The 56,636-nt window shown below is 71.3% G+C and carries 50 protein-coding genes (2 of these 50 only partly in view); 17 read left to right on the top strand and 33 right to left on the bottom strand.

Going from position 1 to position 56,636, the window contains the following annotated elements; all coding sequences use genetic code 11:
• On the bottom strand, positions 1-127 hold the beginning of the coding sequence (locus ADK52_RS05570; RefSeq protein ID WP_053688651.1) for an MFS transporter. 1,142 nt of this gene lie to the left of the window's left edge; 127 of the gene's 1,269 nt are visible here — the first part of the coding sequence; the start codon lies at positions 125-127; its stop codon lies beyond the left edge, outside the window.
• Between the two features lie 169 nt (positions 128-296).
• Here ADK52_RS05570 and ADK52_RS05565 point away from each other — a divergent pair, with 169 nt between their 5' ends.
• The gene (locus ADK52_RS05565) at positions 297-1,226 is read left to right on the top strand and encodes a winged helix-turn-helix transcriptional regulator (RefSeq protein ID WP_053688650.1); all 930 of its coding nucleotides are present in this window, start codon (positions 297-299) and stop codon (positions 1,224-1,226) included.
• On the opposite strand, the gene ADK52_RS05560 is transcribed toward ADK52_RS05565, so the two are convergent.
• From ADK52_RS05560 to ADK52_RS05520, 9 genes are all read right to left on the bottom strand, one after another.
• On the bottom strand, positions 1,213-2,583 hold the full coding sequence (locus ADK52_RS05560) for a DUF3616 domain-containing protein (protein WP_053688649.1): 1,371 nt from the start codon (positions 2,581-2,583) through the stop codon (positions 1,213-1,215). The genes ADK52_RS05565 and ADK52_RS05560 overlap by 14 nt on opposite strands.
• 199 nt (positions 2,584-2,782) lie before the next feature.
• On the bottom strand, positions 2,783-3,130 hold the full coding sequence (locus tag ADK52_RS05555) for a metal-sulfur cluster assembly factor (RefSeq protein ID WP_053688648.1): 348 nt from the start codon (positions 3,128-3,130) through the stop codon (positions 2,783-2,785).
• Positions 3,127-3,591, bottom strand: a complete 465-nt coding sequence (gene sufU / locus ADK52_RS05550; RefSeq protein WP_030858995.1) for a Fe-S cluster assembly sulfur transfer protein SufU — start codon at positions 3,589-3,591, stop codon at positions 3,127-3,129. The genes ADK52_RS05555 and sufU overlap by 4 nt, the downstream gene beginning before the upstream one ends.
• 22 nt (positions 3,592-3,613) lie before the next feature.
• Complete coding sequence (locus ADK52_RS05545) at positions 3,614-4,870, bottom strand: cysteine desulfurase (RefSeq protein ID WP_030858993.1); 1,257 nt, start codon at positions 4,868-4,870, stop codon at positions 3,614-3,616.
• On the bottom strand, positions 4,867-5,640 hold the full coding sequence (gene sufC / locus ADK52_RS05540) for a Fe-S cluster assembly ATPase SufC (protein WP_030160387.1): 774 nt from the start codon (positions 5,638-5,640) through the stop codon (positions 4,867-4,869). Before sufC ends, ADK52_RS05545 begins: the two co-directional genes overlap by 4 nt.
• Before the next feature lie 7 nt (positions 5,641-5,647).
• Positions 5,648-5,965 carry a bifunctional 3-phenylpropionate/cinnamic acid dioxygenase ferredoxin subunit gene (locus tag ADK52_RS05535; protein WP_030858990.1) on the bottom strand — a complete coding sequence of 106 codons (318 nt, stop codon included), beginning with the start codon at positions 5,963-5,965 and terminating at the stop codon, positions 5,648-5,650.
• On the bottom strand, positions 5,965-7,143 hold the full coding sequence (gene sufD, locus ADK52_RS05530) for a Fe-S cluster assembly protein SufD (RefSeq protein WP_053688647.1): 1,179 nt from the start codon (positions 7,141-7,143) through the stop codon (positions 5,965-5,967). Before sufD ends, ADK52_RS05535 begins: the two co-directional genes overlap by 1 nt.
• 69 nt (positions 7,144-7,212) lie before the next feature.
• A complete protein-coding gene (gene sufB / locus ADK52_RS05525; protein ID WP_053688646.1) occupies positions 7,213-8,628 on the bottom strand; it encodes a Fe-S cluster assembly protein SufB in 1,416 nt (471 codons plus the stop codon).
• Complete coding sequence (locus ADK52_RS05520; RefSeq protein ID WP_030160379.1) at positions 8,625-9,368, bottom strand: helix-turn-helix transcriptional regulator; 744 nt, start codon at positions 9,366-9,368, stop codon at positions 8,625-8,627. Before ADK52_RS05520 ends, sufB begins: the two co-directional genes overlap by 4 nt.
• Positions 9,369-9,730: 362 nt before the next feature.
• On the opposite strand from ADK52_RS05520, the gene ADK52_RS05515 reads away from it, so the two are divergent.
• From ADK52_RS05515 to ADK52_RS05500, 4 genes are all read left to right on the top strand, one after another.
• Entirely contained in the window at positions 9,731-10,657 is a 927-nt protein-coding gene (locus ADK52_RS05515; RefSeq protein ID WP_053688645.1) for an ABC transporter ATP-binding protein, read from the top strand.
• The gene (locus ADK52_RS05510; protein ID WP_053688644.1) at positions 10,654-11,436 is read left to right on the top strand and encodes an ABC transporter permease; all 783 of its coding nucleotides are present in this window, start codon (positions 10,654-10,656) and stop codon (positions 11,434-11,436) included. Before ADK52_RS05515 ends, ADK52_RS05510 begins: the two co-directional genes overlap by 4 nt.
• 84 nt (positions 11,437-11,520) lie before the next feature.
• Positions 11,521-12,669, top strand: coding sequence for a hypothetical protein (locus ADK52_RS05505; RefSeq protein ID WP_053688643.1), 1,149 nt, complete (start codon positions 11,521-11,523; stop codon positions 12,667-12,669).
• 25 nt (positions 12,670-12,694) lie between these two features.
• Positions 12,695-13,663: a COX15/CtaA family protein gene (locus ADK52_RS05500; protein WP_053688670.1), complete on the top strand. Its 969-nt coding sequence runs from the start codon at positions 12,695-12,697 to the stop codon at positions 13,661-13,663.
• 27 nt (positions 13,664-13,690) lie between these two features.
• Here the strand turns inward: ADK52_RS05500 and ADK52_RS05495 are convergent, their stop codons facing one another.
• The 3 genes from ADK52_RS05495 to ADK52_RS05485 form a co-directional block, all read right to left on the bottom strand.
• A complete protein-coding gene (locus ADK52_RS05495; protein ID WP_053688642.1) occupies positions 13,691-14,818 on the bottom strand; it encodes an amidohydrolase family protein in 1,128 nt (375 codons plus the stop codon).
• A gap of 106 nt (positions 14,819-14,924) precedes the next feature.
• Complete coding sequence (locus tag ADK52_RS05490; protein ID WP_053688669.1) at positions 14,925-15,269, bottom strand: hypothetical protein; 345 nt, start codon at positions 15,267-15,269, stop codon at positions 14,925-14,927.
• A 39-nt stretch (positions 15,270-15,308) separates the two neighbouring features.
• Positions 15,309-16,256 (bottom strand): heme o synthase, encoded by a 948-nt coding sequence (locus ADK52_RS05485; protein ID WP_078987980.1) that lies wholly within the window; start codon positions 16,254-16,256, stop codon positions 15,309-15,311.
• 256 nt (positions 16,257-16,512) lie between these two features.
• Between ADK52_RS05485 and tkt the strand changes: the two genes are divergently transcribed.
• The 5 genes from tkt (at position 16,513) to pgl (ending at position 23,213) form a co-directional block, all read left to right on the top strand.
• On the top strand, positions 16,513-18,615 hold the full coding sequence (gene tkt, locus ADK52_RS05480; protein WP_053688641.1) for a transketolase: 2,103 nt from the start codon (positions 16,513-16,515) through the stop codon (positions 18,613-18,615).
• 35 nt (positions 18,616-18,650) lie between these two features.
• The gene (gene tal, locus ADK52_RS05475; RefSeq protein WP_053688640.1) at positions 18,651-19,769 is read left to right on the top strand and encodes a transaldolase; all 1,119 of its coding nucleotides are present in this window, start codon (positions 18,651-18,653) and stop codon (positions 19,767-19,769) included.
• 5 nt (positions 19,770-19,774) lie between these two features.
• Positions 19,775-21,301 (top strand): glucose-6-phosphate dehydrogenase, encoded by a 1,527-nt coding sequence (gene zwf, locus ADK52_RS05470; RefSeq protein WP_328925079.1) that lies wholly within the window; start codon positions 19,775-19,777, stop codon positions 21,299-21,301.
• The gene (opcA, locus tag ADK52_RS05465) at positions 21,298-22,332 is read left to right on the top strand and encodes a glucose-6-phosphate dehydrogenase assembly protein OpcA (protein WP_053688639.1); all 1,035 of its coding nucleotides are present in this window, start codon (positions 21,298-21,300) and stop codon (positions 22,330-22,332) included. The genes zwf and opcA overlap by 4 nt, the downstream gene beginning before the upstream one ends.
• Positions 22,333-22,430: 98 nt before the next feature.
• Positions 22,431-23,213, top strand: coding sequence for a 6-phosphogluconolactonase (gene pgl, locus ADK52_RS05460; RefSeq protein WP_053688638.1), 783 nt, complete (start codon positions 22,431-22,433; stop codon positions 23,211-23,213).
• 75 nt (positions 23,214-23,288) lie between these two features.
• Here pgl and pgi read toward each other — a convergent pair whose 3' ends face one another.
• The 11 genes from pgi to uvrC form a co-directional block, all read right to left on the bottom strand.
• A complete protein-coding gene (gene pgi, locus ADK52_RS05455; protein ID WP_053688637.1) occupies positions 23,289-24,926 on the bottom strand; it encodes a glucose-6-phosphate isomerase in 1,638 nt (545 codons plus the stop codon).
• Between the two features lie 245 nt (positions 24,927-25,171).
• Positions 25,172-25,507 carry an RNA polymerase-binding protein RbpA gene (locus ADK52_RS05450; protein ID WP_010352468.1) on the bottom strand — a complete coding sequence of 112 codons (336 nt, stop codon included), beginning with the start codon at positions 25,505-25,507 and terminating at the stop codon, positions 25,172-25,174.
• A 187-nt stretch (positions 25,508-25,694) separates the two neighbouring features.
• A complete protein-coding gene (gene secG / locus ADK52_RS05445) occupies positions 25,695-25,916 on the bottom strand; it encodes a preprotein translocase subunit SecG (protein WP_030858951.1) in 222 nt (73 codons plus the stop codon).
• A 151-nt stretch (positions 25,917-26,067) separates the two neighbouring features.
• Positions 26,068-26,844 carry a triose-phosphate isomerase gene (gene tpiA / locus ADK52_RS05440; RefSeq protein ID WP_053688636.1) on the bottom strand — a complete coding sequence of 259 codons (777 nt, stop codon included), beginning with the start codon at positions 26,842-26,844 and terminating at the stop codon, positions 26,068-26,070.
• Between the two features lie 6 nt (positions 26,845-26,850).
• Positions 26,851-28,062 (bottom strand): phosphoglycerate kinase, encoded by a 1,212-nt coding sequence (locus ADK52_RS05435; RefSeq protein WP_053688635.1) that lies wholly within the window; start codon positions 28,060-28,062, stop codon positions 26,851-26,853.
• Positions 28,063-28,206: 144 nt separating this feature from the next.
• On the bottom strand, positions 28,207-29,214 hold the full coding sequence (gene gap / locus ADK52_RS05430) for a type I glyceraldehyde-3-phosphate dehydrogenase (protein WP_030160344.1): 1,008 nt from the start codon (positions 29,212-29,214) through the stop codon (positions 28,207-28,209).
• A gap of 231 nt (positions 29,215-29,445) precedes the next feature.
• On the bottom strand, positions 29,446-32,400 hold the full coding sequence (locus ADK52_RS05425) for a M14 family metallopeptidase (protein WP_053688634.1): 2,955 nt from the start codon (positions 32,398-32,400) through the stop codon (positions 29,446-29,448).
• 224 nt (positions 32,401-32,624) lie between these two features.
• Positions 32,625-33,614 carry a DNA-binding protein WhiA gene (gene whiA / locus ADK52_RS05420; protein ID WP_053688633.1) on the bottom strand — a complete coding sequence of 330 codons (990 nt, stop codon included), beginning with the start codon at positions 33,612-33,614 and terminating at the stop codon, positions 32,625-32,627.
• Positions 33,605-34,675, bottom strand: coding sequence for a gluconeogenesis factor YvcK family protein (locus ADK52_RS05415; RefSeq protein WP_053688632.1), 1,071 nt, complete (start codon positions 34,673-34,675; stop codon positions 33,605-33,607). The genes whiA and ADK52_RS05415 overlap by 10 nt, the downstream gene beginning before the upstream one ends.
• The gene (rapZ, locus tag ADK52_RS05410; protein WP_078987978.1) at positions 34,672-35,667 is read right to left on the bottom strand and encodes an RNase adapter RapZ; all 996 of its coding nucleotides are present in this window, start codon (positions 35,665-35,667) and stop codon (positions 34,672-34,674) included. The genes ADK52_RS05415 and rapZ overlap by 4 nt, the downstream gene beginning before the upstream one ends.
• The gene (gene uvrC, locus ADK52_RS05405; protein ID WP_053688631.1) at positions 35,664-37,721 is read right to left on the bottom strand and encodes an excinuclease ABC subunit UvrC; all 2,058 of its coding nucleotides are present in this window, start codon (positions 37,719-37,721) and stop codon (positions 35,664-35,666) included. Before uvrC ends, rapZ begins: the two co-directional genes overlap by 4 nt.
• A 234-nt stretch (positions 37,722-37,955) precedes the next feature.
• Here uvrC and ADK52_RS05400 point away from each other — a divergent pair, with 234 nt between their 5' ends.
• Positions 37,956-38,753, top strand: coding sequence for a maleylpyruvate isomerase family mycothiol-dependent enzyme (locus tag ADK52_RS05400; RefSeq protein WP_053688630.1), 798 nt, complete (start codon positions 37,956-37,958; stop codon positions 38,751-38,753).
• A gap of 679 nt (positions 38,754-39,432) precedes the next feature.
• Here the strand turns inward: ADK52_RS05400 and ADK52_RS05395 are convergent.
• On the bottom strand, positions 39,433-40,242 hold the full coding sequence (locus ADK52_RS05395; protein ID WP_053688629.1) for a hypothetical protein: 810 nt from the start codon (positions 40,240-40,242) through the stop codon (positions 39,433-39,435).
• Positions 40,239-40,841: a papain-like cysteine protease family protein gene (locus ADK52_RS05390; protein ID WP_053688628.1), complete on the bottom strand. Its 603-nt coding sequence runs from the start codon at positions 40,839-40,841 to the stop codon at positions 40,239-40,241. The genes ADK52_RS05395 and ADK52_RS05390 overlap by 4 nt, the downstream gene beginning before the upstream one ends.
• 252 nt (positions 40,842-41,093) lie before the next feature.
• On the opposite strand from ADK52_RS05390, the gene ADK52_RS05385 reads away from it, so the two are divergent.
• Positions 41,094-42,044 (top strand): hypothetical protein, encoded by a 951-nt coding sequence (locus ADK52_RS05385; RefSeq protein ID WP_053688627.1) that lies wholly within the window; start codon positions 41,094-41,096, stop codon positions 42,042-42,044.
• A gap of 44 nt (positions 42,045-42,088) precedes the next feature.
• Here the strand turns inward: ADK52_RS05385 and ADK52_RS05380 are convergent, their stop codons facing one another.
• Complete coding sequence (locus ADK52_RS05380; protein ID WP_053688626.1) at positions 42,089-42,520, bottom strand: Rieske (2Fe-2S) protein; 432 nt, start codon at positions 42,518-42,520, stop codon at positions 42,089-42,091.
• A gap of 160 nt (positions 42,521-42,680) precedes the next feature.
• Between ADK52_RS05380 and ADK52_RS05375 the strand changes: the two genes are divergently transcribed.
• The gene (locus tag ADK52_RS05375; protein ID WP_053688666.1) at positions 42,681-43,562 is read left to right on the top strand and encodes a carbohydrate kinase family protein; all 882 of its coding nucleotides are present in this window, start codon (positions 42,681-42,683) and stop codon (positions 43,560-43,562) included.
• Here ADK52_RS05375 and ADK52_RS05370 read toward each other — a convergent pair.
• Positions 43,552-44,157, bottom strand: coding sequence for a TetR/AcrR family transcriptional regulator (locus tag ADK52_RS05370; RefSeq protein ID WP_053688625.1), 606 nt, complete (start codon positions 44,155-44,157; stop codon positions 43,552-43,554). The genes ADK52_RS05375 and ADK52_RS05370 overlap by 11 nt on opposite strands.
• A gap of 63 nt (positions 44,158-44,220) precedes the next feature.
• Here ADK52_RS05370 and ADK52_RS05365 point away from each other — a divergent pair, with 63 nt between their 5' ends.
• Complete coding sequence (locus tag ADK52_RS05365; RefSeq protein WP_053688624.1) at positions 44,221-44,871, top strand: NAD(P)-dependent oxidoreductase; 651 nt, start codon at positions 44,221-44,223, stop codon at positions 44,869-44,871.
• 133 nt (positions 44,872-45,004) lie between these two features.
• On the opposite strand, the gene uvrA is transcribed toward ADK52_RS05365, so the two are convergent.
• Complete coding sequence (gene uvrA / locus ADK52_RS05360; protein WP_053688623.1) at positions 45,005-47,989, bottom strand: excinuclease ABC subunit UvrA; 2,985 nt, start codon at positions 47,987-47,989, stop codon at positions 45,005-45,007.
• Positions 47,990-48,186: 197 nt separating this feature from the next.
• Here uvrA and ADK52_RS05355 point away from each other — a divergent pair, with 197 nt between their 5' ends.
• The 3 genes from ADK52_RS05355 (at position 48,187) to ADK52_RS05345 (ending at position 51,053) form a co-directional block, all read left to right on the top strand.
• Positions 48,187-48,882 (top strand): maleylpyruvate isomerase family mycothiol-dependent enzyme, encoded by a 696-nt coding sequence (locus ADK52_RS05355; RefSeq protein ID WP_053688622.1) that lies wholly within the window; start codon positions 48,187-48,189, stop codon positions 48,880-48,882.
• Positions 48,883-48,891: 9 nt separating this feature from the next.
• Entirely contained in the window at positions 48,892-49,548 is a 657-nt protein-coding gene (locus ADK52_RS05350) for an MBL fold metallo-hydrolase (RefSeq protein WP_053688621.1), read from the top strand.
• Positions 49,549-49,742: 194 nt separating this feature from the next.
• Positions 49,743-51,053 carry an MFS transporter gene (locus ADK52_RS05345; protein WP_053688620.1) on the top strand — a complete coding sequence of 437 codons (1,311 nt, stop codon included), beginning with the start codon at positions 49,743-49,745 and terminating at the stop codon, positions 51,051-51,053.
• Between the two features lie 29 nt (positions 51,054-51,082).
• Here the strand turns inward: ADK52_RS05345 and ADK52_RS05340 are convergent, their stop codons facing one another.
• From ADK52_RS05340 to uvrB, 4 genes are all read right to left on the bottom strand, one after another.
• Positions 51,083-52,066, bottom strand: coding sequence for a TerC family protein (locus ADK52_RS05340; protein WP_053688619.1), 984 nt, complete (start codon positions 52,064-52,066; stop codon positions 51,083-51,085).
• A 239-nt stretch (positions 52,067-52,305) separates the two neighbouring features.
• Positions 52,306-54,291, bottom strand: coding sequence for a TerD family protein (locus tag ADK52_RS05335; RefSeq protein WP_053688618.1), 1,986 nt, complete (start codon positions 54,289-54,291; stop codon positions 52,306-52,308).
• 69 nt (positions 54,292-54,360) lie between these two features.
• On the bottom strand, positions 54,361-54,939 hold the full coding sequence (locus tag ADK52_RS05330; RefSeq protein ID WP_030160310.1) for a TerD family protein: 579 nt from the start codon (positions 54,937-54,939) through the stop codon (positions 54,361-54,363).
• A gap of 86 nt (positions 54,940-55,025) precedes the next feature.
• Positions 55,026-56,636, bottom strand: partial view of an excinuclease ABC subunit UvrB gene (gene uvrB / locus ADK52_RS05325; RefSeq protein WP_053688617.1) — the 3' portion only. 558 nt of this gene lie beyond the right edge of the window; only the last 1,611 of its 2,169 coding nucleotides appear in the window; its start codon lies beyond the right edge, outside the window; its stop codon occupies positions 55,026-55,028.

Below are 56,636 nucleotides of genomic sequence, written 5' to 3'. Positions count from 1 at the left end.
CGAGGCCGCGCGGGCCGGTCAGGTACAGGAAGACGAAGACGAAGGTGAAGCTGACGACGGCGTTGACGAACACCCCGGCCGCCAGCAGCCACACCACGCGCGGCACGTCCTTGAACCCCTGCACCATGCCCGCGCCGAGGCCGCCGCCGTCACCCCTGCCCGCACCGCCGCCCGCGCCCCTGCCCCTGCCCCTGCCTGCACCCATGCCCGCCCACTCCCCCGAATCGCAGTAAGTTCCTTTTGGGAACGGACTATGGCAGCATGACAGCCTTGGGTCAACGGACAAAGGAGTGCCCATGGCCCAGCGCACGCACCTCGACGACGCGGACTGCGCCATCGCCCAGGCCCTCGACGTGGTGGGCGACTGGTGGACGCTGCTGATCGTGCGCGACGCCGCGCGCGGCGTGCACCGCTTCGACGCGTTCCAGCGCGAGCTGGGGGCGTCCCGGAAGGTGCTGGCCGAGCGGCTGAAACTGCTGGTCGAAGCCGGGGTGCTGACGCGCGAGCCGTACCAGGAACGCCCGGTGCGGCACGAGTACCGGCTGACCCCGCGCGGGCGGGGGCTGCTGCCGGTCCTGGTGGCCCTCCAGGACTGGGGAGACGCCTGGGTCCTGGGGGAAGGCGAGATGACGGCGACGACGGAGGAGTCCTCGCGGGAGGCGGAACGGGTGCACGCGCTGCGCGGCACGCGGCTGCCGGAGCTGGTGCTGCCGGACCGGTTCGGGGAGGTGCGGGATCCGGTGGCGGACACGCCCTTCACGGTCCTGTACTGCTTCCCCGGCGCGTACGCCCGGGCCGAGTCCTACCCGCCGGGGTGGGCGGGGATCCCGGGGGCCAGGGGCTGCACGTTCGAGTCGTGTACGTACCGGGACCAGCTGGCGGAGTTCACGGCGGCCGGGGCGACGGTACACGGGGTGTCGACCCAGCGGCCGGACGAGCAGCGGGAGTTCGCGGAGGCGGAGGGGCTGCGGTTCCCGCTGCTCTCGGACGCCGAGCTGTCGCTGACGGCGGCACTGCGGCTGCCGACGTTCCGGGCCGCGGGGGTGAGCCGGCTGAAGCGGTTGACGCTGGTGGTGGACCGGGAACGCGTGGTGCGCGAGGTGTTCTACCCGATCCGGGACATCGAGGCCGGCGTCGCGGCGGCGCTGACCGCCGTCCGCGACGCCGGCCCGGGGCCGGGCCCGGGGCCGGGCCCAGGAGCAGGCCCGGGCGTCAGTTCAGCGTGAACCAGGCAGCGCGGGACTTCTTCCATTCCGCGTGCGTCAGGTCCTTGGCCTCGGTGCCGTCCCCGTACAGGTCGGCCGAGCCGCTGTCCGTGATCAGCTGGACCCGCGCGCCCGGCACCGACAGGTCCGGTACGTCCACGATGGCCTCCCAGCCGCCCGGGTCCGTCGTCGGCAGGTCGGCCCGCTTGACCGGGGCGTGGCCGGCGACGCCGTCCCACTGGTAGAGCGCGTACGGGTCCGAGTTGTCGTCCGCGGCCCAGGAGCCGGCCAGGATCAGGTACTGGTTCGCCGCGTTCTTGCGGATGTCGCGGACGGCGAGGCCGCCGAGGTCGAGCTCGATGCCCGCCCCGAAGGTGGCCTTGGAGCCGCTGGAGAGCACCTTGTCGAAGTTGGTCACCGGCACGACCAGCGCCTTGCCGCCGGGCACCGCCGGGGCCAGCGGGGCCCGGAAGCCCAGGTAGGCGGTGGTGGTCGAGCCCGGCGCGAACTCCAGCCCCTCCACGTTGAAGCCGTCGATCTGCTTGGGCACCTCGCCGGCGGCCGTCCCGGCCGCGAAGCCGTAGCGGTTCCCGTTCGCCTTGTCCCAGGCCACCAGGTCGTCGCGGAGCTTCTGGTACGAGCGCCCGTACGCGAGCTGCGTACCCGCTCCGGAGCCGCTGACGGTGGTGGTGAACACCGTGTTCCGGGGCGCCTTGTACTCGCCGTCCTTGTTGTTGCCGAGCGAGCCCGTCCAGTAGATGGTGTTCCCGACCAGGGTCGCCCCCTCGATGTCCACTTCCTTGGTCACGCCGAGCTGCGAGCTGAAGTCCCAGGTGCGGACCGGGGCGGCCGAGCGGGAACGGTCGTACAGGCGCAGCACGTTGCTCTCGTCATCGGCGACGACGGTGTAGCCGCCGCCGACGTCCACGGCGGCCGAGGAGTCGGAGGCGCCGGTGAAGTACCGGGCGTCGGCCGGGTTCTGCACGGCGGAGGAGACGGCGTACGACAGGGTCTTGGTGGCGCTCTTGCCGCCCAGCCCCGTCACCTTGACGGTGAGGTTGGTGTAGCCGCGGCCGCGCGCCGCGACGGCCAGCTGGCGCACCGCCCCGGTCCCGGTGACGGTCACGTCGCCGGTCCCGGCGACCGAGGCCTTGCTCGACGCGGACGCGCTGACCGTCAGCGCGGACACGTCGGCGCCGCTCTGCCCCACGGTCACGTCGACCACCGGGTCCCCGACCGCGCCGACCGCGCCGGACAGGTACGCCGCGGACAGGCTGATGGTCGGCGTCCCGTACGTCACCGCCTGGGCCGGAGCCACCGTGACCGTCCCGGCGACGACCAGCGCCGCGATCCCTGCGATACCAAGCTGCTTCTTCATCGGTGTCCCGTCCCCATGGGTCGAGCCGGGCGCGAACCGCGTCACGCCGTGACGGCCGTCGAGCAGGTTCGGCCACCGTGGCCAACTTCCGGTGCACGTCAATCGTCCGCCGGACGAACACGGAGGGCCTCCCGGGAGCGCCCGGAGCACGCGAAGGGCCCCCGGCGCAGTGCCGGGGGCCCTTCGTGGAGCGGGTGGCTCAGACGTTGAAGCCGAGCGCGCGCAGCTGCTCGCGGCCGTCGTCCGTGATCTTGTCCGGGCCCCACGGCGGCATCCAGACCCAGTTGATCCGGAGCTCGTTCACGATGCCGTCCGTCGCCGACTTCGCCTGGTCCTCGATGACGTCCGTCAGCGGGCAGGCCGCCGAGGTCAGCGTCATGTCGAGGGTGGCGATGTTCGCGTCGTCGATGTGGATGCCGTAGATCAGGCCCAGGTTGACGACGTCGATGCCCAGCTCGGGGTCGACCACGTCGTAGAGGGCCTCGCGGACCTCCTCCTCGGTGGCGGGCTTGATCGACGCCTCGGGGGGCGTCGCGTTCTCGGTCATGCCGTCTTCCTCTCCGCGCCGTCGCCCAGTGCCTGGGCGGTCGCGTCCTTCCAGGCCATCCAGCTCAGCAGGGCACACTTCACGCGAGCCGGGTACTTGGAGACGCCGACGAACGCGACCGCGTCCTCCAGCACCTCCTCCATGGCCTCGTCGGGCTCGATCTTGCCCTTCGACTGCATCATCTCCAGGAACACGCCCTGGATCTTCTGCGCCTCGGCCAGCTCCTTGCCGACGAGCAGCTCGTTCAGCACGGACGCGCTGGCCTGGCTGATGGAGCAGCCCTGGCCCTCGTACGAGACGTCGGTGAGCGTCTCGCCGTCGTACTTCACGCGCAGCGTGATCTCGTCGCCGCACGTCGGGTTGACGTGGTGCACCTCGGCGTCGCCGTCGCGCAGGCCACGCCCGTGCGGGTGCTTGTAGTGGTCCAGGATCAGTTCCTGGTACATCGAATCCAGCTTCACTGCGTCGTCCTCGTCGCCCTCGTCAGCCGAAGAAGTTCCGTACGTGCTCCAGCCCGTCGATCAGCGCGTCGACATCGGCCGGAGAGGAGTACAGGTAGAAAGACGCTCGCGTGGTCGCGGGAATTCCGTAGCGCAGGCAGACCGGGCGGGCGCAGTGGTGTCCCACGCGGACCGCGATGCCCTGCTCGTCCAGGACCTGGCCTACGTCGTGGGGGTGGATGTCACCGAGCGTGAAGGAGATCGCGGCGCCGCGGTCCTCGGCCGTGGTGGGGCCGATGATCCGCAGGTCGGGGACCTCCAGGAGGCGCTTCACCGCGTACTCGGTGATCGCGTGCTCGTGCGCGGCGATCTTGTCCATGCCGATCGCGGTGAGGTAGTCCACGGCCGCGCCGAGGCCGACGGCCTGGGCGATCGGGGGCGTACCCGCCTCGAACTTGTGGGGCGCCGGGGCGTACGTCGAGGCGTGCATCGACACGGTCTCGATCATCTCGCCGCCGCCGAGGAACGGAGGCAGGTCCTCCAGGAGCTCCTGGCGGCCCCAGAGCACGCCGATGCCGGTCGGGCCGCACATCTTGTGGCCGGTGAAGGCCACGAAGTCGGCGCCGAGCGCCTGGACGTCCAGCGGCATGTGCGGAGCGGCCTGCGAGGCGTCGATCAGCACCAGCGCGCCGACCTCCTGCGCGCGCCGGACGATCGCCTCGACCGGGTTGATCGTGCCCATGATGTTGGAGACCAGCGTGAAGGAGACGATCTTCGTCTTCTCCGTGATGACCTCTTCGATGTTGGACAGGTCGAGCCGGCCGTCGTCGGTGAGGCCGAACCACTTCAGCTTCGCGCCGGTGCGCTGCGAGAGCAGCTGCCACGGGACGATGTTGGAGTGGTGCTCCATCTCCGTGATGGCGATCTCGGTCTCGCGGTCGACCCGGTAGGGCTCGTCCGCCCAGCCGAGCATGTTGGCGACCAGGTTGAGCGACTCCGAGGCGTTCTTGGTGAAGATCACCTCGTCGCGGCTCGGCGCGTTGATGAAGGCGGCGACCTTGTCGCGGGCGCCCTCGTACAGCGCCGTGGCCTCCTCGGCGAGCACGTGCACGCCGCGGTGGACGTTGGCGTTGTGCTGCTCGTAGTACTCGTTCAGCGCGTCGAGCACCTGGCGCGGCTTCTGCGAAGTCGCCGCGTTGTCCAGGTAAACGATCTTCTTCCCGTCGTGGACCACACGATCCAGAAGGGGGAAGTCCTTGCGGATCGCCTCGATGTCGAGGAGGCCAGGCAGCTGTGTCACGCGGTCGCGCCACCCTTCACGTACTTGTCGTAGCCCTCGGCCTCCAGCTGGTCCGCCAGCTCGGCGCCACCGGACTCGGCGATGCGGCCGTTCGCGAACACGTGCACGAAGTCGGGCTTGATGTAGCGCAGGATGCGCGTGTAGTGGGTGATCAGCAGGGTGCCGACCTCACCGGTCTCGCGGACGCGGTTGACGCCCTCGGAGACGATGCGCAGGGCGTCGACGTCGAGGCCGGAGTCGGTCTCGTCGAGGATCGCGATCTTCGGCTTGAGGAGCTCCAGCTGGAGGATCTCGTGGCGCTTCTTCTCACCGCCGGAGAAGCCCTCGTTGACGTTGCGCTCGGCGAAGGCCGGGTCCATCTGGAGCTGCTCCATCGCGGACTTGACCTCCTTCACCCAGGTACGCAGCTTCGGGGCCTCGCCGCGGATGGCGGTGGCCGACGTGCGCAGGAAGTTGGAGACCGAGACGCCGGGGACCTCGACCGGGTACTGCATGGCGAGGAAGACGCCGGCGCGGGCGCGCTCGTCGACGGACATCTCCAGGACGTCTTCGCCGTCGAGGGTCACGGTGCCGCTGGTGATGGTGTACTTCGGGTGACCGGCGAGCGAGTAGGCCAGCGTCGACTTGCCGGAGCCGTTCGGACCCATGATGGCGTGCGTCTCGCCGGCCTTGACGGTGAGGTCGACACCCTTGAGGATCTCGCGGGCGCCACTCGCCGAGTCACCGGTCTCGACGGAGACGTGCAGGTCGTGGATTTCAAGCGTTGCCATGGATACCTCAGGACTCCTGGGTGAGGGAGACGAGCACGTCGCCCCCTTCGATCTTTACGGGGTATACGGGAACCGGGCGGGTCGCGGGCAGACCGGACGGCTTGCCGGTGCGCAGGTCGAACGAGGACCCGTGCAGCCAGCACTCGATCATGCAGTCCTCGACCTCGCCCTCCGAGAGCGAGACGTTCGCGTGCGAGCAGATGTCGTTGATCGCGAACACCTCCCCCTCGGTGGAGACGATGGACACCGGCGTGCCGTCGAGTTCCACCCGCTTCGGGGTGTTCTCCTCCAGCTCGCTCAGCGCGCAGGCCTTGACGTAGGTCATCAGACGGACGCCTCGAGCTCGGTCTCGATCTTGGCGAGCAGGCGCTCCTCGATGTCCGGGACACCGATCTGCTGGACGAGCTCGGCGAAGAAGCCGCGCACGACCAGGCGCCGGGCCTCGTCGGCCGGGATGCCGCGGGCCTGGAGGTAGAAGAGCTGCTCGTCGTCGAAGCGGCCGGTCGCGGAGGCGTGGCCGGCCCCGACGATCTCGCCGGTCTCGATCTCCAGGTTCGGCACCGAGTCGACCCGCGCGCCGTCCGTCAGGACGAGGTTGCGGTTCATCTCGTAGGTGTCGGTGCCCTCGGCGCTCTTCTCGATGAGGACGTCGCCGATCCAGACGGCGTGGGCGCCCTCGCCCTGGAGCGCGCCCTTGTAGACCACGTGCGACTTGCAGTGCGGGGCGTCGTGCGTGACCAGGAGGCGGTGCTCCTGGTGCTGGTCGGCGTCCGTGAAGTACAGGCCGAGGAGCTCGGCCTCACCGCCGGGGCCCGCGTAGCTGATCCGCGGGTGCAGGCGCACGACGTCGCCGCCGAAGGTGACCACGATCGACTTGAAGGTCGCGTCGCGGCCGACCAGCGTGTTGTGCTGGGAGCAGTGGACGGCGGTGTCGTCCCAGTCCTGCACGGAGACGACGGTGAGCTTGGCGCCGTCGCCGACGAGGAAGTCGACGTTGGCGGCGCGCACGCCGTCACCGGTGTGGTCGATGACGATGACGGCCTCGGCGAAGGCCTGGACGTCGAAGACGGTGTGCCCGAAGGTCGTGCCGCCCTCGCCGTGCAGCGAGACGCGCACCGGCTCGGTCAGGACGGCCTCCTTGGGCACGGTGACGACCGTGGCCTTGGCGAAGGACGTGAACGCCTGGGCGGCGATCCGGTCCACCGGGGTGCCGGCCTTGCCGATGCGCGCGTCGTCGCGCTCCACCGACTCGACGGTGACGCCCTCGGGCGCGTCGATCTGGGCCTTCATCGTGCCGTTGGCGACCGCGGTGCCGTCGTGCAGACCACGCAGGCGCGCCAGCGGGGTGAACCGCCACTCCTCCTCGCGGCCGTGGGGGACGGGGAAGTCCGCCACGTCGAAGGACGGGGGTGCGCTCATCCGGGTGGCGACGGTGGACTCGGCGGCCACCGCGATCGCGCCGGCGGTGGTCGAACCCGCCGGAATGTTCTGAGCCTCAGCCATGGCTGTCGTCTTGCTCGCTCTCGTGTCTACGTCTAAAGAATGTGCTGCGGGAAGGGCGGTCGGCCGGGATTAACCGACCGAGCCCTCCATCTGCAGCTCGATCAGCCGGTTGAGCTCCAGCGCGTACTCCATGGGCAGCTCGCGCGCGATGGGCTCGACGAAGCCGCGCACGATCATGGCCATGGCCTCGAACTCCGTCAGACCGCGGCTCATCAGGTAGAAGAGCTGGTCCTCGGAGACCTTGGAGACGGTGGCCTCGTGGCCCATGGAGACGTCGTCCTCGCGGACGTCCACGTACGGGTACGTGTCCGAGCGGGAGATCGTGTCGACCAGGAGCGCGTCGCAGAGCACGTTCGACTTGGAGCCGTGGGCGCCCTCGCCGATCTCGACCAGACCGCGGTACGAGGTGCGGCCGCCGCCTCGCGCCACCGACTTGGAGACGATGTTCGAGGAGGTGTTCGGCGCCATGTGGACCATCTTGGAGCCGGCGTCCTGGTGCTGGCCCTCGCCCGCGAAGGCGATGGACAGGGTCTCGCCCTTGGCGTGCTCGCCCATCAGGTAGACGGCCGGGTACTTCATGGTGACCTTGGAACCGATGTTGCCGTCGATCCACTCCATGGTCGCGCCCTCGTACGCCACGGCGCGCTTGGTGACCAGGTTGTAGACGTTGTTCGACCAGTTCTGGATCGTCGTGTAGCGGCAGCGGCCGCCCTTCTTCACGATGATCTCGACCACGGCGCTGTGCAGCGAGTCCGAGGAGTAGATCGGGGCGGTGCAGCCCTCGACGTAGTGGACGTACGCGTCCTCGTCGACGATGATCAGCGTCCGCTCGAACTGGCCCATGTTCTCCGTGTTGATGCGGAAGTAGGCCTGGAGCGGGATGTCGACCTTGACGCCCTTGGGCACGTAGATGAACGAGCCGCCCGACCACACGGCGGTGTTCAGCGACGCGAACTTGTTGTCGCCGACCGGGATGACCGTGCCGAAGTACTCCTGGAAGAGCTCCGGGTGCTCCTTGAGCGCGGTGTCCGTGTCGAGGAAGATGACGCCCTGCTCCTCCAGGTCCTCGCGGATCTGGTGGTAGACGACCTCGGACTCGTACTGGGCCGCGACACCGGCGACGAGGCGCTGCTTCTCCGCCTCCGGGATGCCGAGCTTGTCGTACGTGCTCTTGATGTCCTCGGGCAGGTCCTCCCACGAAGCGGCCTGCTTCTCGGTGGAGCGCACGAAGTACTTGATGTTGTCGAAGTCGATGCCGGAGAGGTCGGAGCCCCAGGTCGGCATGGGCTTCTTGTCGAAGAGCTTCAGGCCCTTGAGGCGGAGCTTCAGCATCCACTCGGGCTCGTTCTTCTTCGCCGAGATGTCCCGGACGACGTCCTCGGACAGGCCACGCTTCGCAGCGGCGCCGGCCGCGTCGGAGTCGGCCCAGCCGTATTCGTAGGTGCCCAGGCCATCGAGCTCAGGGTGAGCAGTCTCCGTGGTCATGCGGGGTTCCTCCCGGCCGTGCTTGCAGATGCTGATGTGTCGTTCTGGGTGGTGCCCGCGCCTCGCGGGATGAAAGTGGTGCACACCCCGTCGCCGTGGGCGATCGTGGCGAGGCGCTGCACGTGCGTCCCGAGCAGGCGGGAGAAGACCTCGGTCTCCGCCTCGCAGAGCTGCGGGAACTGCTCGGCGACATGGGCGACCGGGCAGTGGTGCTGGCAGAGCTGTTCACCGCTGTGCGGACCGGGAGCGCTCTTCGCCGTAGCAGCGTACCCGTCCGCGGTCAACGCCTTGGCAAGGGCCTCGGTGCGTTCCGCGGGGGCGGCGGCGTCCAGGCTCTCCCGGTAGGTCTCGGCCTGTGCGTCCATGCGCGCCCTGGCGAAGGCGGCGACGGCCGCCTCTCCCTGCTCGCCCCCGCCGGCGGCCTGCGCGATCCAGCGCAGTGCGTCCGCGGCGAGCGAGTCGTAGGACTGGTCGAACGCGTCGCGGCCGCAGTCGGTGAGCGCGAAGACCTTGGCGGGCCGGCCCCGGGTGCGCGCACCGTAGACGCGCTGCTCACGGGGCTCGACCACGTCGTCGGCGACGAGCGTGTCGAGGTGGCGGCGGACGGCGGCCTGGGTGAGGCCGAGACGCGCTGCGAGGTCGGCGACGGTCGAGGGACCGTGGTCCAGGATGGAGCGCGCGACCCGGTTGCGGGTTGACCGCTCCCCGGTAGCGAGTTCCCCCTGGGGGGTCTCGATCATCCGTTCGCCGTATTTCACAACGCCATTGTTGCGTAATTAGTCCAGCCCCGACAAGCCGTGACGGACGCCACCCCTGGTGGCCTCTATCACTAAGGGTTACCTAATTTATCTACGCAGAGTTAAGCGGACGGCATTGCTCCGCGTCCGTGCCGAGCCTTTCGGTGCGCCGGTGCACGGCTCCCACCAGCGATCCCTCACCCACGGCGGTCCCCGGGCACTGCACACTCCGAAGGGCAGAAAAGATCACCGAAACCGACTGGTCCATCAAGGACACGCATCCGAAAAAGTCATCGGTACGCACGTCCGAAACCCCTCCACCCCGGGATCCGGGACCGTTTCCGGGGCTCCGTAGACTCACCCGCATGAGCAATGACCCCGCCGTGGAGATCCGCGGACTGGTGAAGCGGTACGGGCCCAAAACAGCGGTGGACGGTCTCGACCTCACCGTCCGCAAGGCCTCGGTCACCGCGGTCCTCGGCCCCAACGGCGCGGGCAAGACCACCACCGTGGAGACCTGCGAGGGCTACCTCCGCCCCGACGCCGGCACCGTCCGCGTCCTCGGTCTCGACCCGGTCGCCCAGGCCGGGGCGCTGCGCCCGCGGATCGGTGTGATGCTCCAGTCCGGCGGGGTCTACTCCGGCGCCCGCGCCGTCGAGATGCTGCGCCACATGGCCAAGCTGTACGCCCGCCCCCTCGACGTGGACGTCCTGGTCGAGCGGCTCGGGCTGGGCGGCTGCGGCCGTACCGCCTACCGCCGTCTCTCCGGCGGCCAGCAGCAGCGCCTGGCCCTGGCCATGGCCGTGGTCGGCCGCCCCGAGCTGGTCTTCCTGGACGAGCCGACCGCCGGGCTCGACCCGCAGGCCCGCCGGGCGACCTGGGACCTCGTACGGGAACTGCGCGCCGACGGGGTCTGCGTCGTCCTCACCACCCACCACATGGACGAGGCCGAGCAGCTCGCGGACGAGGTCGCCATCGTCGACGCCGGCCGGGTCATCGCCCACGGCAGCCCCGAGCAGCTGTGCCGCGGCGGCGCCGAGAACACCCTGCGCTTCACCGGCCGGCCGGCCCTCGACCTCGGCTCGCTGCTCAAGGCGCTGCCCGACGGCACCGAGGCCGCCGAGCTCACCGCGGGCGTCTACCGGGTCACCGGCGCCGTGGACCCGCAGCTGCTGGCCACCGTCGCCTCCTGGTGCGCCCAGAACGGGGTGATGCCGAACAGCCTCTCGGTGGAGCGGCACAGCCTCGAAGACGTCTTCCTGGAACTCACGGGCAAGGAGCTGCGCGCATGAGCGCCGGTACGTTCACCCCCGCCCCGGGGGCCGCGCCCGCGTCCCGCATGATCCTGGCGCAGACCGCGCTGGAGACCCGGATGCTGCTGCGCAACGGGGAGCAGCTGCTGCTGACCGTGATCATCCCGGCGCTGCTGCTGGTGCTGTTCTCCGCCGTCGACATCGTCACCGTGCCCCTGGAAGCGGGGGGCGCCGAGAAGCGGGTCGACTTCCTCGCCCCCGGCATCCTGGCGCTGGCCGTGATGTCCACCGCCTTCACCGGGCAGGCCATCGCCACCGGCTTCGACCGCCGCTACGGGGTGCTCAAGCGGCTCGGCGCCTCGCCGCTGCCGCGCTGGGCGCTGATGACCGCCAAGACGCTGTCCGTACTGGTCACCGAGGTGCTCCAGATCGCGCTGCTGACGGCGATCGCCCTCGCGCTGGGCTGGGCCCCGCACGGCAACCCGCTCGCGGTCGCCGCGCTCGTCCTGCTGGGCACCGCCGCCTTCTCCGGGCTCGGCCTGCTGATGGCGGGCACCCTCAAGGCCGAGGCCACGCTGGCCGCCGCCAACCTGGTGTTCCTGCTGCTGCTGGTCGGCGGCGGGGTGATCGTGCCGATGGAGAAGTTCCCCGGATCCGTGCAGTCCGCTCTGGGGCTGCTGCCGATCTCGGCGCTCTCCGACGGGCTGCGCGAGGTGCTCCGGCACGGCGCCGGGCTGCCGTGGGGGGACGTGGCCGTGCTCGCCGCCTGGGCCGTCCTGGGACTCGGCGCCGCCGCGAAGCTGTTCCGCTGGGAGTGAATCCCTTCCCCCGGACGTTGGCCTGGCAGGAGGATGGGCGCCGCCCCGAGGGGGCGGTGCACACCAGGACGCCGGGGGGCGGCAATGGCGCAGCGGGAAGACGTTCTACGGCTGGACGCGCAATGGGCGCGGATCCGGTCGGGGGCCGCACGGGCGGCGCCGGCCGAGGCCGAGGCGCTGCTGACGGAGCTGATCGGCGCGCTGCGCGAACCGGCGCGGACCGATCCGGAGTGTGCAGCGCGGCTCGGTCTGCGCCTGGGCGACCTGGCGGCCCGCCGGTTCGCGGGCGGTGACCGGGCGGGTGCCCTCTCGGCCGTGGAGGAGGGGCTGCGGCATGCGCAGCAGGCGGCCGGGCACGCCCCGGAGTACGCCCGCTGGTACGCCCGGGGCCTGATCAACCAGGGGGTCTGGCTGTCCTGGCCGCTGAGCGACAAGGTGCGGCTGCCCCGCTACCCGCTGGGCCCGGAGGCCGAGTCCGGCCCGAGCGCGATGGAGCGGGCGGCGGGCGAGCGCGCCCTGGACCTGACCCGGGCGGCGGTCGAGGTGTGGGCGGGCCTGGACCAGCGGGATCCGGTCAACCGGCGCGGCCTCGCGCAGGCCAAGGTGTTCCTCGGGGACCGTCTCGCGGAGCTGGGCTCCGCCGAGGAGGCGGTGGCCTGGGCGGTGGACGCGGAGGGCGGTTTCCGCCGGCTGCTGCTCGCGGCCCCCGGTGCGGAGGAGGCCCAGGAGGCGGAGGAGGCCCTCGACCACATCGGCCGCCAGCTCGAACTGCGGCTGCGCTTCCTGTCCTTCGCCTCCCTGGTGAGCCTGCGCGCGCGGGGCCTGCTGCCCGAACCACTGCTGCCCCAGGCCGTGGTGGCGGCCCGCATCCAGGGCGTGGCCGAGCCCGAGATCGCCGCCCGCCTGCACCTCGGCGCCGAACAGGTGCGCACGATGCTGGAGGTCACGCCCTGGCTCGCGGTGTGGCGCTTCGAGGTGCGCGGTCCTGACGGACTGTGGAACGTACAGGAACATCCATGGCACAGCGGAACAGAAGTGAGGAACAGGACAGCAGAGGACATAGGCGCCGAATTGATACGCGGGTTCGCGGCGTCCACCGACTACCCCGGGGACGGCATCCCTTGGCGCGTCCACGTCTGGTGGCACGAGGAAGGCGACCCCGCGGGAGCCCGGTTCCGCAGGGCCGTCGCGCCGGACGCGGCGCCGGGCGGGCCCGCGGACACCCCCTCGTGAAAGTTTGCACAAGGCTCCGCGTACGATAAGGGCCGTGTTGACCCCTCTCGCTTACCTCGCCAACCGCTGGACCCCGTCACCCCGGATCGTCCGGCGGGCCGCCCTCGCCGCGCTCGTCATGAGCGTGCTCATCGTCGTCACCGGCGGCGCGGTACGGCTGACCGGCTCCGGTCTCGGCTGCGACACCTGGCCCAAGTGCACGGACGACAGCCTGATCGTGACCCAGGAGCAGGGCTTCCACGGGGCCATCGAGTTCGGCAACCGCATGCTGACGTACGTGCTCTGCGCGGCCGTTGGCTGGTGCATCGTCGCGGCCCGCTCGGCCAAGCCGTGGCGCCGGTCGCTGACGAAACTCGGCTGGCTCCAGTTCTTCATCGTGATGGGCAACGCGGTCCTCGGCGGCATCACCGTCCTGACGGGGCTCAACCCGTACAGCGTGGCCGGGCACTTCCTGCTCGCCACCTCGCTGATCACGGTCACCACGGTCACCTGGCAGCGCACCCGCGAGGGCGACACCGCTCCCCGGCCGCGCGTTCCCGGCCCGGTGCGCAAGCTCTCCTGGGCCCTGATCGCGACCACCCTGGTGCTGATCGCGGCGGGCACCGTGGTCACCGGTTCCGGTCCGCACGCGGGCGACCGCAGCGAGATCAAGCGCATGCCGTTCGACTGGGCGGCCACCGCCCACGTCCACGCGGTCTCGGCCTGGGTGGTGTGCGCGCTCGCCGTGGCCATGTGGCTGGTGCTGCGCGTGGTCGACGCGCCGGTCGACACCCGGGCCCGCGCCCGTGACCTGCTGATCGTGCTGCTCGCGCAGGGCGGCATCGGCTACGTCCAGTACTTCACCCACGTGCCCGAGGCCCTGGTCGCCGCCCACATGCTCGGCTCCTGCCTGGTGTGGATCGCCGTGCTCCGCGTGGCGCTCAGCCTGCGGGAGCGGCCCGCGACGCAGGCGGAGATCCCGGCGCAGGCCGACCCGCAGCTCTCCGCCGTCTGAGCCGCCGGGGGCCCGCCCCCGCGTCGCTCACCCGCGCTCGTCCAGCCGGTAGACGCGGCGGGCATTGCCCGCCGCGACCATGGCGGCCACCCGTTCGGCATCCCGCCAGGACCAGGCGCCCTCGCCGACCCAGCCGCCCAGCACCCGGCCCAGCGCCTCCCGGAACACCAGGGCGCCCACCGCGTGCAGCTCGGGCAGCCGGCGCCCGCCGCTGGAGAACAGCAGCTTGCCGAACGGGGCCAGCTCCAGCACCTCGGCCAGCACTCCCGCCGCCCGCGCGCCGCTCTGCCCGAGCGCCGCGCCCAGATCGGCGTGGACGTGCGGGAAGGCCGCCGCCAGCTGGGCGGCGTGCCGGTGGTACGGGTATCCGCCGAGCAGCACCAGCCGGGTCCCGAGCCCCGCGGTGGCCCGCACGAACTCCGTCAGCAGCGCCGGATCGGCCCGCTCCGGCCGCTGTCCCGGCTCCCCCGCGCCCGCCCCGGTGTGCAGCTGGATCGGCAGTCCGGTCGCCACCGCGCTCCACAGCAGGTGCCGCAGGAGTACGGGGTCCCGTACGGGCCCGCCCTTGGGGCGCCGGGCCAGCCACCGGCCGGCCGCCCCCCGCACCTCCCCCGGACCGGGCGGCTCGGGGTCCCGCCCGAGCACCGCGGGGTACCCCGCGTCCGCACCGCAGGTGAAGGCCACGGCCGCCGCGGCGGCGTGGTGGACGGCCTCGGCGAGGTTGGCGAGGAAGGCCGGGACCGTGCCGGAGGTGTCGCCGACCTGCTCGGCCAGCAGCTCCAGCCGTACGACCTCGAAGGCGTCGGCGTCCCCCGCGAGCGCCAGCTCCTTGGGGACGGTGAGGTCGCCGGGCACTCCCGTGTCGACCAGATAGGCGGCGACGCCCGAGCCCCGCAGCAGCCTGCGCCCGGACTCGACCACGCCCAGCTCGCGCCGCCGGGCCAGATAGCGGGCGGGGGCGCAGTGCGGCTCCAGCCCGAGCAGCGGCGGGCACCAGCGGCGCACCGCGAAGCCGGTCTGGGTGTCGAAGAAGGTGGTCCCGGCGGCGGGCGGGCCGGCCGAGCGGATCAGCTGGGCCTCGAAGGTGCCGAGGCCCAGCTCCGTGCGGAGCACTCCGTGGCAGTACTGGTCCACCAGGGGCGGCGTTTCGATCATCCGGGCATCCCGTTGCGGACGTGAGGAAGGGGCTTCCACACGTCCTAACGGGTGAGCGGGGTGTGAGGTGTTGCTCGCGCTGTTGACCGAGCGGCCACCTCCGCGATCAGGCCGCCGGGTTCGCCGTCCCGCCGAGCTGGATTCCGGCCATCCGCGACCACTCGTACGGGCCGGTCTTGACACGCGCGGCGAACTCGCCGTCGAACTCCTCGTGGAGGGTCAGGCCGGCCTTCTCGGCGGCCAGCTGGGCCACCGTGTACGTCGGGGCCACCAGGTCGCCCCAGCCGCCGTCCGTGCCGACGAGGACGATCCGGGTGCCGGCCTGGCCGATGTGCGCGATCTGGCCCTCGGCGCCGCCGTGGTGCTTGGCGAACGCGCCGATCTGCCGGGCCAGCTTCGCGGCCTTCCGGTCCTGCTTCTTGTCTGCGGCGTCCGCCGTGGTGTCTGCCATGGACAGCATGCTACCGGCGGGTAATGAACGGAGGAAGCGTCAGCGCAGGAAGGGATCCACGGCCACCGCCACGAACAGCAGCGACACGTACGTGATCGACCAGTGGAACAGGCGCATCTCCTTGAGCTTCGCGCCCGTCACGCCCGCCTTGGCCCGCGCGTGCAGCGCGTGCGCCTCCCACAGCCACCAGCCGCCGGCCGCCAGCGCGACCGCGGTGTAGAACCAGCCCGTGTACCCCAGCGGGGTGAGCAGCAGCGAGACCGCCACCATCACCCAGCTGTAGAGGACGATCTGGCGCGCCACGGCCTGGTTGCCCGCCACGACCGGCAGCATCGGCACGCCGACGCGCGCGTAGTCCTCCTTCACCTTCATGGACAGCGGCCAGTAGTGCGGCGGCGTCCAGAAGAAGATGACGAGGAAGAGGATGACCGCGGCCCAGGAGACCTCGTTCTTGACGGCGGACCAGCCGATGAGCACCGGCATGCAGCCCGCGATGCCGCCCCAGACGATGTTCTGCGCGGTGCGCCGCTTCAGCAGCATCGTGTAGACGACGACGTAGAAGAGGAGCGCCCCGAGGGCGAGCGCGGCCGACAGCCAGTTGACGAGCAGCCCGAAGAACAGGGTGGAGACCACCGCGAGCGTGATGCCGAAGGCAAGGCACTCGCGCGGGCTCACCATGCCGGTCACCAGCGGCCGCTGCGCGGTCCGGTCCATCAGCGCGTCGATGTCGCGGTCGATGTACATGTTCAGCGCGTTGGCGCCGCCCGCGGACAAGTACCCGCCGAAGCAGGTGGCGAGGACCAGCCACAGCGACGGCACGCCCTGTTCGGCGAGGAACATCACCGGCACTGTGGTGATCAGCAGAAGTTCGATGATCCGCGGCTTGGTCAAAGCCACGAAAGCCATGACCCGGGCCCCGAACGGCCGGTGACCGGGGCTCGTCCCGAGCACCCCCGCTGGACGGGATTCGACGGCCGTCACGCACACCCCTGACAGAGAAACCAGCAAGCTCCGGACATAAAGGTCCGCTGAAGGCTCGCACGTACCACGCCACTCTAGACGTTGCACTTACGTCGCCCCGCGCGGGGGTCGCCTCGTGTTGGTCCGATCGGTGCCGACGACGTCATGACGGACTGCGGGCACTCGAATAGCTGCACGCCGTCACGGGGGTAGGCTCGGAATCGCGCCGGTGCACCGTTCGTCACCGGGTATACAGACATGTGGAGAGGAGCCCTGACCCACGGTGAGCACCAAGCCGACGACCACAGAGCTCGACTGGACCGATCTCGACCAGCGGGCCGTCGACACCGCCCGCATCCTGGCCGCCGACGCCGTCCAGAAGGTGGGTAACGGCCACCCCGGTACGGCGATGAGCCTGGCCCCCGCCGCGTACACCCTCTTCCAGAAGGTGATGCGGCACGACCCGGCGGACCCCGAGTGGGTCGGCCGCGACCGTTTCGTGCTTTCCGCGGGGCACTCGTCCCTCACCCTTTACACCCAGCTCTACCTCGGCGGCTTCGGTCTGGAGCTCGCCGACCTCGAAGCCTTCCGCACCTGGGGCTCCAAGACCCCCGGCCACCCGGAGTACGGCCACACGGCCGGCGTCGAGACCACCACCGGCCCGCTGGGCCAGGGCATCGCCAACGCGGTGGGCATGGCCATGGCCGCCCGCTACGAGCGCGGCCTGTTCGACCCGGAGGCCGCCCAGGGCGCCTCCCCCTTCGACCACATGGTCTACGCGATCGCGGGCGACGGCTGCCTCCAGGAGGGCATCTCCCACGAGGCGTCCGCCCTGGCCGGCCACCAGAAGCTCGGCAACCTGGTGCTGCTGTGGGACGACAACCACATCTCCATCGAGGGCGACACCGAGACGGCCGTCTCCGAGGACACCCTCAAGCGCTACGAGGCGTACGGCTGGCACGTCCAGCGCGTCGCGCAGCAGCCGAACGGCGACCTCGACCCGAAGGCGCTGTTCGAGGCCCTGGCCGCGGCCAAGGCCGAGACCGGCCGCCCGTCCTTCATCGCGATGCGCTCGATCATCGCCTGGCCGGCCCCGCACGCCCAGGGCACCGAGGCCTCGCACGGCTCGGCCCTCGGTGACGACGAGGTCGCCGCCACCAAGCGCGTCCTCGGCTTCGACCCGGAGAAGAGCTTCGACGTCTCCGCCGAGGTCCTCGCGCACACCCGCAAGGCGCTGGACCGCGGCCGCGAGGCCAAGGCCGCCTGGGAGAAGGACTTCTCCGCCTGGCGCACCGCCAACCCGCAGCACGCCGCCGAGTTCGACCGCATCAACGCGAACGAGCTGCCCGCCGGCTGGGAGGACGAGCTCCCCGCCTTCGAGACCGGCAAGGGCGTCGCCACCCGCGCGGCCTCCGGCAAGGTCCTCGAAGCGCTCGGCGCGGTCATCCCGGAGCTGTGGGGCGGCTCGGCCGACCTGGCCGGCTCCAACAACACCACGATCGACAAGCACTCGTCCTTCCTCCCGAAGGGCAACCCGCTGCCGGAGGCCGACCCGTACGGGCGCACCGTCCACTTCGGCATCCGCGAGCACGCCATGGCCGCGACCATGAACGGCATCGCGCTGCACGGCCACACCCGCATCTACGGCGGCACCTTCCTGGTGTTCTCCGACTACATGCGCAACGCCGTCCGCCTGTCCGCGCTGATGCACGTACCGGTCACGTACGTGTGGACGCACGACTCCATCGGCCTCGGCGAGGACGGCCCGACGCACCAGCCGGTCGAGCACCTCGCCTCGCTGCGCGCCATCCCGGGCCTGAACGTGGTCCGCCCGGCCGACGCGAACGAGACCGTCATCGCCTGGCGCGAGATCCTGCGCCGCCACACCAAGGTGTTCGGCAAGGGCGCCCCACACGGTCTGGCGCTGACCCGCCAGGGCGTGCCGACGTACGAGCGCAACGAGGACGCCGCCAAGGGCGGGTACGTGCTCTTCGAGGCGACGGGCCCCGAGGGGCAGAGCGCAGCGGCGCAGGTCGTCCTCATCGGCACCGGCTCCGAGGTCCAGCTCGCCGTCGCCGCGCGCGAGGCGCTGCAGGCCGAGGGCATCCCGACCCGTGTGGTCTCGATGCCGTCCGTCGAGTGGTTCGAGGAGCAGGACCAGGCGTACAAGGACAGCGTCCTGCCGCCGTCCGTCAAGGCGCGCGTCGCGGTCGAGGCCGGTATCGGCCTGACCTGGCACCGCTACGTCGGCGACGCCGGCCGGATCGTCTCGCTGGAGCACTTCGGTGCCTCGGCCGACGCCAAGGTGCTGTTCCGCGAGTTCGGCTTCACCCCCGAGGCCGTGACCGCCGCCGCCAAGGACTCCCTCACCGCCGCCGCGCGCTGACACCGGTACACGAACCAGTAGGAGATGCAATTCCCATGACAGACGCACTCAAGCGCCTCTCCGACGAGGGCGTGGCGATCTGGCTGGACGACCTGTCCCGCAAGCGCATCACGTCCGGCAACCTGGCCGAGCTCATCGACCAGTCGCACGTGGTCGGTGTCACCACCAACCCGTCGATCTTCCAGAAGGCGATCAGCAGCGGCGACGGCTACGAGCAGCAGCTCGCCGACCTCGCCGCCCGCAAGGTCACCGTCGACGAGGCCATCCGCATGATCACGACGGCGGACGTCCGCGACGCCGCCGACATCCTGCGCCCGGTCTACGACCGCACCGACGGCCAGGACGGCCGGGTCTCCATCGAGGTCGACCCGCGGCTGGCCCACAACACCACGGCGACGATCGCCGAGGCCAAGCAGCTCGCCTGGCTGGTGGACCGCCCGAACACGCTGATCAAGATCCCGGCGACCAAGGCCGGCCTGCCGGCGATCACCGAGGTCATCGGCAAGGGCATCAGCGTCAACGTCACGCTGATCTTCTCGCTGGAGCGCTACCGCGAGGTCATGGACGCGTACCTGGCGGGTCTGGAGAAGGCGAAGGCCGCGGGCCTGGACCTCTCCCTGATCCACTCGGTCGCCTCCTTCTTCGTGTCCCGCGTGGACAGCGAGATCGACAAGCGCCTGGACGCCGTCGGCACCGACGAGGCGAAGGCCCTGAAGGGCAAGGCGGCCCTCGCCAACGCCCGGCTGGCCTACGAGGCCTACGAAGAGGTGTTCTCCTCCGACCGGTGGAACGCCCTGGAGCGCGTCGGCGCCAACAAGCAGCGTGCGCTGTGGGCCTCGACGGGCGTCAAGGACCCGGCGTACAAGGACACCCTGTACGTGGTCGACCTGGTCGCCCCGAACACGGTCAACACCATGCCGGAGGCCACCCTGGAGGCCACCGCCGACCACGGTGAGATCACGGGTGACACCGTGCGCGCCACGTACGACCAGTCCCGCGCCGAGCTCGACGCGGTCGCGAAGCTGGGCATCTCGTACGACGATGTGGTGCAGCTGCTCGAAGACGAGGGCGTCGAGAAGTTCGAGGCGTCCTGGAACGACCTGCTGAAGTCCACCGAGGCGGAGCTCGAGCGCCTTGCCCCCACGGAGGCCTGAACACTTTGTCTGTGAACGGAGCGAACCCGCTTCGTGACGCACAGGACCGGCGGCTCCCGCGCATCGCGGGGCCGTCCGGCCTGGTCATTTTCGGCGTTACGGGTGACCTGTCGCGCAAGAAGCTGATGCCCGCCATCTACGACCTGGCGAACCGGGGGCTGCTGCCGCCGGGCTTCTCGCTGATCGGCTTCGCCCGCCGTGAATGGGAGCACGAGGACTTCGCCCAGGAGGTGTACGAGGCCGTCAAGCAGCACTCGCGCACCCCCTTCCGGGAGGAGGTCTGGCAGCAGCTGGTGCAGGGCTGCCGTTTCGTGCAGGGCGATTTCGACGACGACGCGGCGTTCGAGACCCTGAAGTCCACGATCGACGACCTGGACAAGGCACAGGGCACGGGCGGCAATTTCGCCTTCTACCTGTCCGTGCCTCCGAAGTTCTTCCCCAAGGTGGTCCAGCAGCTCAAGAACCACGGGCTGGCGCAGAAGGAGGGCTCCTGGCGGCGTGCCGTCATCGAGAAGCCCTTCGGGCACGACCTGAAGAGCGCCGAGGAGCTCAACAAGGTCGTCCACGAGGTCTTCCCGCGGGACGAGGTCTTCCGGATCGACCACTACCTCGGCAAGGAGACCGTCCAGAACATCCTGGCGCTCCGCTTCGCCAACACGATGTTCGAGCCGATCTGGAACCGGTCGTACGTCGACCACGTGCAGATCACCATGGCCGAGGACATCGGCATCGGCGGCCGGGCCGGGTACTACGACGGCATCGGCGCGGCCCGCGACGTCATCCAGAACCACCTGCTCCAGCTGCTCGCGCTGACGGCGATGGAGGAGCCCGGCTCCTTCCACCCCAAGGCGCTGGTGGCGGAGAAGCTCAAGGTCCTCACGGCCGTCGAGCTCCCCGAGGACCTGGGCAAGCACACCGTGCGCGGCCAGTACTCGGCGGCGTGGCAGGGTGGCGAGAAGGTCGTCGGGTACCTCGAAGAGGACGGCATCGACCCCAAGTCGAAGACCGACACCTACGCGGCCATCCGACTGGAGATCAACAACCGCCGCTGGGCGGGCGTCCCGTTCTACCTGCGGACCGGCAAGCGCCTGGGCCGCCGCGTGACCGAGATCGCGGTCGTCTTCAAGCGGGCCCCGTACCTGCCGTTCGAGTCGGGCGCGACCGAGGAGCTGGGGCAGAACGCCCTGGTCATCCGGGTCCAGCCGGACGAGGGCGTGACGGTGCGCTTCGGCTCCAAGGTTCCGGGCACCTCCATGGAGGTCCGGGACGTGACGATGGACTTCGCGTACGGCGAGTCCTTCACGGAGTCGAGCCCCGAGGCGTACGAGCGGCTGATCCTCGACGTCCTGCTGGGTGACGCGAACCTCTTCCCGCGCCACCAGGAGGTCGAACTGTCCTGGAACATCCTCGACCCGATCGAGGAGTACTGGGACAAGCACGGCAAGCCCGCGCAGTACCCGGCGGGAACCTGGGGGCCGGTCGAGGCGGACGAGATGCTCGCACGAGACGGACGGAGCTGGCGCCGGCCATGAAGATCGACCTCACGGAGACCACCTCCAGCAAGATCAACGCCACGTTGGTGCAGGCGCGCCGGGACATCGGCACGCCGGCCATCGGCATGGTCCTCACGCTGGTGATCGTGACCGACGAAGAGAACGCGTACGACGCGCTCAAGTCGGCGAACGACGCGTCCCACGAACACCCTTCGCGGATCGTCGTCGTCATCAAGCGGGTCAGCCGCTCGCCGCGCAGCCGCCGCGACGCCCGTCTCGACGCGGAAGTCCGCGTCGGGGCGGACGCCGGCAGCGGTGAGACGGTGGTGCTCCGCCTTCACGGTGAACTGGTAGACCACGCCCAGTCAGTGGTTCTCCCGCTCCTCCTGCCGGACGCGCCCGTCGTGGTCTGGTGGCCGGACGGTGCCCCCTCGGACCTGGCGGGCGATCCGCTGGGTGCGCTCGGGCAGCGCCGGATCTCGGACACGTACGCCTGCGAGAACCCGGAGCAGGGGCTCGGGCAGCGGGCCGCGGCCTACGCCCCGGGTGACACGGACCTGTCCTGGACCCGGATCACGCCGTGGCGCTCGATGCTGGCCGCCGCGCTGGACCAGCAGGCCGTCAAGGTCGCCTCGGTGGTCGTCGAGGGCGAGGACGAGAACCCGAGCTGCGAGCTGCTGGCCATGTGGCTGGCGGACCGCCTCCAGGTACCCGTCCGGCGTACGACCTCGGCCGGTCCGGGCCTGACCTCGGTCCGGCTGGAGACCAAGGACGGGGACATCGTCCTGGACCGGGCGGACGGCGCGCTGGCGACGCTGTGCATGCCGGGGCAGCCCGACCGTGCGGTGGCGCTCAAGCGCCGGGACACGGCCGAGCTCCTGGCGGAGGAGCTGCGCCGGCTGGACCCGGACAACACCTACGAGGCCGCGCTGAAGTTCGGCGTGGCCAAGCTGGCCGCGCCGGCGCCCGCGGACCCCGCACCGGGCAAGGCCGAGGCCGCACCGGCCAAGGACGAGGCCCCGGCCGCGAAGCCGGCGGCGAAGCCCGCGAAGAAGGCCTCGGCCAAGTAGGCAGTAGGCAGTAGCCGCCGTGCGGGGCGGGGAGGGAACCCTCCCCGCCCCGCACGGCGGAACCCGCACCCACGATCGACAAGGCGGCAGCAATGGGAATGACGACTCCCCAGGTCGTCGTCCACCGGGACAAGGAGCTGATGGCCCAGGCCGCGGCGGCCCGGCTCATCACCAAGATCGTCGACGCGCAAGCCGCCCGCGGCAGCGCCTCCGTCGTCCTCACGGGCGGCCGCAACGGCAACGGCCTCCTCGCCGCGCTGGCCGCGGCCCCGGCCCGGGACGCCGTCGACTGGTCACGGATCGACCTCTGGTGGGGCGACGAGCGCTACGTCCCCGCCGACGACCCCGAGCGCAACCACACCCAGGCCCGTGAGGCCCTCCTGGACTCCGTCCCGGTGGACCCGGCGCGCGTGCACGCGATGCCCGCCTCCGACGGCCCGTACGGGGCGGACGTGGACGCCGCGGCCGCCTCCTACGCGGCCGAGCTGGCGAAGGCCGCCGGGCCCGAGGACCACGGGCCGGTCCCCACCTTCGACGTCCTGATGCTGGGCGTCGGCCCGGACACCCACATCGCCTCGCTCTTCCCCGAGCACCCCGCCTCCCGCGAGACCGACCGCACGGTCGTCGGCGTGCACGGCGCGCCCAAGCCGCCGCCCACCCGGATCTCCCTGACCCTCCCGGCCATCCGGGCGGCCCGCGAGGTCTGGCTGCTGGCGGCGGGCGAGGACAAGGCCGGGGCGGTGGCCATCGCCCTCGGCGGCGCGGGCGCCGTCCAGGCCCCCGCCGCGCAGGCGTACGGCCGCTCCCGCACCCTGTGGCTGCTGGACCGCACGGCCGCGGCGAAGCTCCCGGCGGGCCTGTACCCGCCGCCCGCTTCCTGACCCGGCCCCGTACGGCAGAAGGGCCCGCCCCCGAACCGGGAGCGGGCCCTTCTGCCGGTCCGTGATCCGGCCGGCTCAGCCGCGCCCGCGCAGCTCCCGGTAGGTGGCCACGAGGGCCTTCGACGAGGCGTCCAGCCCCGGCACGTCCGCGCCGTCCGTCAGCGCCGGCTCGACCCGCTTCGCCAGGACCTTGCCGAGCTCCACGCCCCACTGGTCGAAGGAGTCGATGTTCCACACCGCGCCCTGGACGAACACCTTGTGCTCGTACAGCGCGATCAGCTGGCCCAGCACCGCCGGGGTGAGGTCCTGCGCCAGGATCGTCGTGGTCGGGTGGTTCCCCTTGAAGGTCTTGTGCGGGATCAGGGGCTCCGCCACGCCCTCCGCGCGGACCTCCTGCGCCGTCTTGCCGAAGGCCAGCGCCTGGGTCTGCGCGAAGAAGTTCGCCATCAGCAGGTCGTGCTGGTCCGCGAGGGTCGGCGGCAGTTCGCCGACCGGCCGGGCGAAGCCGATGAAGTCCGCCGGGATCACCTTCGTGCCCTGGTGGATCAACTGGTAGTACGCGTGCTGCCCGTTGGTGCCGGGCGTGCCCCACACCACCGGACCGGTCTGCCAGTCCACCGGATTGCCGTCCCGGTCCACGGACTTGCCGTTGGACTCCATGTCCAGCTGCTGGAGGTACGCGGTGAAGCGGGAGAGGTAGTGGCTGTACGGGAGGACCGCGTGCGACTGCGCGTCGAAGAAGGCCCCGTACCAGATCCCCAACAGGCCCATCAGGAGCGGCACGTTCTGCTCCGGCGGGGCCGTGCGGAAGTGCTCGTCCACCGTCCGGAAGCCGCCCAGCATCTCCCGGAAGGCGTCCGGACCGATCGCGATCATGAGCGAGAGGCCGATCGCGGAGTCGAAGGAGTAGCGCCCGCCGACCCAGTCCCAGAACCCGAACATGTTGGCCGGATCGATGCCGAACGCGGTGACCTTCTCCTCGTTGGTCGACAGCGCCACGAAGTGCCGTGCCACGGCCGCCGTGTCACCGCCCAGACCCGCCAGCAGCCACTCCCGCGCCGACTCGGCGTTGGTGATGGTCTCGATGGTGGTGAAGGTCTTGGAGGCGATGATGAACAGCGTCTCGGCCGGGTCCAGGTCCCGTACGGCCTCGTGCAGGTCGGCGCCGTCCACGTTGGACACGAACCGCACGGTCAGCGCGCGGTCGGTGAAGGCGCGCAGCGCCTCGTACGCCATCGCCGGTCCCAGGTCGGAGCCGCCGATGCCGATGTTGACCACGTTCTTGATGCGCTTGCCGGTGAAGCCGGTCCACTCCCCCGACCGGACCTGGCCGGAGAAGGCCGCCATCTTGTCGAGGACGGCGTGCACCGCGGGGACGACGTTCTCGCCGTCCACCTCGACCACCGCGTCCTTCGGCGCGCGCAGGGCGGTGTGCAGGACCGCCCGGTCCTCCGTCGTGTTGATCTTCTCGCCGCGGAACATCGCCTCGCGCAGCTCGGCCACGCCCGTCGCCGCCGCCAGCTCGCGCAGCAGTTCCAGCGTCTGGTCGGTCACCAGGTGCTTCGAGTAGTCGATGTACAGGTCCCCGACCCGCAGCGTGTAACCCGTTCCCCGGTTCGGATCCGCCGCGAACAGTTCGCGCAGGTGCGTCTGCCCCAGCTCTTCGCGGTGCTTGCCGAGTGCCAGCCACTCGGGCGTCCGGTTGAGCCTCATCCGTCCCGCCCGTCGCCCGCCACCACCCTCGTTCGACGCGCTCCGCGCGGCGGCCTGGTTTGCGTTCATCTCGGACATCAACCCGTTTCTTCCGTCCTGTCGTGCCCCGCCGATCACCAACTTAAGGGATCAAAGGGGGGTGTGCCGGACAGCACCTTCGGCGCGGGGGTACGCAAAGGGGCCCGGCCCGCTGGAGAAGTCTCCTGCGGGCCGGGCCCGATGTCACACCGTCACTCTTGCGTTCGTCAGATCTCGCCGCGGAGCTTGGCGAGCGCCTCGGCGAGGATCGCCTCGCCGTCGGCGTCGGACCGCCGCTCCCGCACGTACGCCAGGTGCGTCTTGTAGGGCTCGGTGCGCGGCGGCGCCGGCGGGTTGTCCCGGTCCTGGCCGGCCGGGAACCCGCAGCGCGGGCAGTCCCAGGTGTCCGGCACCTGCGCGTCGCTGGCGAAGCTCGGCTGCGTCTCGTGCCCGTTCGAGCACCAGAAGGAGATGCGCAGGCGGGGCGCGGACTCGCCGCGCTCGGCCTCACCCATCGGCCCCGCTCCGACCCGACTGCCACGGATCGCGTTGCCACTTGCCACGGTCGTAACTCCCTGCGTGATGGTGCCGCGAAGCGTGAGTGGATTCCGCTGCGGGCGCCCCAGTCTACGTAAGGCCCAACGCACGTCCATCACATGGAGTTACTCACTCCAGGCCGTGGACGCCGTCCTCATGATAGGCGGGGTGGAGCCGACCGGACCGGCACAATGGCCAGAACCGTCGGCTTCGCTACTTCAGCAGAATCCCGAGCGCCATGATGCAGGCGAACCAGAGCAGACCGATCACGACGGTGATGCGGTCCAGGTTGCGCTCCGCGACCGAGGAGCCGCCGACGGAGGACTGCATGCCGCCGCCGAACATGTCGGAAAGGCCGCCGCCCTTGCCCTTGTGCATCAGCACGAGCAGCATCAGCAGGGCGCTGAAGACGATCAGGGCGATCGAGAACCCCATAATCACGGCTGATTCCTACTTTCTGGCTTTTCTGGCTGTCCGGCTCTGCTTGACGTGCGCGGGGGCCAGTGGCTGGTGGTTCAGCCTCCTGGCCCCCGCAAGGGTACGACGGATCCGTCCTACCGCATACTCACTGCGACGATCACGCAGCTCACTGGTCGCGGAAGCGGACGATCTTCACGAATTCGTCCGCGTCCAGTGCGGCGCCACCGATCAGGGCGCCGTCGACGTCGGGCTGGGCCATGATCGCCGCGATGTTGCCGGACTTCACGGAGCCGCCGTACTGGATGCGGACCTTGTCGGCCAGCTCCTGCGAGTAGAGCTCGGCGAGGCGGGTGCGGATCGCCCCGCAGACCTCCTGCGCGTCCTCGGGGGTGGCGACCTCGCCGGTCCCGATGGCCCAGACGGGCTCGTACGCGATCACGATGGACTCGGCCTGCTCGGCCGGGACGTCCTTCAGGCCGCCGTCGACCTGGGCCAGCGTGTGCGCGACCTGGCCGCCGGCCTTGCGGATGTCCAGGCCCTCGCCGACGCAGAGGATCGGGGTGATCCCGTTCGCGTAGGCAGCCTTGACCTTGGCGTTGCAGAGCTCGTCGCTCTCGCCGTGGTACTGGCGGCGCTCGCTGTGGCCGACGGCCACGTACGTGCACTTCAGCTTCGCGAGCATCGAGCCGGAGATCTCGCCGGTGTAGGCACCGGAGTCGTGCGCCGAGATGTCCTGGGCGCCGTACTTGATCTTCAGCTTGTCGCCGTCGACCAGGGTCTGGACCGAGCGCAGGTCGACGAAGGGCGGCAGGACCGCGACCTCGACGGCGTCGTAGTCCTTGTCGGCGAGCGCGAAGGCGAGCTTCTGGACGTGCGCGATGGCCTCGAGGTGGTTGAGGTTCATCTTCCAGTTGCCCGCCATCAGCGGGGTACGCGTGGTCATACGGGTTCAGACCTCCAGTGCGGCGAGGCCGGGGAGCGTCTTGCCCTCGAGGTATTCGAGGGAGGCGCCGCCACCGGTCGAGATGTGACCGAAAGCGTTCTCGTCGAAGCCGAGCGTGCGCACGGCCGCGGCGGAGTCGCCGCCGCCGACCACGGTGAACGCGCTGCTGTCGACGAGGGCCTGCGCGATGGCGCGGGTGCCTCCGGCGTAGTCGGGGTGCTCGAAGACGCCCACGGGACCGTTCCAGAAGACGGTCTCCGCGTCGGCGATCTTCGACGCGTACAGCTCACGGGTCTTGGGACCGATGTCCAGACCCTCCTTGTCGGCGGGGATCTTGTCCGCGTCGACGGTGGTGAACTCGGCCGGGGTCTTGCCCTTGAGGTCGGGGAAGTCCGCCGAGGCCAGGATGTCGACCGGGAGGACCAGCTCAACGCCGAGCTTCTCGGCGCGCGCCATGTACTCCTTGACGACGTCCACCTGGTCCTTCTGGAGCAGGGAGATGCCGACCTCGTGGCCCTTGGCGTAGAGGAAGGTGTACGCCATGCCGCCGCCGATGAGGATGCGGTCGGCCTTGCCGAGCAGCTGGTCGATGACGGCCAGCTTGTCGGAGACCTTGGCGCCGCCGAGGACGACCACGTAGGGGCGCTTGACCTCGGCGGTCAGCTTCTTCAGGACGCCGACCTCGGTGGCGATCAGGTAGCCGGCCGCGTGCGGGAGGCGCGCGGGCAGGTCGAAGACCGAGGCGTGCTTGCGGTGGACGGCGCCGAAGCCGTCGCCGACGTAGACGTCGGCGAGCTCGGCGAGCTGGTCCGCGAAGGCGCCGCGCTCGGCGTCGTCCTTCGCGGTCTCACCGGCGTTGAAGCGCAGGTTCTCGATGACGGCGACCTGGCCGTCGGCGAGGGCCGCGACGGTCTCCTTGGCGGAATCACCGACGGTGTCCGTGGCGAACGCGACGTCCGCACCGAGCAGTTCACCGAGTCGCTTGGCGGCCGGAGCGAGCGAGAAGGCCGGGTCCGGGGCGCCCTTGGGGCGGCCCAGGTGCGAGGCGACGATCACGCGGGCGCCGGCTTCGGCGAGCTTCGCGATGGTCGGCTGCACGGCGCGGATGCGGCCGTCGTCGGTGATCTTGGCGCCGTCGAGCGGCACGTTGAGATCGGCGCGGACGAAGACCCGCTTGCCGGAAACGCCGTCGGCGAGCAGTTCGTCGATCGTCTTCATGTGTTTCTACTCCTTATCCCCATACACGGGTTCTGCCGGTGCGGGGCCGATCGGTGGAGGCAGACGACAGGGCCCGTGCAGCGCTCCATCGCGCTGACCGGACCCTGTCCTCACATCTTGGTGCCTGGCCCTGCTACCTGAGACTTAGAGCTGACCGCCGACGAAGACGGTCAGGTCGACGAGGCGGTTGGAGTAGCCCCACTCGTTGTCGTACCAGCCGACGACCTTGACCTGCGTACCGTCCTGAACCATGGTCAGGGAGGAGTCGAAGGTGCAGGAAGCCGGCCAGTTCACGATGTCGGAGGAGACGATCGCGTCCTCGGTGTAGTCGAGGATGCCCTTGAGCTGGCCCTCGGCGGCCTTCTGGAAGGCGGCGTTGATCTCTTCCTTGGTGGTCTCGCGGGAGAGCTCCAGGACGAGGTCGGTGACCGAGCCGGTCGGGACCGGGACGCGCATGGCGATGCCGTCCAGCTTGCCCTTGAGCTGCGGGAGGACCAGAGCGGTGGCCTTGGCGGCACCCGTCGAGGTCGGGATGATGTTCTCGGCGGCGGCGCGGGCGCGGCGCAGGTCCGAGTGCGGGAAGTCCAGGATGCGCTGGTCGTTCGTGTACGCGTGGACCGTGGTCATCATGCCCTTGACGATGCCGAAGTTCTCGTCGAGAACCTTGGCCATCGGCGCCACGCAGTTGGTGGTGCAGGAGGCGTTGGAGATGACGTGGTGGTTGGCCGCGTCGTACTTGTCCTGGTTGACGCCCATCACGATGGTGATGTCCTCGTCCTTGGCCGGAGCCGAGATGAGGACCTTCTTCGCGCCCGCGGCGATGTGCTTGGCGGCGTCGGCCTTCTTCGTGAAGATGCCGGTCGACTCGATGACGATGTCCGCGCCGAGCTCGCCCCAGGGCAGGTTCGCGGGGTCACGCTCGGCGAACGTCTTGAAGGTGTTGCCGCCGACGGTGATGGTGTCGTCGGTGTGGGAGACCTCGGCCTTGAGGCGGCCCAGGATGGTGTCGTACTTGAGCAGGTGCACCAGGGTCGCGTTGTCAGTCAGGTCGTTGACACCGACGATCTCGATGTCCGCTCCCTGCTCAAGGAGCGCCCGGAAGTAGTTGCGGCCAATTCGGCCAAAACCATTGATGCCTACGCGGATCGTCACGAACCGATCTCCTCGTTGGTGCGCCGGCCTGTCCCGCCGGCGAGCTGTATGGGATGTCCCCGACCGCTTACGACCCTACCTCTCCGTGAGCTTTTGAGTGACATCGGCCGGGACCTGACACTCCCCCCGCCACAAGGGAGACAGCCGCCGGGGCCCGCACCGTGCGCTCGGCACGGGACCCCGGGGACTTTGGTCTCCATCACCCAGAGTGAGCGACGGGGGCTCGAATGATCAGCGGTGTAGCGACCTGAGCGCCTTACCGACGAGTACGGCTCGATCCGCCGCCGCCGGCAGGTGTTCGAGGCCGAAGCCGAGGAGCACCGTGTTACGCGTAGTGACCGAGGCGTAGGACTTGAACAGCTCGCCGGACCGGGCCCAATCGCCCGGAACCACGGGACTTCCGGCAGGTGCGCCCTGGGCGGTCCAGGCTCCCAGGGAGGTCTCGAACCCCTCCACGGCCTGGTCGGCTCCCCCCACGGAGACGCGTGCGTCGTCCGCGAAGAGGCCGCGGCCGCCGGAACCGCCGTCCGAAACGTAGGAGAGGGAGACCTCGACGGTCTTGCCCGCGTACGCACTCAGGTCGAAGGTGACCTGCTTCCACCCGTCGGACGAGCCGGTGAAGCTGTTCCACGAGCCGCTGGTGCCGGCGGCGGTGCAGCCGGCGCTGTCCAGGGTGAGGTAGTGCTTGAGGAACGGGTGGCCGTTGATGTAGAACCCGGCCTCGCACTCCGTCGGGACGGAGGTGCCGGTCAGGCCGCCCGCCTCGGGCAGCGTGGTCCAGTCCTCGGCCCCGGTCGTGTGGGCCTCCAGGAGCGCGTGGTCGTAGCCCTGCTCGGTGTTCCAGTTGAGGGCCATCTTGAGCTGCGGCCTGTCGGCGGCGGTGACCTTGGTCAGGTCGACCGTGCGGGTCAGCCGCTTCCACTCGTCGTCCTCGTGGGTGGCCGCCGCCATCCCCGTACCGGAGTAGGGGGCGTACGGGTTCACGACCCCGGCGTACTGGCCCGCGGGCGCGCTCTTGAACTGCGGGAACTGCGCCGCGGGCAGGGAGTCGGAGGTGACCGCGTAGGAGCCGGGGGCGTTGAACGGGTTGCCCGCCGCGTCGCCCAGGCCGCCCTTGGCGCCGGAGAGGCCACCCGTACCGATGAAGCCGGTCGCGCCGCGGGCACTCGTACGGCTGTACGCGCCGAGGTAGTACTGGCTGAAGTCGTCCGTCACGGCGCGGCCGACCTGGGCGTTTCCGCCCGCCAGCTCACCGGCCTCGATCAGCTTGCCGCCCTCGTTGAGGAAGTCCCGTACGGCGAGCTGGGTGTCGCCGCCGGGGGTCTTGGCGCCGGTGTAGTGGACGGCCGTACGGAAGTGGGAGAGCACGCCGAGGTGGTGCGGGGCACCCTGTACGGCCACGTCCCAGACCGCCGCGGACTTCCCGTTGGCGCGCAGGGCGTCGACGTACTCCTGCGCGTGCTGGGCCTTGGCCCCCTCCTCGGCGATCACCAGCACGTCGGCGCGCGGCCGCTCGGCCACCGTGTACGTGAAGTGCTCGCTGGAGACCTGCCGGCCGGAGCCGTCGCGGCCGGTGAACCAGACCTCGACCTTGTCACCCGGCCTGGCGCCGTCGACCTTGGCGCGGTACTCGTCGAACCAGTTGTTGTCGTCGCCGCCGTAGACGTCGCCGCCCTTCCAGGCCCTCAGTCCGTCGTCGTGCGTACGGCCGCCGTTGATACGGAACTTGAGCTGCTTGTCCTTCAGCGCCTTGCGGGCGGTGACGGAGACCGTCTGGTCCTCGCCCTTGGCCACGTACGAGGTGGTGAAGGGGTCCGGTGTGAAGTCCGCGGCGCTCAGGCCGACGGAGGACTTCGGCTGGTCCGGGTGGGCGGCGCTCTCGCCGACGGCCAGGGCGAAGGGGACGTTCTTCGCGAACTCCGCCTGGATGAGCTTCTCGTCGTCCGGGAAGTTGAAGCCGGACCGGCAGTCCTCGGGCTTCCACCGGTCGTTCGGGTCGCTCGCCGAGGCCGTCTGGCAGGTGGTCATCTCCGGCGTGAACATCATGACGCCGTTGACGTTCGTGGCGTGGCCGTCGGCCTCGCCGTTGGTGGTGTAGAGCTCGGAGGAGATCTGCGGGTAGTAGCCCGGGATCGCGGAGTTCTCCGGGGTGCCGGCGAGCGCCTTGTAGGCGACGTCGTCCGGGGTCGGGGTGGCCACCTGCCAGCCCACGCCGTAGAGCAGCAGCTCGGAGGCGGAGTGGTAGTTGATGGCGTACGTGAAGCCGATGCGCTTCTCGAACCTGTCGAGGGCGACGGTCTCCGGCTCGGAGGAGGGCTTGGTGCCGCGGTAGGTCTCGCTCGACTGGTTCGGCGAGGAACCCTCGTTGTCGTATCCCCACTTGTAGGCGAAGTTCCGGTTGAGGTCGACGCCGTCACCGGTGGTGATCTTGCCGTCGCCGTTGTTGTCGCGCAGGTTCTTGCGCCACAGCCGGTCGCCGTCCGGGGAGTGCGTGTAGTCGTACCCGTCCGGGTTGGCGGACAGCAGGAACCACAGCTCGGTGGAGTCCACCAGCTTGGTGATCCGCTGGTCCTTGCCGTAGTTGTCGAGGGTGTGGTGCATCAGCCGCCGGGTCATCTCGGGGGTGATCCACTCACGGGCGTGCTGGTTGGACATGTAGAGCACGGACGGCTTGCCGCCGTCCTTGGTGGTGCGGGCGTTCTTGGTGACCTTCAGGGCCAGGATGTCCTTGCCCTGGACGGTCTTTCCGATGGAGACCACCTTGGCGAGGCCGGGGTTGGCCTGGGCCGTCTTGAGGATCTCCTCCTGGAGCCCGCCCTTGCCGCTGTACGGGCGGAAGACCCCGTCGCCGACGGCCTCGGCGCGGGCCGCGCCCGCCGGGACCTTGTGCTCGGCGAGCTTGACGCCCTGGCCGGCGAGCTCCTTGGCCTGGGTGCCGGTGAGGAACAGCTCGACCTTGGCGGTCCCGTTCTCCGGGGCGCGCTCGGTGAGCTCGTGGGAGTCCTGGCCCGCGGCGAGGAGCAGCGGTACCTGCTCCTTGGTGATGTCCGCGTCGTAGACCCGGACCTCGTCGGCGCCGGGTGAGGCGTCTGCTGCGGGCCGGGCGTGGGCCACAGGAAGAGCGGCCAGTGTGGTTCCCAAGACGAGTGCGCTTGCGGCGAGGATCGATCTCGCGCGGTGCCTCATGTGCCCCCCTGGGCGTCGTCTGCCACGAAAGCGTTCGGACGACAGGCTCACGATCAGGCGATGCCCATGTCAATGGGGCGTGTCTCAAAGGGGTCCGCACGTGTGACGTGCGGACCCCTTTGAGACGTACGGCGCGAGGCGTACGGAGTACGGGGCGACCGGCGGGCTCACCGACCGGCGTCTCGTCCCGGCGCGGTCGGCCCGGCGCGGTCGGCCCGGCGCGGTCAGCCCGCCATGTTGTCGGCGAGGTCCTCGCTCAGGTTCGACTCGGTCCCCGGGACGCCCAGGTCCTGCGCCCGCTTGTCGGCCATCGCCAGCAGGCGGCGGATCCGGCCCGCGACCGCGTCCTTCGTCAGGGGCGGGTCGGCGAGCGCGCCCAGCTCCTCCAGGGAGGCCTGCTTGTGCTCCATGCGCAGCCGGCCGGCCGCCGCGAGGTGCTCGGGGACCTCCTCGCCGAGGATCTCCAGCGCGCGCTGGACCCGGGCCCCGGCGGCCACCGCGGCCCGCGCCGAGCGGCGCAGGTTGGCGTCGTCGAAGTTGGCGAGGCGGTTGGCGGTGGCGCGCACCTCGCGCCGCATCCGCCGCTCCTCCCAGGCCAGCACCGACTCGTGCGCGCCGAGCCGGGTGAGCAGGGCGCCGATCGCGTCGCCGTCGCGGACCACGACCCGGTCCACGCCGCGCACCTCGCGTGCCTTGGCGGCGATGGAGAGCCGGCGGGCGGCGCCCACCAGGGCCAGGGCGGCCTCCGGACCGGGGCAGGTCACCTCCAGGGAGGAGGACCGGCCCGGCTCGGTGAGCGAGCCGTGGGCCAGGAAGGCGCCGCGCCAGGCCGCCTCCGCGTCGCAGGTGGCTCCGGAGACCACCTGCGGGGGAAGGCCCCGGATGGGACGGCCGCGGCCGTCCACGAGGCCCGTCTGGCGTGCCAGCTGGTCACCGCCGGCCACGACCCGGACGACGTACCGGCTGCCCCGGCGCAGACCGCCGGGGGCCATGACCACCAGGTCCGAGGAATGGCCGAAGATCTCCAGGATGTCCTTGCGCAGGCGCCGGGCAGCGATCCCGGTGTCCAGCTCCGCCTCGATGACGATCCGCCCGCTCACCAGGTGCAGCCCGCCCGCGAACCGAAGAATCGCCGAGACCTCCGCCTTCCTGCAGCAGGTCCGGGTGACGGGGAGCCGGGAGATCTCATCCTTCACCGCTGGCGTCATCGCCATGGGCCGATCCTTCCATGCATCCGAAAAATACGGTCGTACGCGGCGGCGAGCAGCTCCGGGTCATGCTTCGGAGAGCCGTCTTCCCTGGCCACCGGCGCCAGCTCGACCGCGGCACCGAACCGTTTTGCGGCATCGGCGAGGGACTCGCGGTCGGGCACGGCGGCCTCGTCGGCCAGCACCACGTCCAGGGCGAGTTTAGGGGCGTGTCGGGCCAAAACCTCCAAATGACGCTGCGGAGAGAAGCCCTCTGTTTCGCCGGGCTGCGGCGCGAGGTTCAGCGAGAGGACCCGGCGGGCCTTGGTCTCGATGAGCGCGTCGAGCAGTTCCGGCACCAGCAGGTGCGGGATCACGGACGAGAACCAGGACCCCGGACCGAGCACCACCCAGTCCGCGTCCAGGACCGCCGCGACGGCCTCCGGCACGGCCGGCGGATCGCCGGGCACGACCTGTACGGAGAGCACCTCGCCGGGGGTCGTGGCCACCGTGGCCTGCCCGCGGACGGTGTCGACCTCGCCCGGGCGGGCGGGATCGTGGCCGCGGACCAGCGCCTGCAGCTCCAGCGGAACCGCCGACATGGGCAGCACCCGGCCCTGCGCCCCCAGCAGCTTCCCGACCAGGTCGAGGGCCTGGACGGGGTCGCCGAGCTGTTCCCACAGGGCGACGATCAGCAGGTTGCCGACCGCGTGCCCGTGCAGGTCGCCCTCGGACTGGAAGCGGTGCTGGATGACGCGGGCCCAGGTCTGGCCCCAGTCGTCGTCGCCGCACAGCGCGGCCAGCGCCTTGCGCAGGTCCCCGGGCGGCAGCACGCCGAGCTCCTCCCGGAGCCGGCCGCTGGAACCGCCGTCGTCGGCGACGGTGACGACGGCGGTGAGCTCTCCGGTGATCCGGCGCAGGGCTGCCAGGGAGGCCGACAGGCCCATGCCGCCGCCGAGGGCGACGACCTTGGGTGCGACCACCTTGGGGGCTGCGCCGCGGCGCAGCCCGGTGCGGCCCGCGCCGTCCTCGTCCCGCCCCGAGGTGAGGCGGCGCAGGCGGCGCAGCCGCAGGGTGCGTCCGGTCACTCGCGCCCCATGTCCCGGTGGACTACGACGGTCTCGACTCCCTCGGAGGCGAGGCGGGCAGCGAGCTTCTCGGACATGGCCACGCTGCGGTGCTTGCCGCCGGTGCAGCCGACCGCGATGGTCACGTACCGCTTGCCCTCCCGGCGGTAGCCGGTGGCGATGAGCTGGAGCAGCTCGGTGTAGCGGTCGAGGAACTCCTTGGCGCCGGGCTGGCTGAACACGTAGCCCGACACCTCCGGGTTGAGGCCGGTGAAGGGCCGCAGCTCGGGCACCCAGTGCGGGTTGGGGATGAAGCGGCAGTCGACGACGAGGTCGGCGTCGACGGGGAGGCCGTACTTGTAGCCGAAGGACATGACGGTCGCCCGCAGCTCGGGCTCCTCGTCGCCCGCGAACTGGGCGTCCATCTTCGCGCGCAGCTCGTGCACGTTCAGGCTGGAGGTGTCGATGACCAGGTCGGCGTCGCCGCGCAGCTCGCGCAGCAGGTCGCGCTCGGCGGCGATGCCGTCGGTGATGCGGCCGTCTCCCTGGAGGGGGTGCGGGCGGCGGACCGACTCGAAGCGGCGGACCAGCGCGTCGTCGGAGGACTCCAGGAAGACGATGCGCCGGGTGACGCCCTTGCTGTCGAGGTCGGAGAGGGACTCGCGCAGGGCGTCGAAGAACTGGCGGCCGCGGACGTCGACGACGACGGCGATGCGCGCCACGTTGCCCTGCGAGCGGGCGCCGAGCTCCACCATGGTGGGGATCAGTGCGGGCGGGAGGTTGTCGACGACGAACCAGCCGAGGTCCTCCAGACACTTGGCCGCCGTACTGCGGCCGGCCCCGGACATGCCGGAGATGATCACCAGCTCGGGGATGGCCGCCTCGGCGGTATCTCCGGGCTCCGCTGTCGTGCCCGTGCTCACCTGTGCTCCGTCTCGGTCGTGCTCGGTCGTGTGGTCGGTCGTCTGCTCGGCCGTCCGGCCGTTCGTCTGGTCGGTCTCGCGCTCGGTCATTGCTCGGTCCCCCGTTCGGACGATGTCCCCCAGCTGCCGCTGGGAGGTGCCCCCACCCGCGGGGGCGGGGTCTCATCCTCAATGATCTCTCCTGTCGCCGTGTTGACGGCAGGACCGGCGGGAACCGACCGGGCGAGCGCCGCGGCCACGGTCTCGGCCGTCTTGCGTCCTATGCCCGGGACCTCGCAGATCTGGTCGATTGTCGCCTGTCTCAGCTTCTTCACCGAACCGAAGTGCTTGACCAGGGCCTGCCTGCGGCTTTCGCCGAGCCCGGGCACCTCGTCGAGCGGGCCCGCCTTGAGCCGTTTTCCGCGCTTGTTCCGCTGGTACTGGATCGCGAACCGGTGGGCTTCGTCACGCACCCGCTGGAGCAGGTAGAGCCCCTCGCTGGTGCGGGGCAGCACGACCGGGTCGTCCTCGCCGGGCAGCCAGACCTCCTCCAGCCGCTTCGCCAGCCCGCAGACGGCCACGTCGTCGATGCCGAGCTCGTCCAGGGCCCGCTGGGCGGCGGCCACCTGCGGCTGCCCGCCGTCGACCACGACGAGCTGCGGCGGGTACGCGAAGCGCTTCGGCCGCCCGTCGTCCTCGGCGAGGGGGTTCTCCAGGGGGTTCTCCCCCTCCTCCCCGTCCTCCGGGGACCACTCGCCGGTCTTCAGCTTCTCCTGGAGGTAGCGGCGGAAGCGCCGCGAGACCACCTCGTGCATGGACCGGACGTCGTCCTGTCCCTCGAACGATTTGATCGCGAAGCGCCTGTACTCGCTCTTCCTGGCCAGTCCGTCCTCGAAGACGACCATCGAGGCCACCACGTCGTCGCCCTGGAGGTGCGAGATGTCGAAGCACTCGATGCGCAGCGGCGCACTGTCGAGCTCGAGGGCCTCGGCGATCTCCTCCAGGGCCCGCGAGCGGGTGGTGAGGTCGCTGGCGCGCTTGGTCTTGTGCAGGGCCAGGGACTGCTGCGCGTTGCGGTGGACGGTCTCCATCAGGGCCTTCTTGTCCCCGCGCTGCGGGATGCGCAGGCTGACGAGCGAGCCGCGCCGCTCGGCGAGCCAGTCCGCGAGGGCGGGCGCGTCCTCGGGCAGGGCCGGGACCAGCACCTCCTTGGGGACGGCCTCGCCGCTCTCCTCCCCGTAGAGCTGCTGGAGGGCGTGCTCGACGAGTCCGGCGGTGTCCACGGCCTCGACCTTGTCGGTGACCCAGCCGCGCTGGCCGCGCACGCGCCCGCCGCGTACGTGGAAGATCTGCACGGCCGCTTCGAGCTCGTCCTCGGCCACGGCGATGAGATCGGCGTCCGTGGCGTCGGCGAGGACCACGGCGTTCTTCTCCATGGCCCGGCGCAGCGCCCCTATGTCGTCGCGCAGCCGGGCAGCCTTCTCGTACTCCATCTCCTCGGCGGCCTCGTGCATCTGCCGCTCCAGCCGGGACAGGTAGGTACCGGTCCGTCCGGCCATGAAGTCGCAGAAGTCCTCGGCGAGTTCGCGGTGCTCGTCGGGGGTGACCCGGCCGACGCAGGGCGCGGAGCACTTGCCGATGTAGCCGAGCAGGCAGGGCCGCCCGATCTGCGCGGACCGCTTGAACACCCCGGCGGAGCAGGTCCGCACGGGGAAGACCCGCAACATGAGGTCGACGGTCTCGCGAATCGCCCAGGCGTGCCCGTACGGCCCGAAGTACCGCACGCCCTTCCTCTTGGGCCCCCGCATGACCTGGACCCTCGGGTATTCCTCGTTCATCGTCACCGCGAGGGAGGGGTAGCTCTTGTCGTCCCGGTACTTGACGTTGAACCGGGGGTCGTACTCCTTGATCCAGGAGTATTCGAGCTGGAGCGCCTCGACCTCGGTGGAGACGACGGTCCACTCGACGGAGGCGGCGGTGGTCACCATGGTGGCGGTGCGCGGATGGAGCCCGGCGAGGTCCTGGAAGTAGCTGGCCAGCCGCTGCCGCAGGCTCTTGGCCTTCCCGACGTAGATCACCCGGCGGTGTTCGTCGCGGAATCGGTAGACCCCCGGGGAGTCGGGAATCTGCCCCGGCGCGGGACGGTAGCTGGAAGGGTCGGCCATGCCAACCACCCTACTTCCGCCCACCGACAACCCCCGTACACCGGGCCCGCCCCAGCCCCGCCGGCGTTCGGGGTGCGGGTCACGGGCGGCCAGCCGGCCACAACGGCCTTGCAGCCGGCCGGCCGCAAGGCCGTTGCTTCGGGCGGGCGGTGGGGACGACGTCCGCGAGGGCCGACCGGCGGCGACCGGGAAAATCGCTGTCCCATCACCGGAGCACGGTGATAGAGATCCGGCGTGGAAAAGAATCTTGAGTTCCTTGACCTGCTGCGACTGATCGATGAACGGTCGACCGCCTTCCGCGCCGCGGTCGCCGCCGCGCCCAGTCTCGACGCACAGGTGCCGACCTGCCCCGGGTGGACGCTGTTCGATCTGGTGAAGCACCTGGGTGGGGGAGACCGTTTCTGGGCCGCCATAGTCGGCGCGGGGCCTGCCGACGCTCCCCCGGCCGAGGCCACCGCCGCGCGCGCCGCTCTGGAAGTGCCGCGGGAGCGTGAGGCCCTGCTGGCCTGGCTGGCCGCGTCGACGCAGCTTCTGCTGAGCGCCCTGCGCGAGGCAGGACCGGAGAGCGGTTGCTGGGCGTGGTGGAGTGGCCTGCAGACGCCGCGGACCTCTGGCGGAGTCGCCCGGCACCGGGTCCAGGAGAGCGCGGTGCACACCTACGACGCCCTGCTCGCCGCGGGCGCCCCGCAGCCGCTGCCGGCCGAGGTCGCGCTCGACGGTGTCGAGGAGTTCCTGTTCACCTGCGTCGCGTCGCCCAGCGCCTGGCCGCACGAGCCCACGTCCTTCGACTTCCACACCGCCGAGGGCCGCTCCTGGCGCCTCACGGTCGACGGCGACGGCGCACGCTCCACCCGCATCCCCGCGCCCACTGCCGCGACCGGCGAGGACTCGGACGCAGCCGGCGTCTCCATCCATGGCACGGCCAGTGAGTTGGTCATCTACTTGTACGACCGCATCCCGGCCGAGTCCTTGCACGTCGACGGAGACGCAGGGCTGCTCGACCTGCTCCGTGCCTGGGAGCCGACGGAGTAGGACGTAGCGGGGGCCGTTGGCCGCGCCTCGAGCCGGTAGGACACGACTCTTCGCCGGGTTCGTCAGTCGCGGCACCGGGCTCAAACCCGCGAGGCGGCCTCGGGGCGTCACCGACATCAGGTGCTACTTCCTTGATCAGGAGTTGCACCGAAGCCACTCAGACCCCGTCCCGGCAGGCGTCACGGCGTGACGACTGTCCGGGACGGGGTCTGAGTGGCCTCCGGGCGCTCGCGCCACGCCCTGGTGCGGCGGGCCGGAGAGCAGGACCGAGAGTCCGACCGCTCGCGGACGCTGATGATCCCGTTGCACTGCTCGCACCGGCCCGCGCCGAACACGGTGTCGCCGAACCGTCGACGGCAGGCCCTGGTGGTCGGCGACCACGCCGCCGCGGCCGGCGGCCCGGCCGTCGAGCCCGACCGGGTCTCCTACCCGGCCGCCGTCAGGGTCATCCGCCGCACCGTCGTCGCCCGGGCCGCCGCCACCGACCGCCACCGGGCTGCAGCACGCCCTCGTCGAGGTCCGCGAGGAACTGCGGCACCGCCTGCTGCCCGCCCGCAGCACGGCGACCGCGGCGCCCGCCCGCAGCAACGGCATCGCGGCCGGCCGCCCGGGTCCCGGGCCACTGCCCCCGGCAAGGGGCGGGGGCAGTGGCCCGGGTCCCGGCAAGGGGCGAGGCCGGTCAGGCGGTGGCGCGGCCCCGCCGCGAGCGGCGCACGGCGAGCGCGCCGGCCGCGGCCAGCGCGAGCCCCCCGGCGACGGCCCCGGCCGTCACCGGCGTACCCGCACCGGCATCGGCGGCGGCATCGGCGGCGGCGCCCGCCGCGTAGCCCCCGGCCTTGCCCTCCTTCGCATACGCCGAGCCCGGCAGTTTGTCCCCGTACGCCCGCGTCACCCTCGACCGGTACGCGGCGAGGCTGGTGCCCCCCGCGCCGACGGCGCGCTCGGCGTCCTCGTCCAGCGGCAGCACCCGGCTGCCCCCGGCCACGTACCACGCGTCGATCTGCGGTTCCCGGAACACCGTGCCGCCGGGCAGTTTCGCGGCGCCGAGCTGCGCGTAGCGGAACTCGTCGTCGCCGGTGGCGATGTTCACGACCTGCCATCCCGCCTCGGTCCGCGCGGTCCACAGTGCGGCCTGCTGCCCGTCCGAGGAGACCGCCTTGCTGGCGAGGAACTCCAGCCGGGCCACGCTCGCCCCGGCCTTGCCCGCGACGAAGTCCGGGGACAGGTAGCTGACCGGTACCGCCTCACCCTCGATCCGCGGCCGGGCCGCGTTCAGCGCGACCTTGCCCTCCCGGGCGAAGAAGCGGGACAGCGTGGCCAGGGTGTCGGGGGCGGCGGCCGCCCGCTGCGCCGCGGCCCTCGTCTCCGCGGTGACGGACTGCGGCTGCGGCACGGGCGCGGCCGCGGCCTGCGGGGCCGCCGTGCCGACGAGGGCGACGGCGGTCGCGGCGAGGAGCGCGGCGGAAACACGCTTGGACATGGCGCTCACGCCCCGATCCGGTAGAGCGAGTGGGTCCAGGAGAAGGTGCTGTTGTCCACGTACCAGGCGTGCGAGGCCCAGTTGTAGCGGTCGCTGGACGGCCACGGATCGCCCCAGTAGACCCAGCTGTCGGCGGTGTCGTAGCCGTAGATGACGTGCATGTGGCCGCCGCCGTTGGACCACTGGATCCGGGTCTCGACCGGCCGGTTGGCGTCGATCTCGCTCTGTACGGTGGGGTAGCGGAGCCAGCCGGTCACGTACGAGCCGGAGTTGATGCCGGCCCAGTTCAGGGCGGTCTGGACGTTGCCGAGGGTGGCCTGGTTGTTGGGGCAGTCGTAGCCCTGCTGGCGGTTGAAGGCGGCGTTGCAGAACTGGTTCTGCGTGTAGTTCCGGCCGAACCAGGTCGCGATGGTGTTGCCGCTCGCGGCCCAGCACCAGTTGGTCTTGGCTTGCGCCTGCATGGTGATGTTCAGGCGCTTGTACGCGAGGGCGGACCCGGTGCCGGCATCGCTCGTGGGGGCAGCGGTGGCGGCGGTGGTGGGCAGGGCGAAGAGCACGGCGGTGAGGACGGCGGCCGGGGAAAGCCGCCGCCGGATTCGGTTGCGCATCGCGTTCCTCCCGTGTGGGGATCTCCCCGGTGGGGCCGGGGAGGGTGGGGGTTGGAGGAGCGCGTCCGGACGCTGCTGAGGAGCATCAGGGTGTTGTCGCGATCAGGTCAACAGGCTTCAATACGCCTTGACATCGCAGTGTGAACGGCGGGACCGCAGTGTGAACGGCTGCCGTCCTTTCACCTGGACCCCGGGTGCCACCGGCGAGCTCTCCCGCCCCACCCCGCGTGAACGTTCACAGGAGGAGCCGTCATGCGGTCGACCGGGGAGAGCGCGGAGGCGGGCGCGCGGGAGCTGGCGCAGCTGCTGCGTACCGGCCCCTTCCACCTCGCCCTGCGCGCCGCGCTCAGCGCCCGCGGCCTCCCCCTGCACCGCGTACAGCACCGGCTCGCGGCCCGCGGCATCAAGCTCGGCGTGACCAGCCTCAGCTACTGGCAGCAGGGCGCCCGGCGGCCGAGCCGCCCCGAGTCCCTGAAGGCCGTACGGGCCCTGGAGCAGATTCTGGAACTGCCCGCAGGGACGCTGCTGCGGCTGCTGACCGCCCCGGAGGGCGCCGGGCCCGAGGCGGTCCGCCCGCCGGCCCGCTCGTACCGGGCCCTGATCGGCGTCGGCGCGGCCGTGGAGGGGCTGCTGGCCGGCATGGAGCTGCCCGCCGACGGCGGCCTGCACACCGTCGGCCACCACGAGCGGGTACGGATCGGGGCGGACGGCGAGCTGCTGGGCCGCGAGTCGCAGCACGTCGTACGGGCCCACCGCGACGGGGTCGACCGGTACCTCGCCGTCCACCACGGGGACCCCGGCTGCGATCCGGCCCGGGTCCGCGTACGGGCGGACGAGAACTGCCGGACCGGCCGCGTCCGCTGGCACCCGCAGGCCGAGGTGCTGGTCGCCGAGCTGCTCTTCGACGCCCGGCTGCGCGCCGGGGACACGTACGTCTTCGGCTACGGCTTCGAGGACGGGACCGGCGGCCGCTGCACCGAGTACGTGCGCGGGTTCAGCTACAGCGGCGGGCAGTACGTGCTCCAGGTCCGCTTCGACGAGGCGGCGCTGCCGGTGCGCTGCCGGCGGTTCAGCCGTACCGGGCCGGGGGCGCCGCGCGGCGGGCTGGCGGACCTGACGCCGAGCGGGCGCCACCGCGCCGTGCACCTCGTGGAGCCGGAGGTGCGGCGCGGGCTGCTGGGCATCGCCTGGGACTGGGCGTAGCCCCCCTCGGCCGCGCCTTCCGGATCAGGCCGGATCAGGCCGGATCAGCCGGCGATGAGCTTGCCGCCCTCGGCCTTGACCGGGACGGCGGGCAGCGGGTCGGTGGCGGGGCCGCGCAGCACCTTGCCGGTCGTCACGTCGAATCGGCTGCCGTGGCAGGGGCAGTTGCCCTCGCCGTCGTCGATCTTGTCCAGGACGCAGCCGGCGTGCGTGCACTGGGCGCTGAACGCCTTGTACTGGCCCTCCGCCGGGCAGCTGACGACCAGCTTCTTCTCCCGGAACAGCTTCGACCCGCCGACCGGGACCTCGGACGCGGCGCCGAGCTCCACCGGGGCGGCCGGGACCGCCGGGGAGCCGGCACCGCTGTTGCCCTCGGTGGAGCAGGCCGCGAGCGCCGCCCCACCGCCGACGGCCCCGACGATCGCGGCGGCGCCCTTGAGGACGGTACGGCGGGCGGCGGGCTGCGACGCGGACATGCGGTTCTCCTGGTCTGGGGGTTGGTGCCGGTGGTTCTGGTGGTTCGGGTGGTTCCGGTAGTGCCGGTGGTTCAGTTGCTTCTGCTGGTTCAGCTGCTCCTGCCGGGCCCCCGACGATACCGCTGCCCGGTTCCGCCGCCCGATGGGATACCTTCCCCGCGTGATCGTCGTCGGTGGAGAAGCCCTGATCGACCTCGTGCCCGTGGCGCAGCCGCCGGGCGCGCTGGTGCCGCGGCCGGGCGGGGGCCCGTACAACACCGCGCTGGCGCTGGGCCGGCTCGGTGCGGAGGTCGCCTTCTGCTCCCGGGTCTCGGCGGACGGTTTCGGCGAGAGCCTGCTCGCCGGGCTCCGTACGGCCGGGGTGGACCTCTCCCTGGTGCAGCGCGGGCCGGAGCCCACCACCCTCGCCGTGCCCTCGATCGCCCCGGACGGCTCGGCGGCGTACGGCTTCTACGTGGAGGGCACGGCCGACCGGCTGTTCACCCTGCCCGGGGCGCTCCCCGCGGGCACCCGGGCCCTGGCGCTCGGCACCTGCTCCCTCGCGCTGGAGCCGGGCGCGAGCGCGTACGAGGCCCTGCTGCGCCGGGAATCCGGGCGCGGGCTGCTGACCCTGCTGGACCCGAACATCCGCCCGGCGCTGATCGCGGATCCGGCGGCGTACCGGGCCCGGTTCCTGAGCTGGCTGCCGTACGTGTCCGTCCTCAAGCTGTCGGAGGAGGACGCCGGCTGGCTGGGCGGGCGGGTCCGCGACTGGCTGGCGGCCGGCCCCTCGGCGGTGGTGCTCACCCGGGGTGCGCAGGGGCTGGCGGTCCGGACCCGGGAGGCCGCGGAGTACGAGGTACCGGCCCGCCGGGTCGCGGTGGCGGACACGATCGGGGCGGGCGACACCGTCAACGCGGCCCTGCTGCACCGCCTGTCGGCCCTCCCGGCCGGCGACCCGGTGGACTGGCCGGGCGTCCTGTCCTACGCGGCTCACGCGGCGGCGCTGACCTGCACCCGGGTGGGCGCGGAGCCGCCGTACGCGCAGGAGCTCAGCGGATAGCGGCCCACAGGGTCCGGGCCACGGCGGGGGCGAACTCCTCGACCGGCCGCACCACTTCGGGACCGGAGAAGTGCAGGAAGAAGGCCCGCTGGAAGCAGGCCCCGAGCAGCAGCGCGGCGGCCGCCTCCGGATCGGCGTCGGGGCGCAGCCGCCCCCGCTCCAGCTCGCGGCGCAGCCGGCCGGTGAGGGCGTCGCGTACGACGTGGGGGCCGGTGCCGATCTCCTGCACGCCCTCGCGGTGCCGGGTCAGCAGGGCGGGCTCGGCGAAGAGCGAGGCGGCCATGGGCATGGCGTCGGCGTAGAAGAGCGAGGCGTGGCGGGCGATCGCGGCGAGCCCCTCCTCGACGGAGCGCTCGGCGTGGTCGCGGTCGAGCTCGGCCATGAGCGGCCCGGCGTTGGGGGTGCGCTCCATGAGGACGCGCACGAAGAGCTCTTCCTTGTTCGCGTAGTGCTTGTAGAGCGCGGCCTCGGAGCAGCCGGCCTCGCGGGCGATGGCCTTGGTGGTGGTATTGGCGAGGCCGATGGTGCGCATGAGCTTCTCGGCGGCGTCGAGGAGCCGCTCGGGAGTGGGCCGGCTTGACTTCGGGGTGAGCATTCACTCACCCTAGCGGAAGAAGGGGTGAGTAAATACTCACCCACCCTTGGACGGGAGCCGGCGATGAAACTGACGGTGTTCGGAGCCACGGGCGGTGTCGGCCGCGAGATCGTCCGGCAGGCCCTCGACGCGGGCCACGAGGTGACGGCGGTGGTGCGCGACCCCGCCCGGCTGGACGTCGCGGCGCACGAGCGCCTGGAGGTGGCCGTGGTGCGCGACCTGACGGACGAGGACGCGCTGGTCCCGGCCCTCGCGGGCCGGTCGGCGGTGATCTCCGCGCTGGGCGCCGCGAGCAACAAGCAGGCGCGGCTCGCGCCGGTCACCGGGCCGGCGCTGCGGTCCATCGTCTCGGCGATGGACCGGGCGGGCGTGAGCCGCCTGGCGGCGGTGAGCGCGGCCCCGGTCGGCCCGGACGTCGCCACCGACGGGTTCCTGGCCCGGAGGGTCTTCCTCCCCCTGCTGCGCCGGGCCCTGCGCGATCTGTACGCGGACCTGGCGGTCATGGAGGCGACGATCCGCGCGAGCGGCACCGAGTGGACGGTGGTCCGCCCGCCCCGCCTCCTGAACAAGCCGCACACCGGCCGCTACCGCCGGGTCATCGGCGCCAACGTCCCGGACGCGCGCACGATCTCCCGCGCGGACGTCGCGGACGCCCTGCTGGCGTCGCTGACCGACCCGTCGACCGCGGGCCGGGCGGTGGGCGTGGCGGCCTGACCCCGGCGGACCCTCGCGGGCGGCCCCCACGGGGGTGGAGCCGCCCGCGCGAGGGCAGGCCGGGGGACGCGGCACCGCACGGAGGGGGCCCGGCCGGTGGCCGGGCCCCCTCGGGCGACGTACCGCGCGGCGGTCAGGCCTTGCGGGCCCGCGCCGTCGTCTTCTTGGCCGGGGCCGCGGCCGCCTTCTTCGCGGGAGCCGCCGCCTTCTTGGCCGCGGTCCGCTTCGCCGCGGCCTTCTTCGGCGGGGCCACGGGCGACGCGGCGTCGGAGACCCGCTCCGCCCCGAGGATGTCCCGCAGGAACTTGCCGGTGTGGCTCGCGCCCACCGACGCGATCTGCTCCGGCGTGCCCTCGGCCACCACCAGACCGCCGCCGTAGCCGCCCTCCGGGCCCATGTCGATGACCCAGTCCGCGGTCTTGACGACGTCCAGGTTGTGCTCGATGACGATCACCGAGTTCCCCTTGTCCACCAGCCCCGACAGCACCTTGATCAGCTTCGAGATGTCCTCGAAGTGCAGACCCGTCGTCGGCTCGTCCAGCACGTACACCGTCCGGCCCGTGGACCGCTTCTGCAGCTCCGACGCCAGCTTCACGCGCTGCGCCTCACCGCCCGACAGCGTCGGCGCCGACTGGCCGAGCCGGACGTACCCGAGCCCCACCTCGTTCAGCGTCTTCAGGTGCCGCGCGATCGTCGGCACGGCCTCGAAGAAGTCCAGCGCCTCCTCGATCGGCATGTTCAGGACTTCGGCGATCGACTTGCCCTTGTAGTGGACCTCCAGCGTCTCCCGGTTGTACCGGTCTCCGTGGCAGACCTCGCACGGGACGTACACGTCCGGCAGGAAGTTCATCTCGATCTTGATCGTGCCGTCGCCGGAGCAGTTCTCGCACCGGCCGCCCTTCACGTTGAAGGAGAAGCGGCCCGGCAGGTAGCCGCGCACCTTCGCCTCCATCGTCTCCGCGAAGAGCTTGCGCACGTGGTCGAAGACGCCCGTGTAGGTCGCCGGGTTGGACCGCGGGGTCCGGCCGATCGGCGACTGGTCGACATGCACGACCTTGTCGACGAGGTCGTCCCCGTCCACCCGCGTGTGCCGTCCCGGTACCGACCGGGCGCCGTTCAGCTCGCGCGCCAGGTGCGTGTACAGGATGTCGTTGACCAGCGTCGACTTGCCCGATCCCGACACGCCCGTGACCGCCGTGAGCACACCCAGCGGGAAGGACACGTCGATGTCCCGCAGGTTGTTCTCCTTGGCGCCGTGGACGGTCAGCCTCCGGTCCCCGTTCACGGGCCGGCGCACGTCCGGGATCGCGATCGAGCGCTTGCCGGCCAGGTACTGGCCCGTCATCGACTCGGGGTTCTTCAGCAGCTCCTTGAGCGAGCCGCTGTGCACGACCTTGCCGCCGTGCTCACCGGCGCCCGGGCCGATGTCCACGACCCAGTCGGCCACCTTGATGGTGTCCTCGTCGTGCTCGACGACGATGAGCGTGTTGCCCATGTCCCGCAGCCGCACCAGTGTCTCGATCAGCCGGTGGTTGTCCCGCTGGTGCAGGCCGATGGAGGGCTCGTCCAGTACGTACAGCACGCCCACGAGACCGGAGCCGATCTGCGTGGCCAGCCGGATGCGCTGGGCCTCGCCGCCCGACAGGGTGCCGGCGGCACGGTTGAGCGAGAGGTAGTCCAGGCCGACGTCGACGAGGAAGCGCAGCCGCTCGTTGACCTCCTTCAGGACCCGCTCGGCGATCTTCTTGTCGCGGGCGTCGAGCCGCATCCGCCCCAGGAAGTCCGCGCACTCGCTGATCGACATCGCGGCGACCTCGGCGATGGACTTCTCCATCACCGTCACCGCGAGCACGATCGGCTTGAGCCGCGTGCCCTCACAGGTCGGACAGGGCACCTCGCGCATGTAGCCCTCGAAGCGCTCGCGGCTGGCGTCGCTCTCGGACTCCGAGTGCCGGCGCTTGACGAACGGCACGGCGCCCTCGAAGGCCGTCGTGTACGCCCGCTCGCGCCCGTACCGGTTGCGGTAGCGGACCTCGATCTGCGTCTTGTGCCCGTACAGCAGGGCCTTCTTCGCCCGCTGCGGCAGTCCGGCCCACGGGATGTCCGTACGGAAGCCCAGCTCGCCGGCGAGCGCGCCGATCAGCCGCTGGAAGTAGTCCTTGGTGTGGCCGAGGGACCACGGCGAGACCGCGCCCTCGTCGAGGGACTTGTCCTCGTCGGGGACGATCAGCTCCGGGTCCACCTCCATGCGCGTACCGATGCCGGTGCACTCGGGGCAGGCGCCGAAGGGGGAGTTGAAGGAGAAGGAGCGCGGCTCCAGCTCCTCGAAGGACAGGTCGTCGTACGGGCAGTAGAGGTGCTCGGAGTACATCCGCTCACGCTCGGGGTCGTCCTCGGCGAGGTCGACGAAGTCCAGGATCACCATGCCGCCGGAGAGGCCGAGGGCGGTCTCCACGGAGTCGGTGAGCCGGCGCTTGGCGCCTTCCTTGACGGTGAGGCGGTCGATGACCACCTCGATGGTGTGCTTCTCCTGCTTCTTCAGCGTGGGCGGCTCGGAGAGCTGGATGGTCTCCCCGTCCACCCGCGCCCGGCTGTAGCCCTTGGTCTGGAGGTCGGAGAAGAGGTCGACGAACTCGCCCTTGCGCTCGCGCACCAGCGGCGAGAGCACCTGGAAGCGGCTGCCCTCGGGGAGGGCGAGCACCTTGTCGACGATCGCCTGCGGCGACTGGCGCGAGATGGGGCGGCGGCACTCGGGGCAGTGGGGCTTGCCGATGCGCGCGAAGAGCAGGCGGAGGTAGTCGTAGACCTCGGTGATGGTGCCGACCGTCGAACGCGGGTTGCGCGAGGTCGACTTCTGGTCGATCGAGACGGCCGGCGAGAGCCCCTCGATGAAGTCCACGTCGGGCTTGTCCATCTGCCCCAGGAACTGGCGGGCGTACGACGAGAGCGACTCGACGTAGCGGCGCTGGCCCTCGGCGAAGATCGTGTCGAAGGCCAGGGAGGACTTGCCCGAACCGGAGAGTCCGGTGAAGACGATGAGCGAGTCGCGGGGCAGGTCGAGCGAGACGTTCTTGAGGTTGTGCTCGCGAGCGCCACGAACGATGAGACGGTCGGTCACGCCGGTCCGCACCTTTCTTGAGAGAGCGGGGGCACGGGGCCCCCGACTGTCCAGCGTACGGCTGGCTGGGTGGGCGCCTCTGCGATGGAGAAGAGCTTGGACTTCGAGCGTATAGCACGCGCATTCGATTTACGGCACTCGGCAGACGGGTTCACCCGTTCGTGTGGCCAGGGGCTCGCGGCACTAGGCTCGGATCCATGACTGATCATGTGCACGACCTGCAATCTGTACGTGAAGCCACGGACCGAATGCTGACCGCTCTCGCGAAACTGGACAACGCGGCCCTGGCCGAAGAGTCACATCTGCCGGGCTGGACCCGCGGCCACGTGCTGGCTCACCTGGCGCGCAACGCGGACGCCCTCGTCAACGTCTTCGCCGGCCGCCCGATGTACGAGAGCGCCGAGGCCCGCGACCGCGACATCGAGCGCGACGCCCCGCGCCCGCTGGAGGTCCAGCTCGCCGACGTGCGCGCGACCCATGCCGGCTTCCTGGCGCAGACCGAGCGGGACCAGGACTGGTCGCGCACCGTCGAGCTGCGCAACGGGGTCACCGACCTGGCTTCGAACGTGCCGTTCCGCCGCCTCGTCGAGGTGGAGCTGCACCACGTCGACCTGAACATCGGCTACGAGCTCTCCGACCTCCCGGAGGAGTTCACCGCCCGCGAGATCGCCTTCCTCGCGGACCGCTGGTCCGGACGCCCGGAGGTGCCCCCGGTGACGCTCCGGCTCGAAGAGGACGGCGGCCCCACCTGGCACACGGGCGGCGCCGAGGGCGGCCCGGTCACCGTGCTCGGCACCGGAGCCGAGCTCCTCGGCTGGCTCGCCGGCCGCGGGGACAGGGGCGCGCACCTCACTGTCGTCGGCGGCCCCCTCCCGGCCCTCCCCCCGCTCTAGGATCAGGACATGACGTACAGCGGAGCAGTCAAGGTCGGCGGTCCGGCCGACGTGCACGAACTCCCGGACCTGATGATTTCCAAGGTCGCGGTGGGCCCCATGAACAACAACGCGTACCTGCTGCGCTGCCGGGCGACCGACGAGCAGCTGCTGATCGACGCGGCGGCCGAACCGGAAACCCTGCTGAACCTGATCGGCGACGACGGCATCACCTCCGTCGTCACCACCCACCGGCACGGGGACCACTGGGGCGCGCTCGCGGAGGTCGTCGAGGCGACCGGCGCGCGCACGTACGCGGGCGTCCACGACGCCGAGGGCATCCCGGTGGCGACCGACGTGCCGGTGGCGGACGGGGACACGGTCACGGTCGGGCGGGTCACGCTGACCGCCCGCCACCTGGTCGGCCACACCCCCGGCTCGATCGCCCTGATCTACGACGACCCGCACGGGCACGCGCACGTGTTCACCGGCGACTGCCTCTTCCCCGGCGGCGTCGGCAACACGTGGGGCGACCCGAAGGCCTTCGAGCAGCTGATCGACGACGTCCAGCACAAGCTCTTCGAGCAGCTGTCGGACGAGACCTGGGTCTACCCGGGGCACGGCAACGACACCACGCTCGGCGCCGAGCGGCCGCACCTGGCCGAGTGGCGCGAGCGCGGCTGGTAGCAGGCGTCCGGTCCGCGGCCCGCGGAGCGGTCCCGGTCAGAGCGGTCCCGGTCAACACCGCGACAGGAAGCACTCCTTCCGGTCGAAGATGACCGAACGCACGTCCTGGGGGTGTGGGGCGGGGTAGTTGCTGCACCATGCAACAAGACCCCTCCCCCGCCCTCCCCCGCCGCGCGGTCCACCGCCCGCCCTCGATGGTGCGGCTGGCGACGGCCTCGCTCGCCGGGACCGCCATCGAGTTCTACGACTTCTTCGTCTACGGCACGGCCGCCGCCCTCGTGCTCGGCCCGCTGTTCTTCCCGTCCTTCTCCCCGCTCGCCGGGACCCTCGCCGCCTTCGGCACCTTCGGCGTCGGCTTCCTCGCCCGCCCCCTGGGCTCGGTGCTCTTCGGGCACATCGGCGACCGGTACGGCCGGCGACCGGTGCTGCTCGCCTCCCTGCTGCTCACCGGCCTCGCCACGGTCGCCGTCGGCTGCGTGCCCACGTACGCGACGATCGGCGTGGCGGCGCCCCTGCTCCTGCTCGTGCTGCGCTTCCTCCAGGGCCTCGGCCTCGGCGGCGAATGGGGCGGCGCGGTCCTGCTGACCGCCGAGCACGCCCCCGAGCAGCGGCGCGGGCTGTGGGCGAGTTTCCCGCAGGTCGGCCCACCGGTGGGCTTCCTGCTGGCCAACGGCATGATCCTCACCCTGTCCGCGACGCTGACCGACGCGCAGTTCACGTCCTGGGGCTGGCGCGTGCCGTTCTGGGCGGCGGGCGTACTGGCCCTCGCCGGGCTGTGGCTGCGCCGCTCGGTGGAGGAGACCCCGCAGTTCCGCGCCCTCGCGGAGACGGGCCGGCGCTCCGACGCCCCGCTGTCCGAGGTCGTACGCGGGCACTGGCGGCTGGTCCTGCTGACCGGCGGGGCCCTGTCCGTGGGGTACGCGGTCTTCTACGCGGTCACCACCTGGTCCCTCGCGTACGCCACGGAGCACCTGAGGGTCGACCGCACGGTGATGCTCGCCTGCATCATGGCGGCCGTCGCGCTGAAGGCCCTGCTGACCCCGCTGGTGGCGGTCCTCGGCGACCGGTACGGCCGGCGGCCGCTCTGCCTGATCGGCAGCGCGATGTGCCTGGTGTGGATGTTCCCGTTCGTCGCGCTGCTGCGGACGGCGGACCCGCTGCTGATGACGCTGGGCTGTCTCGGCGGGCTGCTGGGCATGGTGACGATGTTCGCCGTGGTGGGCGCGTACGTACCGGAGCTGTACGCCCCGCGGATCCGCTGCACGGGCGCGGCCGTGGGCTACAACCTGGGCGGGGTGCTGGGCGGGGCGCTCACCCCGATCGTGGCGACGGCGCTGGCGGGCGGCTCCGGTCCGCCCTGGGGCGTGGCCGTGTACCTGAGCGGGATCGCCCTGCTCAGCCTGGTCTGCTTCGCCCTGCTGCCGGAGACGAACCCGGCGGTCGTGCGGGCGCGGGCGGGCGCGGGCAAGGGAACGGGGGCGGCCGAAGCGGCCGCCCCCGCGTAGCCCCTCGGGGCCCACGGTCCCCGCGGTCCCTACGCGTCGATGCTCTCCGGGCGGGCGGCGGCCTCGGCGGCCGCCTGCTTCTTCGAGGCGATCAGGCTGGTGATCGTGGTGATCACGAGGACACCGCAGATGACGCCGAGGGAGACGGGGATCGAGACGACCGGGACGTTCAGCCCGGACTCGTGCAGGGCGTGCAGCACCAGCTTGATTCCGATGAAGCCGAGGATGATCGACAGGCCGTAGCTGAGGTGGACCAGCTTCTTGAGCAGGCCGCCGATGAGGAAGTACAGCTGGCGCAGGCCCATCAGGGCGAAGGCATTGGCCGTGAACACGATGTACGGGTCCTGGGTGAGACCGAAGATCGCGGGGATCGAGTCCAGGGCGAACAGCACGTCGGTGGTGCCGATGGCGAGCATGACGACCATCAGCGGGGTCAGGACGCGCTTGCCGTTGTTCTCGATGAACAGCTTGGTGCCGTGGTACTTGTCGGCGACGCCGAACTTCTTCTCGACGGACTTGAGGAGGCGGTTCTCCTCGAACTCCTCCTCGTCCTCGTCCTTGCGGGCCTCCTGGATCAGCTTCCAGGCGGTGTAGATCAGGAAGGCGCCGAAGATGTAGAAGACCCACGAGAAGCTGGCGATGATCGCCGCGCCGGCGGCGATGAAGATCGCACGCAGTACCAGGGCGATCAGCACGCCCACCAGCAGGACGCGCTGCTGGAGGTGGGAGGGCACCGCGAACTTCGCCATGATCAGGACGAAGACGAAGAGGTTGTCGACGCTCAGGGACTTCTCGGTGATGAAGCCGGCGAAGAACTCCTGCGAGGCCTGGCCGTTGCCGAAGAACCACAGGCCGAGGCCGAAGAGTCCGGCGAGCACGATCCAGACGACCGTCCAGGTGCCCGCTTCCTTGATCGATACGTCGTGCGGTTTGCGGCCGATGAAGAAATCGGCGCCGATCAGGATGCACAGACCGAGAATGGTCAGCACCCAGAGGGTCCACGAAACATCCACTGCTAATTCGCCTCCGGCAGATGGCTCAGCACACATGTCAGCGTCATCGCTGCCGGAGGTCTCTTCCACCCGGGCGGCCTGGAGGCCGTGGGCCGGCGCCCCGGGACCGACTGCGTTTCACGCAACCGAAGTCGTCCGTATTGACGGGTACGCCGTAGCAGGAAAGCAGGAATACTCCCCTCCGCGTGCCCAGGGTACCCGTCAGAGCCGGGAAAGGTAAAGAGAAGACCAAGGGAAGGTCATGGGCGGGCATCACGCCGGGTGGCGGCGATCCGCTCCAGGGTCTGTTCCAGGACCCGGCTGCCCGGCGGCGGCAGGTCCGGCTCGAAGGTCCAGGCGTGGCCGACCCACGGATCGGCGAGGTGGTCGTCCGGCACCGGCGACAGCCGCATCAGCGAGCGCCACAGCGGATCCAGCAGCGGCCCGTACGCCGAGGCCTCGTCACGGTCCGCCACCATCAGCAGGTGGACGCCGACCGCCGGCCCCTCGTCGGCCAGGTAGCGCAACCGGGTGACCGCCCGGTCGTCGAACCCGTGCGGGAAGTCGTGCACGATCAGCAGCTGGTCGGCGAGGTCCACATCCGGCGGCAGGTCCTCGGGGGCCCCGGCCCGCACGGCCATCTGTACGAGGTCCACCCGGCGGGTCAGCGCCTCCAGGGTCCGGGTGACCCCGGAGGCCCCGGCGGCGGGCGGCCCGGCCAGCACCCCGGCCGCGACGAGCGGCGCCAGGGAGGCGGCCCCCGCCCCGGCCGCGTCGATGACGTGCACGGAGAACCGGTCCCCGGGGTGGACGGCGAGCAGCCGGACCGCGTGGGCGACGGCCATGTCCATGGCGGCCCGGCGCAGCCGGTCGGTGTCCATGGTCATCGCGGCCTCGGAGCCGGTGCGGCCGTTGTCGATCCACAGCCCGCGCTCCAGCGGGGCCCGCACCAGCATGGGGATGCGCAGGTCGGGCCGCTCGGGCAGGTGCAGGTCGCCGAGGCGCAGGGCCATCGGCGCCTCCTCGGGAACCCCGTGCCCGTGCCAGACGGGGTTGGCCCAGCGGGCGTACGAGGCCGGCAGCGCGGGCTCGACCACCTCGGACTCGGCGATCAGCTGGGCGAGGTCCCGGTCGAGCACGGCCTTGGCCTGGGCGACGAGCTCGTCGTGGCGGGCGCGGGCCGCGTCGCGGGCGGCGTTGCCGGAGCCCGCGAGGCGGTGGCGGGGGTCGGACAGCGCCTCGTCGAGCTCGCGGTCCATCCGGGACTCGGCGAAGTCGCAGGCGCTGCGGTAGGCGGCCACGGACCGGGCCAGGTCCTCGAACATGCCCCAGACCTGGTTGTAGAGCCGCTCCTCCAGGGACCAGCCGCTCGCGTCGCCCGCGACCGGGGCGGGGGGCCGGCCGGGCTGCGCGGGCTCGGCGGGCCGCGGCGCCGGTTCGGGCGGCTCGGTGGTACCGGGGCGCCGGCGCGGGTGCACGTAGCTCAGGGTGGGCGCGCTCAGGGTCGGCGGCCCGTCGCCGCCCTCCCCGGCCGCGGGACCCGGCGTACCGGTGTACGGGGCTCCGGAGAGAGGGACCGGGACCGGCTCCGGCTGCCCGGGAGCCGCCGGGGCGGGCCCGTCCTGCGGTTCCGGAAGGCCGAGCGGGACCCCGGGGACGGCGCCGGTGGGCACGGGCGCGGTGGCGAGCGCGGCCTCGTCCCGCGCGGCCGCCCCCACGACGGCGGCGGCCAGGGCGGTGGCGGCCGGTGCGCCCAGCCCGGCGTCGGCCAGCAGCGCGCCGAGCCCGTCGGCGTACCCCTGGCCCACCGCGCGGACCTTCCACGCGCCCTGGCGCCGGTAGAGCTCCAGGGCCACGACGGCGGTCTCGGCGTCCAGCCCCGTCAGCGTGTACCCGGCGAGCTCGGCGCCCTCCGGGTCGGCCACGGCCACGTACGACGCGGGGGCCGCGCCGAAGCGCGCCGGGCCGCCGGGCGGCAGGACGAGGACCACCCCGAGCCGGTGCACGGCGGGTGCGAGGGCGTCGAGGTCAACGGCGAAGCGGTGCTCGCCCGCCACCGCCCCCGGCACCTGAAGTCCGGGCAGGCTCCGGGCGCCGGGGTGGGCCACCGACTCGGGGCCGGCCAGCCGGCCGGCGTCATCGCAGGCCGAGGCCAGGGCCAGTACGGGCGTGCCCGCCGAGACCCTGATCTCCACCCGCGCCCGGGACAGGGGGTGGTTCTGCCCCCGGACCAGTTCGGCCGTCATCCTGCAGCCCTCCCCCGTGCCATGCTCGTCCGCGCTGTTCTGTTCTGCTCTGCTCTGTTCCGGTGCCGCTTACAGGTGCGGCAGGATCGACGGCATCAGGTCCTGGAAGGTCCGGCCGTTGGCCGGGTTGCCGAGGGCCGTCATCTGCCAGCCGCTGCCGACGCGCGACACCTTCGCCATGATCTGCGCGGTGTACTGGCCGCCGCCGTCCAGCGTGTAGCGGGCCAGCTCCTGGCCGTTGGTCTCGTCGACGATGCGGCAGAACGCGTTCTGCACTTCCTGGAACGTCTGGCCGGTGAACGAGTTCACCGTGAAGACGATCTGGTCGATGTGCACCGGCACGCGCTGGAGGTCGACGAGGATCGACTCGTCGTCCCCGCCCTGGCCTGCGCCGCCGACGAGGTTGTCACCGGTGTGCCGCACCGAGCCGTCGTCGCTCTGCAGGTGGCGGAAGAACACCACGTCCACCGGCTGCTTGTCGGCGAAGAGCACCGCCGACGCGTCCAGGTCGATCTCCCGGGTCCGCGAACCGAACAGCCCGCGGCGCTTGGCGGCCTGCCAGCCGAGGCCCATCCGGACCGCGGTCAGCGTGCCCCCGTCCTGCTTCTGCAGACTGATGGCCTGACCCTTGGTCATGTTGACCGTCACGCGCTGTCCCCTCTCCCTAGCCCGCCCCCGATGTGGGTGCGCATGTGTACCTGTGGCTGACGCCAACCCTACTGACCGGCTCCGGGTCAGGCGAGGCCCGCTTCCCTCATCTGTCGCAGCTCCTTCTTCAGCTCGCCCACCTCGTCGCGGATCCGGGCCGCGACCTCGAACTGGAGCTCGGCGGCCGCTCCGCGCATCCGCTCGGTCATCTGCTCGATGAGCGCCGCCAGTTCCTCGGCCGGACGGTCCGTCAGCACGGCGGCGTCCTTGGCCGCCTTCGCCGCCTTGGCGCCCTTGACCGCCTTGCCGCCCACCGTGACCTGGCCCGCCTTGACCACGCCGAGCGCGGGCACGGGAGCCTTGGCGCCCTTGCCGTCCTTCCCCTGGCGGTACCCGGTGCCGAGCAGCTGTTCGGTGTCCAGCTCCTCGCGGGCGATGGTGGCGACGATGTCGTTGATCTTCTTGCGCAGCGGCTGCGGGTCGATCCCGTTCGCCGTGTTGTACGCGATCTGCTTCTCCCGGCGCCGGTTGGTCTCCTCGATGGCCTTCTCCATCGCCGGGGTCATCTTGTCCGCGTACATGTGGACCTGGCCGGAGACGTTGCGCGCCGCGCGGCCGATGGTCTGGATCAGGGAGGTCCCGGAGCGCAGGAAGCCCTCCTTGTCGGCGTCGAGGATCGCCACCAGCGAGACCTCGGGCAGGTCGAGGCCCTCGCGCAGCAGGTTGATGCCGACCAGGACGTCGTACTCGCCGGCGCGCAGCTCGCGCAGCAGCTCGATGCGGCGCAGGGTGTCGACGTCGCTGTGCAGGTAGCGCACCTGGATGCCGAGCTCCAGGAAGTAGTCCGTGAGGTCCTCGGCCATCTTCTTGGTGAGGGTGGTGACCAGGACGCGCTCGTCCTTCTCCACCCGCTGCCGGATCTCGTGGACCAGGTCGTCGATCTGCCCCTCGGTGGGCTTGACCACGACCTCGGGGTCGATGAGGCCGGTGGGGCGGATGATCTGCTCGACGAAGCCGTCGCCGCGGGAGAGCTCGTACTTGCCGGGGGTCGCCGACAGGTAGACCGTCTGGCCGATCCGCTCCTGGAACTCCTCCCACTTCAGCGGCCGGTTGTCGAGCGCGGAGGGCAGCCGGAAGCCGTGGTCGACCAGGGTCCGCTTGCGCGAGGCGTCGCCCTCGTACATCGCGCCGATCTGCGGCACGGTGACGTGCGACTCGTCGATGACGAGGAGGAAGTCCTCGGGGAAGTAGTCGATGAGGGTGTTGGGCGCGGAGCCGCGCTCGCGGTCGTCCATGTGCAGCGAGTAGTTCTCGATGCCGGAGCAGGACCCGATCTGGCGCATCATCTCCAGGTCGTACGTGGTGCGCATGCGCAGCCGCTGGGCCTCCAGCATCTTGCCCTGCTTCTCCAGCTCGGCGAGGCGCTCGGTCAGCTCCGCCTCGATGCCGCGGACCGCCTTCTCCATGCGCTCGGGGCCCGCGACGTAGTGGCTGGCGGGGAAGACGTACAGCTCCCGGTCCTCGCTGATGACCTCGCCGGTCAACGGGTGCAGGGTGGAGAGGGCCTCGATCTCGTCGCCGAACATCTCGATGCGGACGGCCAGTTCCTCGTAGACCGGGAAGATCTCGATGGTGTCGCCGCGCACGCGGAAGGTGCCGCGGGTGAAGGCCACGTCGTTGCGCGTGTACTGGATGTC

The organism is Streptomyces sp. WM6372 (assembly GCF_001279655.1).
GTDB lineage: Bacteria > Actinomycetota > Actinomycetes > Streptomycetales > Streptomycetaceae > Streptomyces.
The sequence above is the reverse complement of the archived record's forward strand: the minus strand, read 5'-3'. Positions and strand labels throughout refer to the sequence as shown.

What these genes read in the sequence shown, in the direction of transcription:
- ADK52_RS05565 (WP_053688650.1), top strand. Translation starts at nt 297, where the DNA reads ATGGCCCAGCGCACGCACCTCGACGACGCGGACTGCGCCATCGCCCAG.
- ADK52_RS05560 (WP_053688649.1), bottom strand. Translation starts at nt 2,583, where the DNA reads ATGAAGAAGCAGCTTGGTATCGCAGGGATCGCGGCGCTGGTCGTCGCC.
- ADK52_RS05555 (WP_053688648.1), bottom strand. Translation starts at nt 3,130, where the DNA reads ATGACCGAGAACGCGACGCCCCCCGAGGCGTCGATCAAGCCCGCCACC.
- sufC (WP_030160387.1), bottom strand. Translation starts at nt 5,640, where the DNA reads ATGGCAACGCTTGAAATCCACGACCTGCACGTCTCCGTCGAGACCGGT.
- ADK52_RS05535 (WP_030858990.1), bottom strand. Translation starts at nt 5,965, where the DNA reads ATGACCTACGTCAAGGCCTGCGCGCTGAGCGAGCTGGAGGAGAACACC.
- sufD (WP_053688647.1), bottom strand. Translation starts at nt 7,143, where the DNA reads ATGGCTGAGGCTCAGAACATTCCGGCGGGTTCGACCACCGCCGGCGCG.
- sufB (WP_053688646.1), bottom strand. Translation starts at nt 8,628, where the DNA reads ATGACCACGGAGACTGCTCACCCTGAGCTCGATGGCCTGGGCACCTAC.
- ADK52_RS05520 (WP_030160379.1), bottom strand. Translation starts at nt 9,368, where the DNA reads ATGATCGAGACCCCCCAGGGGGAACTCGCTACCGGGGAGCGGTCAACC.
- ADK52_RS05515 (WP_053688645.1), top strand. Translation starts at nt 9,731, where the DNA reads ATGAGCAATGACCCCGCCGTGGAGATCCGCGGACTGGTGAAGCGGTAC.
- ADK52_RS05510 (WP_053688644.1), top strand. Translation starts at nt 10,654, where the DNA reads ATGAGCGCCGGTACGTTCACCCCCGCCCCGGGGGCCGCGCCCGCGTCC.
- ADK52_RS05505 (WP_053688643.1), top strand. Translation starts at nt 11,521, where the DNA reads ATGGCGCAGCGGGAAGACGTTCTACGGCTGGACGCGCAATGGGCGCGG.
- ADK52_RS05495 (WP_053688642.1), bottom strand. Translation starts at nt 14,818, where the DNA reads ATGATCGAAACGCCGCCCCTGGTGGACCAGTACTGCCACGGAGTGCTC.
- ADK52_RS05490 (WP_053688669.1), bottom strand. Translation starts at nt 15,269, where the DNA reads ATGGCAGACACCACGGCGGACGCCGCAGACAAGAAGCAGGACCGGAAG.
- tal (WP_053688640.1), top strand. Translation starts at nt 18,651, where the DNA reads ATGACAGACGCACTCAAGCGCCTCTCCGACGAGGGCGTGGCGATCTGG.
- opcA (WP_053688639.1), top strand. Translation starts at nt 21,298, where the DNA reads ATGAAGATCGACCTCACGGAGACCACCTCCAGCAAGATCAACGCCACG.
- pgl (WP_053688638.1), top strand. Translation starts at nt 22,431, where the DNA reads ATGACGACTCCCCAGGTCGTCGTCCACCGGGACAAGGAGCTGATGGCC.
- pgi (WP_053688637.1), bottom strand. Translation starts at nt 24,926, where the DNA reads ATGAGGCTCAACCGGACGCCCGAGTGGCTGGCACTCGGCAAGCACCGC.
- secG (WP_030858951.1), bottom strand. Translation starts at nt 25,916, where the DNA reads ATGGGGTTCTCGATCGCCCTGATCGTCTTCAGCGCCCTGCTGATGCTG.
- tpiA (WP_053688636.1), bottom strand. Translation starts at nt 26,844, where the DNA reads ATGACCACGCGTACCCCGCTGATGGCGGGCAACTGGAAGATGAACCTC.
- ADK52_RS05435 (WP_053688635.1), bottom strand. Translation starts at nt 28,062, where the DNA reads ATGAAGACGATCGACGAACTGCTCGCCGACGGCGTTTCCGGCAAGCGG.
- ADK52_RS05425 (WP_053688634.1), bottom strand. Translation starts at nt 32,400, where the DNA reads ATGAGGCACCGCGCGAGATCGATCCTCGCCGCAAGCGCACTCGTCTTG.
- whiA (WP_053688633.1), bottom strand. Translation starts at nt 33,614, where the DNA reads ATGGCGATGACGCCAGCGGTGAAGGATGAGATCTCCCGGCTCCCCGTC.
- rapZ (WP_078987978.1), bottom strand. Translation starts at nt 35,667, where the DNA reads ATGACCGAGCGCGAGACCGACCAGACGAACGGCCGGACGGCCGAGCAG.
- uvrC (WP_053688631.1), bottom strand. Translation starts at nt 37,721, where the DNA reads ATGGCCGACCCTTCCAGCTACCGTCCCGCGCCGGGGCAGATTCCCGAC.
- ADK52_RS05390 (WP_053688628.1), bottom strand. Translation starts at nt 40,841, where the DNA reads ATGCGCAACCGAATCCGGCGGCGGCTTTCCCCGGCCGCCGTCCTCACC.
- ADK52_RS05385 (WP_053688627.1), top strand. Translation starts at nt 41,094, where the DNA reads ATGCGGTCGACCGGGGAGAGCGCGGAGGCGGGCGCGCGGGAGCTGGCG.
- ADK52_RS05380 (WP_053688626.1), bottom strand. Translation starts at nt 42,520, where the DNA reads ATGTCCGCGTCGCAGCCCGCCGCCCGCCGTACCGTCCTCAAGGGCGCC.
- ADK52_RS05370 (WP_053688625.1), bottom strand. Translation starts at nt 44,157, where the DNA reads ATGCTCACCCCGAAGTCAAGCCGGCCCACTCCCGAGCGGCTCCTCGAC.
- ADK52_RS05365 (WP_053688624.1), top strand. Translation starts at nt 44,221, where the DNA reads ATGAAACTGACGGTGTTCGGAGCCACGGGCGGTGTCGGCCGCGAGATC.
- ADK52_RS05355 (WP_053688622.1), top strand. Translation starts at nt 48,187, where the DNA reads ATGACTGATCATGTGCACGACCTGCAATCTGTACGTGAAGCCACGGAC.
- ADK52_RS05350 (WP_053688621.1), top strand. Translation starts at nt 48,892, where the DNA reads ATGACGTACAGCGGAGCAGTCAAGGTCGGCGGTCCGGCCGACGTGCAC.
- ADK52_RS05345 (WP_053688620.1), top strand. Translation starts at nt 49,743, where the DNA reads ATGGTGCGGCTGGCGACGGCCTCGCTCGCCGGGACCGCCATCGAGTTC.
- ADK52_RS05335 (WP_053688618.1), bottom strand. Translation starts at nt 54,291, where the DNA reads ATGACGGCCGAACTGGTCCGGGGGCAGAACCACCCCCTGTCCCGGGCG.